Here is a 49,783-nt window from a genome sequence, read left to right on the forward strand (position 1 = left end):
TGAGCACGATGCTGATCGCCGCCAGGTAGAGGAAGGCGGCGAGCACGAGCCAGAACGCGACTCTCCCGGCGCTTCCGGCCTCGGCCGACGAGTCAGCGAAGCGAGTCGAAACGACCCACCACGTGACGCCGACGAACGCCGCGGCGCAGGCGAGTTCGATCAGCGGATAACGCATGGAGATCGGCGCGTGGCAATGGGCGCAGCGACCTCGGAGCGTGAGCCAGGACACGAGCGGCACGTTCTGCCAGGGCCGGACGGCGTGGTCGCACGTGGGGCACCGGCTCTCTCGCGTGAGCGGGATCTCGGCCGGCACGCGGTAGGCGACGACGTTGAGGAACGACCCGATCACGACGCCGAGCAGCCCGGCGAAGACGAGGACGAAGATCAGGACGGGTGTGGTCATCTCATCCCTCCCGTTGGGTGACGAGCGGGCCGAGCAGCTGCTTGGGCGGTTGGGGCACCTGGTTCTGATCGGCCTGCTTGACCTGACAGCTGAGGCCGAGGATCGGGGCCCACGCCATGTTCTGGCAGGTGAACGTCGGGTGCACCCAGTGGGTCGCATCTCCGTCGAAGTTGGAATAGAACTGGCCATTGAAGCTGATGTGGTTCGGGGCACCGATACCACACGGGCTGTACAGCATCATCCGCACCTGCCCGGTCGACGGCAGGCTGAGGCTATCAGTGCCTGACCCGGTCACACAGTCTGGTCGTTCGTTGCCGAGCTCGCCGTCGCCGTGGACGAAGAACAGCTGGGGCTGCGGAACGAGCACCGACGACAGCGTCGACGTGACGCTGACCGTCATCCTCGAGGTCGAAGGGACGAGGAACAGGACGTCGTGCTTGACCTGGCCGCCGGAGAGCTTAACTGTGACGGGCCCGGTGCAGGCGGTGTAGTCGACACCCACTCGTGTGTTGCCTGCGCTCAGTGCCATCGATGCAGCGGTCATCACATCGCCGCCGTCGCAGGGGCCGATGATCCACTGGATGCCGGAACCGTACGTCGCGCGATCGACAGGCAGATCGAGCCACTTCGTCATGTCGTACACCCGCTGGAGGTCGGGGTCGAACACCGCGGGCGTGCCAGCGTTCTGGGTCACCGTGCCGACGACTGTACCGGCCGCGACGGTCGCCGCGCCGCCGGCCGTCGCGTTTCCGCTGACCTTGCCCTTCGTCGTCGTTATGGATGAGTTCGAGAACAGACTGCCGGCGACTGTCGAGTTCTGCGCGGTGATCGTGATCGGGCCGTTCGCGACGATATCCCCGCCGACTTGAGCCTTCGCGGAGCTGATGGTGACGCCATCTCGTGCATAGACCGAGCCCGAGATGTCACAGTCTGCGCTCAGGTACAGCCCGCCGGTGGGCAGCCAGAGGTCTCCGGTGATGGTGCTTGTACTGTTGCACTCGAAGTCACCGTTGCGGACGACCAAGTCGCCGGTATAGGACGATTGGGTCGCGGTGAACTGGCCATCGAAGTATGCCATCGTGCCGCCCGGCTGACCTGGGTAGAAGACCTGCCAGGGGAATGTCGCCGTCACTGTGGCGGTCGACCCGTCCGATGCCGTTCCGGTGGACTTGATCATGACGAAGCGCGAGTCCAGCGTCGGGCAACTGCTCGTCAGCCCGGCGTCGGTGAACTCCGACGGCTGATCGCCCGTCGTCGACTTCACGGCGTAAGCGTAGTTCGGGTCGGTGCCGGTGCCGGTGACCGCGCAGGCGTGGGCAGCGATTGCGGCCATGGCGGCGTCGCGGCCGGACTCGGCAGCAATGAAGGCCTGGCTGCGGTGGCGGTTGTCGACGTTCGCGCTGACGGTGAAGACCACAGTGCCGGCGATCGAGACTGCGACGACGAAGCCGACGAGGAATACGACGATGACGGCGATGAGGACAGCACCGGAGTCGTCGGGAGGCGTTCGACGGCGCATCCGGTCGAGGAATTCGCGGATCACCAGCACGATCGGGGCTCCCCGGTGGACACGGACCGCAGGGCGGACGTGCCCGTGAAGTGTACCGGTGCAGCAGTGGTCGTCATGTCGAAGGCGTATGACACCGTGTTGCCCGTTCGAGTCACGAACGGTGTGGTGCCCTGCTGCGAGAGCCCTTCTTCCCACGAAGGCCACGTCGTCGGATCACCGAGCGGTGCGCTGCGGATCTCCATGAGCAGATTGGACGTCGAGAGATGGAAGCCCTGGCACGTCAGCGACCCGCCGAGCGAGGTCTGGACGTACAGCGTGGACTGATCTGCTGAGACGTCGAAATAGTCGGCGTTGCGGACCGCACGCTCGAGTGCGGACGAGACGAGCTGCCCGGTGTTGGTGGCGGTCGACACGCTGGACACCTCCTCTTGCGTTCGCCAGCTGTTGATTAGGATCATCGCCGTGGCGCCGGCGACGACGCTCGCGATCAGCATGCCGATGATGAGTTCGACGAGCGACATGCCGGAATCGTCTCCGCGCAGAGCCGGGAGCAGCCGCGCGTTCATGGCACGTACACGAGGGCCGCCGCGTCGGCGAGCTCACCGGTGCCGCGTGAGGCGGTCACCGTCACGTGGACTGCCGTCGCGGAAGCGCAGGTCCCCACGTCAACGGTGGTGGTGAACAACGTTCGCCCGGCAGTGTCGACGTACGGGCGCGAGCCGGCCAAACCGGACAAACCCGAACAGGTGGCGTTCTGACGCGCCTTCTCCACATAGCGGTAGACGTCACGCGTCGCCGTGGCCGTCAGTGACTGTTCCGAGCTGGAACGCACGCCCTGGATGAGCATCGGAAGGAGCGCGAGGGCGATGATGCCGAGGAGGAACATCGCGATGATGACCTCAACGATGCTGAAGCCTGAGTCAGCCCCCCGGGTGACTCGACGGTTCTCGCCGCGCATGCCATCACCCCTCCCCAGTGCGAGTGCCGGAATATCCCAGGACCGGCGCTTCGGGTACGCCGGTCCTGGGAAGTGGTGGCTGTCAGCAGCCGGGGCCGGAAGTGTACGCGTTCGTGGACGTGTACTTCGAGCCACCGCCGTATCCGGAGACGCAGAAGTCATCCAATGTCGGCGTACCCGTTGCGGGGGACGTGATCGTCACAGTGACCCCTGTGGCTGGCTTGAAGATGGACGTGGGGACGGCGGCCCCTCCCGTGCTCGCGGGCGAGTCACTCGCGAGGTCGGCGGCAACGGCGGAGGCTGCGTTCCCGGTAGCCGACTCAACTGCGCTGTCCTTGGCCTGCTGCTGGATGTTCAGGAAGATCGGGATCGCGATCGCGGCGAGGATGCCGAGGATCACGACGACGATGATGAGCTCGATGAGCGAGAAGCCGGCCTCGCCGGTCTCCTCACGACGGGCCTTCTCGGCCTCGAGGTAGTTGTGGATGGTACGCATGACGAACTCCTGGGTGAGTCGATTGGATGGTGCTGTGAGTGGTCTTTTGTGAAGCTTGCACAGGATCGGAGGTGGTCTTCTGATCCCGTGCAAGCCCCAGTCCCCGTCTGGAAGATTAGGCGATTCTCATCTTGTTCGTCAAACGATCTGCACATCACGTTTTGATAACGGTCTCCTTTCGCCCGGTCAGTCGGTTTTTCGCGCGACGGGTTGATCCGGTAAAGCGGAAGCGCCGATCAGCCTGGCGGTCGGAATCTCATCTTCGTCTCATGTATCGACGGCCCGCGCAGGCTCGGTGATGACACAGTGGAAGCGTGCGTGAAGACCTCCTCGACGCCGCCGTCGACGCATCCGTCGCCGCTGGCGCGCCTCTCGTCGTCGCCGGACTGACTGACACCGAGCAGACGACCTATCTCCACGGCGCAGATGCGCCGGCGGACGCGGTCATCGCCCTGTACTCCGCGACGAAGGCGTTCACCGCCACCGCGGCGCTGCAGTGCGTCGAAGACGGTCTCATTGACCTCGACACCCCCGCTCGCGAGTACGTACCCGAGATCGGCGAGCTGCAGGTGCTGACGGATCTCGCCGACGACGGCTCGGTGCAGACGCGACCCCCGGCACGGGACATCACTCCTCGCATGCTGTTACTGCACACGTCGGGCCTGGCGTACGACATGTTCGACAAGCGGTACGCACTGTTGGCCCGCGAGCGGATGCGGCATCCGTCGGCCACTCCGCTGTGGAATTCGATTCGCACGCCGCTGCTCCACGACCCCGGAGAGCGCTGGACGTACGGCACGTCGATGGACTGGATGGGCCTCGTCATCGCCGCCGTGCGGGGAAAGCGCCTGGAGGAGGTCTTCGCCGAGCGCATCTATGCCCCATGCGGAATGGCATCGACGTCGTTCGACGTCACTCCTTCGATGCGGGAGCGCCTGACTCCGGTCTATCGCCGCCAGCGCGACGGGTCGATCGCGCCCACGAAGATCTCGCCGCCCGATACTCCCGAACTGGATATGGGCGGGCAGGGGCTGTTCTCGACGGTTCCCGACCTGCTCGCGCTGCTGCGCGTGTGGCTCGGCGACGGGTCAGCCCCCGGCGGGCGGGTGCTCCAGCCCTCGACGCTCGAGTGGGCGACGCAGGGCGCGCCGGGCGTTGAGGTCACTCCCCTGCCGTCGGCCATCCCGGCGCTCACACGCGAGGCCGACTTCTTTCCCGGCGCCCGGAAGTCGTGGGCATACTCTTTCCTGCGCAACGAGGACGACGTGCCCGGCGGAAGGCGAGCCGGATCGCTGACGTGGGCCGGTCTCGCGAACGTCTTCTACTGGATCGATCGCGCTTCGGGAGTCGGTGCGGTGTGGGCCACGCAGCTCATGCCGTTCTTCGATCCCGTCGCCGAGGAGGGCGTCGCGGCGTTCGAGCGGGCGGTGTACGAGGAGCAGTAAGGCCGCTCGCGGGTCGTTTCGGCTCGCTTCGCGGTTCGGAGCGAAGGGGGCAGGCCCGAGACGAAGGGCGCTCAACGACCGGCCGCGCTGGGGCGTTTCGGCTCGCTTCGCTCGCTCAACGACCGGCTGAGAGGGGGCGTTTCAGCTCGCCGCGGGCTCGAATCGACCGCTGAAGGAGCGTGTCGATGATCGTGAGGAGGGCCGCAGTCGCGACGTAGACCAGGAGGTCGCGCGGCGAGAAGACGGTGCCGAGGACCAGCATCGCCGGCGGGAACGCCGTGCCGAGCGCGAGCGGGATTCCGGTCAGCTGGAAGAGCTCGACCGCGACGCACCATGCTGCGGCCACGGCGCCGACGAGCCAGGGGCGCCGGCGCGGCGCGAGCACCATGACGAACAGGTACGCGGCGACGGTGTACAGCGCATCGGCCGCGACATCGGAGAACGTGCTCTGCGGCATCCCGTAGTGGATGCCGATGCCGGTCGCGACCGTGATGAGCAGCAGAATTGCCGCGACGATGCGGCGGGTCACGGGCGAATGCTCGGGTCGTGCGGCTCCCGGCGGGGGCAGACGAATGTGGTTGCGTCGGTCCACGCCGGCACGGTCCAGGCCCGACGTCGAGGCGGAGACGAGGACGGTGCGGCATACGGGCTCCTGGAGAGAATGGGATGCGTCAACCTTCGCATGACGTGGCCCCGGGTCGGTCGGCCCGGGGCAGGCGGGTTCATCTGGCCCGATTGCACATTTTCGGGCAGTCTCGTGTGCAACTGGGACGGGTGAACAATGCGGCACCGCCGGGCCGGCGGCCCTTCGACTCGCTTCGCTCGCTCAGGGAGCTGGCGTGGGCGGCCTTGTCGGTGCGGCCCTTCGACTCGCTTCGCTCGCTCAGGGACCTGGCGTGGGGGGCGGCGGCTCAGCGGTAGTCGCGCTCCCAGTGCTGTGAGGTCTCGTCGCCGGAGGCGACCCGCTTGGCCTCCCGCGCGCGCAGCTCGGCGCGGCGGATCTTGCCCGAGATCGTCTTGGGCAGGTCGTCGACGAACTCGATCACGCGGATGCGCACGTGCGCCGACAGCCGCTCGCGTGCGTGTGCGAAGATCGCGCGGGCCGCCGCATCCTGATCCGCCCTTCCCGCCTCCGTCAGCCGGATGTACGCCTTCGGCACCGCGAGCCGCAGAGCGTCCGGGCTCGGCACGATCGCCGCCTCGATCACCTCATCGTGCTCGATCAGCACCGACTCGAGCTCGAACGGCGAGATCTTGTAGTCCGACGCCTTGAACACGTCGTCGGCGCGCCCGACATACGTGAGGTACCCGTCACCATCGCGCGTCGCGATGTCGCCCGTGTGATGGAATCCCCCGGCGCGCGAAGCCGCGGTGGCCGCCTCATCCTCGTAATACCCGGCCATGAGGCCCAGCACCGGCTGCGACAGGTCGATGCAGATCTCCCCCTCGTCGGGCACGACCTCCCCTGACACCGGATCGACGAGCACGATCGGATACCCCGGCGTCGGCCGCCCCATCGACCCGTCCTTCACCGGCTGCCCCGGCCCGTTGCCGACGCAGCACGTCGTCTCGGTCTGCCCGTACCCGTCGCGGATCGTCGAGCCCCACGCATCCCGCACCCGATGGATCACCTCGGGATTCAGCGGCTCCCCCGCTCCCACGAGTTCCCGAGGCGGATGCGTCAGCTGCCCGAGGTCGGCCTGGATGAGCATCCGCCACACCGTCGGCGGCGCGCACAGCGTGGAGACGTGATGAGCCTCCATCACCTGCATCAGCGTCGCCGCATCGAACCGGTCGTAGTTGTACACGAACACCGTCGCCTGCGCCAGGAACGGCGAGTAGAAGCTGCTCCACGCGTGCTTGCCCCACCCCGGCGACGAGATGTTCAGGTGCACGTCGCCCGGCCGCAGGCCCAGCCACCACATCGTCGAGAGGTGGCCGATCGGGTACGACACCTGCGTGTGCGCGACGAGCTTCGGCCGGCTCGTCGTCCCCGACGTGAAGTACAGCAGACCGATGTCGCCGGCCGGCGTCGGCGCGTCGGGGGTGAACTCGCGAGGCGCGGCGGCTGACGCATCCCAGCTCGTCCACCCGTCGGGCACCTCGTCGCCGACGCCGATGCGGGTGACGGATGCCGGCACCTGCGTGAGACGGTCGGCAAGCCCGCTGAGGGTGACGATCGCGTCGACCCGGCCGTGCTCGACGCGGAACGCGACGTCGGACGCCGACAGCAGCGTCGAGGTCGGCAGCGCGACGGCGCCGAGCTTGCCGATCGCGAGGATGACCTCCCACAGCTCGATCGCGTTGTTCAGCATGACGATCACGTGCGACCCGCGGCGCACGCCGAGGGATGCCAGCCAGTTCGCGACCTGGTCGCTGCGCGCCGACAGCCGGCCGTACGTCCAGGTGCGCGCGGTGAGATCGGGTTCGACGATCGTGACGGCCGCGCGGTCGGGATGCTCGGCGGCCACGACGTCGAACCATTCGAGCGCGAAGTTGAATTCGTCGAGCTCGGGCCAGGCGAATCCGCTCGTCGCGCCGTCGTAGTCTGTCGCGTTCGCGAACAGGAAGTCGCGCGCCTGGCGGACGACTTCGGTGCCGGCCGTCGCGGTGCGTCCGTGTGCGGGCATGGCATGCTCCCTTGCGTCGTCGGACGCGGGAAGCCTATCGCCGATCGGGTCTAGAGTTGTTTCCACAGTATCTGCTGTGGAAAAATCGACGTGAGGAGCGACATGAGCATCGCGGTTCGCAGTGCGACCACCACCTGGGACGGCAGCCTCGCCGGCGGCACCGGCACGTTCGGCGACACCAGCAGCGGAGCCCTCGACGGCCAGGAGGTCACCTGGGCATCGCGCACGGAGGCCCCGGGCGGCAAGTCCAGCCCGGAGGAGCTCTTGGCCGCCGCGCACTCGTCGTGCTTCTCGATGGCGCTCGCGCTCACCCTCGGCGAGCACAAGGCGCCTCCGCAGCGGCTCGTCGTCACGAGCGAGGTCACCCTCGACCCGGTCGACGGTGTACCGACCATCACCACCTCGAAGATCACCGTGCGTGCGACGGTGCCGGGGACGGATGCGTCGGCCTTCGCCGCGATCGTCGATGAGGCCGCGAAGCTCTGCCCCGTCTCCCGCCTGTTCGCCGGTGCCGAGATCACCGTCGACGCGCAGCTCGAGGACTGATGCCCGAGGGCACCGGGCTGGCCGACGCTCTCACCGCCGAGCACCATGCGATCGACGGCGGGATCGAGGCGTTCCTCGCCGACGAGACCGATCCGTCGCCGCTGCGCGCAGCGATGCAGGCGCTGCGCCGTCACATCTATCTCGAAGAGCAGTTCCTCTTCCCGCCGCTGAAGCCGAGCATGATGATGCCGATCTTCGTGATGCTGCGCGAGCACGGCGAGCTGTGGCGCGCGATGGACCGACTCGACGCCGCGGTCGCCGACGGCGGCGACGTGCGCGAGCAGTGCCGTGAGCTGCTGTCGCTCCTCGACGCTCACAACAGCAAAGAGGAGCCGGTCGTCTATCCGAGGGCCGACGCTGATCTCGCGCCGGAGGTGCAGGAGCAGCTGCGCGCGTTCCTGGCCGACGGCTCGTATCCAACGGGATGGGTGTGCGAGAAGGCCCGACCGAGGGACGCGTCAGCCACTCGAGCGTGACGGACGCGTCAACCGCTCGAGCGTGACAGCCCCGACGCCCGCCGGTTCAGCGCCGCGAGCGCGAGAGGAAGGCGTTCCCGACAGCGGTGAGCAGCACCAGCGCCGCCGCGCAGACCGGCATGAGCAGCGCGACGGAGGTCCCCGCGCGCTGCGCGACCTCGCCGGTGACAGCGGAGCCGATCGCCTGCCCGACGATCACCGCCGAGCCGAGGATCGTCATGACCGTCGCCGACCGACCGACCGGGCTGCGCTCGGCGCCGAAGCTGTACTGCGTCACGAGCGTGGGACCGATCCCGATGCCGATCACGGCGAGCGCCGCCGCCATCGTGCCGATGCCCGAGGTGAACGGCAGCGCCAGCGTTCCGAGCAGCATCACCGCGCCGAACACGAGCCAGCGCGCGGCGCGCGTGAAGCGCTCCGGGAACAGCGCCACGCCGAGGGCGAACCCGGCTGAGCCGATCCCCATCACGCCGTACAGCAGCCCGGCCTGCTCGGCGACGCCCCGGTCGTCCATGAACGCCGTGAGCGACGTGAGCATCGCGCCGAAGGACAGACCGACGCCCAGGATGCCGAGCACGACCACGACGAGCGCGGGCCGGAACAGCTCCGAGACCGGCCCGACGACCCGGTCGTGCGAGCGGGTGTGCCGCGGCGGGGCGGTGCGATGAAGCGCGAACGCGCCGACGAACACGACCGTCAGCACGGCGGCGCCCACGAGCGGCGCCCACGGCGCGATGAGCGACGCGAGCACCCCGACGACGAACGGGCCGATCACGAACACCGTCTCGTCGGCGGCCGACTCGTACGCCATCGTCGAGTTGAACACCCGTTCGCGGCGGGCGCCGCCGATCTTCTCGCCGATGATCGTGACGAGCCGCGAGCGCGACAGCGGCGCCACCTGAGGGGCGGTCGCGCCGATGAGGAACGCACACAGCAGCATCGCCGCGTCGGGGGCCGGACTGTAGGCGATCCAGGCGAACAGCGCCAGCACGATGCCGTTCGCCGTGCCGACCGCGAGCAGCACGCCCCGCTGCCCGAAGCGGTCGGCCGCGGCTCCCAACAGCGGGCCGAAGCACGCGGTGCCGAGTCCGACGGCGGCCGAGGTGAGGCCGCCGAGCGAGAGCGAACCGCGCACGGTGACGACGAGCGTGAGCACGCCGACCACCATCATCGCGAACGGCAGACGCGCGATGAACGCGATCACGAAATAGGGCAGGCCGGTCTGGCGCAGCAGGGTGTCCCCCTGCGCTGATGAGTCGGTCATAGAAGGTGGGGCTGCCCCTCGGGTCGGGTGGCTCGGGCGCCGGATCGGTCGGAACGGGACGGCGCGCTCGCGCGGTCGGAACGGGCCGACAGGTGCGCGGTGCACACGTCGGGGTGCTCACGGCGCTCGATCCGCACCACGTCGGTATCGGCATCCCACGCCCGCAGCGCACCCTGCATGAGGCCGAGATGGATCGAGCACACGATCTCGGGATGGCCCTGCGCGAGCTCGAGGAAGGGGCAGTGGCACACGTCGAAGCTGTCCGGCCGCGACCCGGCGCGCGGTCCGAAGCCCACCCGGTCGAGGATGTCGACGAGCCCGGCGACCGGATCGGCGACCTTCTGCTGGGCGGCCTCACGCCGACCCCACCGGCGGCCCGCCGCGACGGCGGAGCGCTCGGGCTCCGGTGTCCCGGCGAGCTCGTCGACGAGGATCTCGGCGAGCATGCGGTAGCTGCGCGCCGTCGTGCCGTCCATCTTCCGCACACGGCGGAACAGCTGGGCGGGGCGGCCCGGCAGACCCCGGCCGTCGACGGTGCGCTCGACCTGTCCGTCGGCGACGAGCCGGTCGAGGTGGAACCGCACGGTGTTGGGATGAGTGCCGAGCGACGCGGCGAGCGCGGCGATCGTCAGCGCCTCGCGCGATTCGTCGAGGAGGCGCAGCACGTCCTCGCGTCGGCTGGCCCGGATGCCCGTTGCCATCCTGACAGTTTACCCAGCGTCCGGTTCGCCGGCGCCGGGGCCTACAAGGATGCCTCGGCCGCCGCGCGCCCGTAGAGTCGGCCTATGGGCGACCTCACAGTGTGGACGATCGGACACTCGACCCGCTCGCTCGACGAGTTCACCGCACTGCTCGACGAGAACGGCGTGCGCGAGGTCGTCGACGTGCGCACGATGCCGCGCTCGCGCCACACGCCGCAGTTCAACGAGGACACGTTCGGCCCGGCGCTCGCCGACCGCGGCTTCGCGTACCGGCACCTGGGAGCGCTCGGCGGGCTGCGGCACACGAGGAAGGACTCGATCAACACCGGGTGGCGCAACACGAGCTTCCGCGGCTACGCCGACTACATGCAGACGCCGGAGTTCGCCGCGGGCATCGACGAACTCATCGGCATCGCCCGCGAGCGCCCCACCGCGATCATGTGCGCCGAGGCCGTTCCCTGGCGCTGCCACCGCTCGCTCGTCGGCGACGCGCTGCTCGCGCGCGGCATCCACGTCGTCGACATCTTCGGCCCCGGCAACGTGCGCGACGAGAAGATCACGTCGTTCGCGCACGTCGACGGCCTGCAGATCGCCTATCCTCCGGAGGAGACGGATGCCTGAGCTCAGCGCCGTGCGCGGCGACATCACCCGCCAGCACGTCGACGCCATCGTGAACGCCGCGAACAACGGGATGCGCGGGGGCGGCGGCGTGGACGGCGCCATCCACCGCGCCGGAGGACCGGCGGTGCTGCGCGACTGCATCGCGCGCTTCCCGCACGGGCTCGCCACGGGCGACGCCGGGTGGACCACGGCCGGCGACCTCCCGGCCCGCTGGGTGATCCACTCGGTCGGCCCCAACTACGCGGCCGGCCAGCGGGATCGGTCGCTGCTCGTCTCGTGCTACCGCCGGAGCCTCGAGGTCGCCGACGAGTTGGGAGCGGCATCCGTCGCGTTCCCGCTCATCAGCGCCGGCATCTACGGGTGGCCGAAGCAGGACGCGATCGCGGTCGCCGTCGAGACGATCACCGGCGCCCGCACGGCCGTGCAGGACGTGCGCCTCGTCGCGTTCGACGAGCAGACCCACCGCGCCATGCAGGAGATCATCGCCGAGCTGTCCTGACGCCGATCATGACGGCGCGGCGAGCAGCGCCTGCGCCCCTTCGCTGCGCATGAGCATGTCGATCCACGACGCCTGGGCGGCCACGGCCGCCGCTGACGCGTTCGCCTGCGCGATGAGGTCACGGTCGCGGCACCCCGCTGCCGCCTGCCCGATCAGCTCCCACGCGGTGTGCACGAATGCCAGCAGCTGGGCGAGGTCGGACATGTCGAGCAGCAGGCCCAGCTCGCCGCTGCGCGGGCCGGCGAACGCCGGCGGCGACTCGGCGGCCTCGCCGTCGGCAGGGTAGCGGTCGGCGATCACCCGGTCGAGGGCGTCCGCCCGGTCGTGTGCCTTGTCGCGGTAGCCGCGGCTCGCGAGAGCGAGGTTCCCGTCGGCCGCGTGCGCCTCGGCCATCGTTCCGCAGGCATCGGCCAGCAGCTGCTCGGCGTTCACGACCATCGCGAGGTAGCGGGGAAGCTGCATGGCTCAGCCCACCTCTCGCGCGGGCGCCGACGCGCTGTTCACGGGCGCGGGCGCCGGGCCGTCTCCCGCCCTGATCCGCTGCAGCGACACGGCGGCGACCTTGAATTCCGGCTGCTTCGACACCGGGTCCCACGCCGACAGCGTCAGCTCGTTCGCGGCGGTGCGCGGATCGTTCCCGTAGTGCCACGGCGCGAAGACGACGCCGTCGCGCACGTGCGAGACCCGGGCGGGCGCCTCGATGTGCCCGCGCCGCGAGCTGACCCGGACGATGTCGCCCTCCGCGATACCGTGGGCTGCGGCATCCGTCACCGACACCTCCACCCACATCGACGGGGCGGCGTTCTGCAGCGGCGCCGCGCGCTTCGTCTTCGTGCGGGTGTGGAAGTGATACACCGTGCGGCCCGTCGTCAGACGCAGCGGATACTCGTCGTCGGGCGTCTCATACGCGGGCTCGTACGCCGCGGTCTTGAGCACCGCGCGCCCGTTCGGATGGTCGGCGAGGTACTGGGTGCGGGTGACCGGCGTGCCGGTCGTGAGGTCGTGGCCGTACGTCTCGCAGTAGTCGACGTGGGTCGCGAAGCGGCCGTCGGCGTAGAGCCGTTCGGTGCCCTCGGGCGCCTCGCCGTTCACGGGCCACTGCACTCCGCCGCGGTCGTGGAGCATCTCGTACGTGAGCCCCGTGTAGTCGCACGACCGCCCCGCGCTGCAGGCCTTCCACCCCTCGAACGCCTCCTCCGGTGTGCTCCAGCGCGGCAGCGGATCGCCGTCGCGGTCGCGCAGATCGAGCCGCCGCGCGTAGTCGACCCAGATGTCGAGGTCCGATCGCGCCTGTCCGGGCGGGTCTACGGCCTTCTCCTGCAGGTGCACCGTGCGGTCGACGTTCGTGTAGGTGCCGGTCTTCTCCGCCCACAGGGCCGCCGGCAGCACGACGTCGGCAAGCTGCGCGGTCTCGGTGAGGTAGCCGTCCGACACGACGACGAAGCACTGCTCGCCGCCGAGCGTGCTGCGGATGCGGGTCAGGTCGGGCATCGACACCGCGGGGTTCGTGCCGGCGATCCACAGGAAGCCGATCGAGCCCTCCGCGGTGTACCGGAACATGGCCATCGCGTCGGTGGGCGGCACCCAGTGCGGGATGACGACCGGGTCGACATTCCAGAGCCGGGCGAGCTCGTCGATCTGGGCCTCGTTGTTCCAGTTGCGGAAGCCCGGCATGGCCGCCCCGCAGCCGGTCTCGCGGTTGTTCTCGGCGGAGGGCTGCCCGTTCATCTGCAGCACGCCCGCGCCCGGGCGGCCGATCATGCCGCGCAGCAGGTGCAGGTTGTTCACCTGGCACGACGCGGCGGTCGCCTGGTGCGACTGGTAGAACCCCATCGAGCAGGTCGAGACGACGTGCTTGCTCGTCGCGAAGACCTCGACGGCGCGCCGGATGTCGGATGCGTCGACTCCGCAGATCTCAGCGGCCCACTCGGGTGTCGCCTCGACCACGGCATCGGCGAGCGCGTCGTAGCCGATCGTGTGCGGCTCGACGGACCGAATCCGCATCCGTTGCTGCACAGCAGGCACGCCCCGCGCACCCACCGCTCCACGTCGTCGTGGGTGACGCCGTCGATGAGGAACTCGTCGACGCGATCCGGCCATTCCTCCCCCGCCGCGTACGGCGTGCGAGCGCCCCAGATGTCCCGAATCCGTTCCGCGCCGGTCATGTCCGCCCTTCGTCGCGCGTCTGTGCCTTCTCGCCGAAGATCAGCCCGAGAGGCGCACCCATATCCGCTCCTGGTCGATCTTCACGTCCCACGCGGGTTCCCGAACCGTGGCAGGCCCCTGAGCGACGGCGCCGTCGGTGAGCGAGAACCTGCTGCCGTGCCACGGGCACTGCACGCATCCGTTCTCATCGAGCGTGCCCTCGTCGAGCGGCCCTCCCGCGTGCGTGCAGGTCGCCGACAGCGCATGGACCGTCCCGTTGCGCCGCACGAGCACCACGGGCACGCCTCCGGCCTCGACCCGCATGGGCGTGTTCTCGGCGAGATCGCCGTCGGCTGCGACATCCGTCCAGTGCCCGGTTCCCTCCTGGAACGCGGTGTGATTCACGCCGATACCGCGCACGAGCGTGAGATGGCCGCCGAGGTACGCAGAGGCGAGGGTGAGACCGAGCCCCGCGAGGCTGAGCACCGCACCCGTGCCGCGCGAGCCGCGGCGCCGGGCCAGCCACGACGAGACCTGCAGCACAAGGGCGGTGCTGTTCATCGCCGCGTGCACGATCCCCACGCGCTGGGCGGGCCCGTAGCTGTCGGACCAGTCGGCCGCGCCGGCGGCCGCCGTGGGGATCGAGCTGAGCGCGCCCATTCCCACCAGCCGGCGGGCGGCGTCGGCGCCGTGCTCTCCGGCGGTGAGGTCGACGACGGATGCGGCGGCCCACAGGCCGATCGGAACGTCGGTGAGCGCCGGGTGAAGCTGGTGGCCGAGCCATGTTCCGGAGAGCGCGTTCTTGACGGGCGGGCTCCCGGTCACCTTCTTCACGAACGCCGCGAAGGGGGTCGAGATCCGATCCAGATCCTTGAGCCCCTCCACGGCGCCGATGACGAGGTGAAGGCTCTTCCTGAGATTTCCCACGCTGGACCTCCTCGGACCGGCTGCGACGAAAGGTCATCAGCAGGCTACGCCGATGACCCCTCCCGGCGACAGCACCGTCCGCTCTATGCTTGCCACGATCGGGCATCCGCCGGGGATGCCGATCACGGCTTGTCGCCGAGGAAGGCGGATTCGTTGCCTACACAGCAGGTCGTCGCGCCTCCCGCCCGAGCGGCGCTGTTCCTCGTGCTGACGGTCGACGAGGGCAGCGAGGAGGTCATCCGCGCGCTGCTCGGCGACCTCTCCGGCCTCACCAGGGGCGTCGCGTTCCGCGACCCGGCCGATCATCTCGACTGCGTGCTCGGCATCGGCGCGCACCTCTGGGACCGGCTGTTCGACCTGCCCCGCCCGGCCGGGCTGCATCCGTTCGTGCCGCTCGCGGGCCCGCAGCACACGGCGCCGTCGACGCCGGGAGACCTACTCATCCATCTGCGCTCCCGCCACCTCGATCTGTGCTTCGAGCTGGCCCGGCAGATCGGCGACCGCGTGCGCGGCCATGCTGTGATCGTCGACGAGACGCACGGCTTCAAGTACTTCGACGAACGGGACCTTCTCGGCTTCGTCGACGGCACCGAGAACCCGGAAGGGGATGCCGCGACCGCGGCGGTGTCGATCGGCGACGAGGATCCGGCGTACGCCGGCGGGAGCTACGTCATCGTGCAGAAGTACACGCACGATCTGGCCGCCTGGAATGCGCTGTCGGTCGAGGACCAGGAGCGGGTGATGGGGCGCCGCAAGCTCGAGGACATCGAGATGTCTGATGCCGAGAAACCGCACGATGCGCACATCGCGCTGAACACGATCGTCGAGGACGGCGTACAGAAGCAGATCCTCCGCAACAACATGCCGTTCGGCCGCATCGGCGCCGATGAGTTCGGGACGTACTTCATCGGGTACGCGTCGGATTCCGGGGTCATCGAGAAGATGCTGCGGAACATGTTCCTCGGCAGCCCGCCCGGCAACACCGACCGCATCCTCGACTTCTCCACTGCCCGCACCGGCAGCCTCTTCTTCGTGCCCACCGTGGACTTCCTCGACAACGTGCCGTCGGCATCCGCCACCGCCGCTCCGGAACACGCCGACAGGGAGGCATCGAGCGCGGCGCCGGACCTCGGCATCGGCAGTCTTCGGCACGTCAGCGTGGGCTGACGACGTCTCGGAAAGGTGAATCATGGACAACCTGCACCGCCGCCTGGCACCGATCTCCGCCGCCGCGTGGGGGCAGATCGAAGACGAGGCCCGCCGAACCTTCATCACGCGCGTCGCGGGACGTCGTGTGGTCGACATGCCGGAGGCCGGAGGTGTCGAGCTCTCGGCGATCGGCGCGGGCCATGTCGAGCCGATCGAGGCGCCGGTCGCCGCCGTCGAGGCGCGGCGCCGTGTCGTGCAGCCGCTGATCGAGCTGCGGGCACCGTTCACCGTCACTCGTCAGGCCGTCGACGATGTCGCGCGCGGAGCGCAGGACTCCGACTGGCAGCCCGTGAAGGATGCGGTGGAGGCGCTGGCCACCGCCGAGGACACGCTCGTGTTCCGCGGGTCGGGAGCCGCCGGCGTGCAGGGCATCGTGCCCAGCAGCTCCAATGCCCGGATCGGTCTCTCGGGCGATCCGCGCGATCTGCCGAACGCGGTGGCCGAGGCTCTCACGGCGCTGCGCACCGTCGGCGTGCAGGGACCGTACGCGCTCCTGCTGTCGTCGGCGCTGTACACCGCCGCCGAGACGTCGGATCACGGCTATCCCATCCACGAGCATCTCCGCCGGCTGATCGGCGACGGTGGACGCATCGAGCTGGCGTCGGCGCTCGACGGGGCGATCGTGCTGTCGGAGCGCGGCGGCGACTACACACTGACGGTGGGGCAGGACGTCAGCATCGGCTATCTGTCGCACGACGCCGAGAACATCCACCTGTACGCGCAGGAGTCTCTGACGTTCCGGGTGAACACGGCGGAGGCGAGCGTCATCCTCGGCGAGGCCGCCGGGCGCGACCAGTCGCCACTGGCGCCGCCGCAGAGTGGGGAGGGATCACGATGACGAAGCCGGATGTGCGCGTGCGCAGGATCTACGACCCTCCCGAGCCCGACGACGGCGCGCGCGTTCTCGTCGACCGGCTGTGGCCGCGTGGCGTCAGCAAGGAGCGCGCCGATCTCACCGAATGGTGCAAGGATGTCGCACCGTCGACCGAGCTGCGGAAGTGGTACGGACACGACCCAGCGAAGTTCGACGATTTCGCCCAGCGCTACCGCAGCGAGCTGGCCGACCCGGATCATGCCGACGCGCTGGAGGAGCTGCGCGATCTCGTGCGTCGCGGCACGGTGACGCTGCTCACCGCCGCCAAGCGTTCGGACATCAGCGAGGCGACGGTGCTGCAGGACGTGCTGACCGGGTCCTGACGTCCGGCACGTCGCCGGTCAGCGCGGCGGCGTGCCGTCGGGGTCGTCGGCAAGATGCGCGGGTATCACTGCTCCGCGGGACCCGAGAGCGTCGGCGCCTCGGCGCGGAAGAGGCGTGTGCGCCAGAGCAGGTACACGATTCCGAGGCCGACCCACACAGCGCCCAGGATCATCGAGCTCGGCTCCAGGCTGAACCAGAGCGCGATGTTGATCGTCACGCCGATCGCGGGCAGGACGAGGAAGCCGAGCTTCGCGGCCCATCCGCGAGTGCGCACAAACCGGAGATAGGTGAAGATCACCGACAGGTTGACGAAGATGAACGCGACGAACGCGCCGAAGTTGATCAGCGAGGCAGCGCTGTTCAGATCGAGGAACATGGCTGTGCAGGCGAGCACACCGATGAGCAGCACGTTCGCCGCCGGCACGCCGGCACGGTTCACCGAGCCGAAGAACCGCTTCGGGAGAACCCCGTCGCGGCCCATCGCGAACAGGAGCCGCGCAGCGCTCATCTGCTGGGTGATGCCGCAGCCGAGCACGGCGACCATGTAGCCCCCGATGAACACGGCCTGGAATGCTGCGCCGCCGATGTACTGCGCGATCTCGGGCGACGCGCCGACGATGTCGCCCACCACCGACACATCCGGGAACAGCACCTGCATCGTGTAGGTCACGCCGATGAAGAAGACACCCGCGACGGCGACGATGATGAGGATGGCGCGCGGGATGTCGCGGCGCGGGTGCTCCGCCTCCTCCGCCATCGTGGTGACCGCGTCGAAGCCGAGGAACGACAGTGCGAGGATCGCCGCACCGCCGGCGATCGCCGGCACGTCGCCGCCGCTGATCGCGAACGGCGCGAGGGAGAACGAGGCGCCGTTCGCGCCCTCCACGATGTTCTTGATCGTGAAGAAGACGAACGCGACGGCAACGACGACCTGGATGACCACCAGCGCCACGTTGACCTTCGCGGCGATCTGCACACCGATCAGATTCAGCACGGTGCACACCACGATCGTGGACAGCACCCACACCCACGCGGGCACATCCGGGAACGCCGCCGTCATGTAGATCGACGACAGCAGTGCGTTGATCATCGGCAGCAGGAGGTAGTCGAGCGTCGCCGCCCAGCCCACGAGGAACCCGAGATGCGGATTGATCGATTCACGCGTGTACGTGTACGCGGATCCCGCGACCGGGTAATACCGCACCATGCGGGCGTAGCTCAGCGCCGTGATCAGCACGGCGACGAGAATGAGCACGTAGGAGAGCGGAACATGCCCGTCGGTCTGATCGGCGACGATACCGAACGTGTCGAACACGGCGAGCGGTGCCATGTACGCGAGCCCGAGGAAGACGATGTGGCGCAGGCTCAGGGCACGACGCAGCGTGCCGCGCCCTGCTGGTGCTGCCGCGTCGGCGGCCGTGCGGCTCGGCGCGACGGCCGGATCGAGGTGAGACATCAGGGGTCCTTTCACAGCGTCGGGAGAGGAAGGGATTACCGGTCAGTGTGCGGCGGCGGCCGAGCAGTGCGTCCGGCCGCCGTAGGAGGTGGGTGCGGGAGCGGAGACGGCCGCATCGTGAGCGATGTCGCCCGCGACGATCGTGAGCTCCGCGTGCTGCTGCAGCAGCGCGGCCGGATCGCGTTCGTACTCGTAGAGGTTGTCCGACCAGGCGACGATGTCCGCCTTGGCGCCCACGCGCAGCACACCGAGCTCGTCTTCCGCATGCCAGGCCCAGGCACCCTCGCGCGTGTACCCGCGGAGCGCGTCGTCGAGAGTGAGCCGCTCTCCCGGCGTCCATGCGTCCTGCCCGTCGAGACCCGCCCGGGTCAGGGCGGAGTAGAACCCGACGATCGGGTCCATCTCGCCCACCTGCCAGTCGCTGGACAGGGCGACGTGCGCGCCGGAGGCCATCAGCGATCGGAACCGCCACGCCCGCGACCATCGCTGCTCGCCGACGTTCTCCATCCAGGTACCCGCGACGAGATCCGGAGAGCAGTGGCGCGGCTGCATGGCGGCGGTGACGCCGAGGGCGGCGAAACGGTGCAGGTCGTCGGGATGGAGGCACTCGACGTGCACGATGCCGTGCCGGCGGTCCGTCGTGCCGTTCACGCGGGCCGCCTGCTCGATCGCGTCGAGGGCGAGCCGGACGCCGCCGTCGCCGGTGGCATGCGTGTGGGTCTGGAACCCGAGACGATCGAGCTCGGTGACGATGCGGGCGAGCGCCCCGACAGGGGCGGACGGATGCCCGCGGTGGCCGGGACGATTCGCGTAGTCATCCAGCATCCATGCCGTGTGCGGCTCGATCACGTCGTCGGCGTAGAGCTTCACGGGTCCGAATGCGAGGTGTTCATCGGCGGGAGCGGAGTCGACGGCTTCGCGCAGATCCCGGCGGAACGCGCCGTCGGCGTCGATCGGGTGGAAGAGTGCCGCGGTGACCCGTGAACGGAGCCGCCCCTCCGCTCGGGCGCGATAGAGCAGCTCGATCTCGGCGAGCGGAACTTGCGGTTCGACGACCGTGGTGATGCCGCTCGCCGTCGCCATCTCCAGACTGCCGAGGAGCTTTCGGTACCGCCGTTCGGGCGAATACATGGGGATGTCGCGCTGCAGGCCTGCGAGCCCCGCGGTCGTCATCGCGCTGGTGTAGAAGTCGGTGATCCACCCTGTCGGCCGGCCATCGGCATCCCGCTCCGGCCGTCCCCAGGGCACGTCGCCGCCGTCGGCCACCCCGAGAACGCCCAGCGCGGCATCGTTGAGCCACACGGAATGCTGATCGTATGTCGTGACGAACACGGGACGATCGGTGAGCCCCGCGAGGTCCCCGGCGTTCGGCCGCCGACCTTCGACGATCGAGTAGACGGCGTTCTCGGCGCAGATCCAGTCGAGATCGGGCCGGCTGTCGGCCAGCTCGGCGATGCGCCGACGCACCTCGGCGAGCGTCTCCGCGCCCTCGAGACTGACGGCGTCAGGGTCGAACCCGAGCAGGAGGTGATTGTGGCTGTCGATGACGCCGGGGGTCACCAGCCTCCCCTCGAGGTCCCGGGTCGCGCGTGCCTGCGGCGCCGTCGACGCGGGACCGACATAGCTGATCAGGCCACCGGTGATGCCGACGGCGGACGCCCACGGGAGCGCGTCGTCGAAGGTCCGCACGGTGGCGTTGGTCAGCAGCAGGTCGATCACGAGGGTCTCCGTTGGCGGGCGACGAGTTATTTGACGGATGCGTCAAATAACTCGTCGAGTGTGACATGACCGATCGGCTACTGTCAAGGAATGGCTCGCCCCCGGAAGCAGGAGGAACGGCGCGCCGACCTCGTCGAGGCGGCGCTGACGGCGGTATCCGAGCATGGCCTGCGTGCCCTTTCGCTGTCGGACGTCGCGGAGCAGGCCGGGCTGACGCGGGGGGCGATCCTGTATTACTACGACGATCTCGACCAGCTGCTCGTGGAGGCGCATCGGGCCGGAGTGGAGCGGTTCTGCGATCAGCGGGACGCGATCGTCGCGGAGATCGCCGAACCGCAACTGCAGCTGGCGGCTGCGATCCGCGCCGGACTGCCGAGCGGCCCCGACGACCCGCTGATGCGCCTGCTGTACGAGTTCGATGTACTCGCGGGAAGCTCGGCGCTGCACGATGAGCTCGTCGAGCGCATGTACCGGCGTCAGCTGCGCACGTACACCGACATCCTGACGCGTGGAGTTGCCGCGGGTGTGTTCGTCCCCGCGATGCCGGTCGACACGTTCGCGATGAACCTCGTCGCGCTCGAGGATGCGTACGGCCTGCACATCGTCGCGGGGAACAGCCTCATCACCGTCGAGAGCGCGGGGGACGCGATGACCGCGCTCGCGCGGAGCCTCGGCGCTCCGACCGACCTCTGAGCGGCGCTCAGCGTTCTGGCGCGCCGGCCGAAGCCGGTCGCCACGGTTCATGCGTGTGGGAGAGCCAGACGAGACGGGGATCGAGAGCGCGGATGAGTCGTTGGCCCTCGGTCGTCGGCTCGTCGAGTTCACCGAACCAGACGGCGGTGTCCCCCGCGATGATCGTCGGCCGCCCGCCGTCCTCGACGACCACGATCTGCGAACCGCGGGTGTGGCCCGGCGCAGCGACGAGCCGCAGGCCCGGCAGCAGCTCGAACTCCCCGTCGACGGGAACGTACCGCAGCTCCATATCGGGCGGGTCCACCCACTCGGGGATCGTATAGTCCTCCGCGGTTCGGGCGTCGTCGAGCTCCTGCCGCTGCACGTAGATCGGCGTGCGCGGGAAGAGATGGTTCCCGCCGCAGTGGTCGAAATGCATATGCGTGTTCACGACCATGGCGATGCTCTCCAGGTCGACATCCTGCTCATGGAGCGGCCGGAGCCGCGGGTCCATGTCTGCGACGGCGGGATGCAGCTGCGTCAGGCCGGTGTCGACCAGGATGCGCCCCTCGGGGTGCTCGACGATGTGGACGTAGATGGGCATGTCGACGCCGGCAAGGTCTCCGACGTGCACGGGGGTGATCGTGATCGTCATCGCACCGCCTCCGTCACGACGTCGCCGAAGTGGGCGTCGAGTCGGTCCCAGATCGGGACGGTACTCGCGACCATCTCGGCGAAGAACTCGTTCTCCCACTCCGCGCCGCGTCCGTAAGCACTTGTCACGATGCGCACGACGCAGCTTCCTCCGGACGTGGCTTCGATGAGGAACTCCGTCGCCACAGGCGTGACGTACGAGAGATCGGCGTACACGTCGGCGAGCGGCGCACCGATGCTGTCGAACCACTCGACCATCTCGACGGGGAGGTCGTCGATGCGCTCGGCGATGGGCCACGGCTCTTCGTACGAGAAGCGCTCGTTCGGCTCGTAAGCAGTGACCACTCCACTCGTCGTGACCTCGCCGAGGTCGAATGTCACCGAGCCGCCGACCCGAGGGTCGAGCTGGACCGGGACCATCCAGGACGAGATGCCGCGGGATGTCGCGATCGCCTCCCAGACGTCCTCGGGAGACGCCGCGATGTCGTAGCGGCGCTCCGCGCGGTGCTCGACGCGTTCTGGTTCTTCGGGGACATTCATGAGGACTCCGTCGGTCGGGGGTAGGACGAGACCATCAGGCGGTGCGGGCGCCCGTCGTCTCTGTGGTACTTGGCGGCCAGCGCGGCGACGGTCGACTCGAGTTCGGCCGCGAAGGCTGCGCGGTCTTCGGGCGAGGCGAAGCCGATGACCGTGTCGATCGTCAGCGTGGGCAACCGCGCGGCGCCGGGTCGACGGGCGATCGCGCCCAGCTCCGAGACCGTGCGAGCGTTCACCGCGATCATGTACGCGGCCGAGAGCTGATCGGAAAGTTCACCCGGCTCGATCGACGCGCTCTGCAGGACATCGGGAGCCACGACCAGTTGCCGCGCCGAGCGGCGAACGAAGCGTTCGGTGATGCCGCCCCATGCGCGGGTCTCGACCTGCTCGACCAGGCCGTGGGCCTCGAGCGCCTTCAGGTGATAGTTCACCTTCTGCCGCGTCAAGCCGACGGCCGCCGCGATGGTCGATGCGGACCCCGGCTCCTCCAGGGCGTCGAGGATGGACGCCCGGATCGGACCCAAGGCCGCCTGCACGGCGGCGACGTTGTCCAGCACCTGAATGTCATCCACACCGAGACGTTAGCGCTTGACAAATACTTTTGTCAACGGCGAAGAGCTACGATTCGGCCCACTCCGTCGGTGGGGAAATCAGTAGTGGTAGCGCGCCTGAAGGATGACGAGGTCTTCGTCGACCACGAGGTAGACCAACCTGTGCTCGTCCGTGATTCTCCGCGACCAAGCACCTTGCGCGCCGTACTTGAGCTGCTCGGGCTTACCGATGCCGGCGAAGGGGTCTCGCAGGCAGGCATCGATCAGCGTGTTGATCCGCTTGAGGATCTTCCGGTCCGCCGCCTGCCAGTGCTTATAGTCGTCCCAGGCCGACGCATCCCAGACCAGACGCACTCAGACGTCCTCGTCCGACCGATCGAGTTCGTGCGTCTCGGTCTGGCGCGCACGAGCACGCTCGTACGAGTCGAGCAGTCGGCGCGCGTTGGCGGGCGAGCGGAAGAGGTACGCAGTCTCCTGCCACGCCGCATACTCGTCTGCGGGCATGAGGACCGCATTGCCCCTACGTGAGACGATCTCGACGGCCTCGCGGTCGTCATTCACTCGTTCGATGAGCGGGAACAGCGTTTTGCGCGCTTCGCTTGCGCTGATCGACATTCACCCCTCCCCACCGATGACTACTGGTACGACTTAACGGTACCACTCACGCGCGGGATCCGCGTCAGCCCCGACGCTCGCACACCATGAGGCGGTTGCCGTCCGGGTCGCGGAACTGCACGAAGGCGACTGAGCCGATGTCGACGATGTCGCCCACGTCGGATGCGCCGCACTGCGCGAGGTGGCTGACGACCGCCGCCAGGTCGTCGGCCCACCAGAAGAACCGCGGCGGTCCGTCGGCGGTGAACGGAGCGTTCGCGTCGAGGGCCACCCCGGGGCCCTCCTCCATCGGCAGATCGTAGATCGAGTCCTCGTGGCTCGCACTCTGCACCGGAAGGCCGAGGAGCTCGCTGTACCAGCGGATCGCCGAACTCATGTCGCGGACGGGGATGAAGAGCTGGCCGACGACGAGGCGGATGGGAGAAGACACGCTTCCCGACAGTAGCGAAGATCAGGACGCGGTGCTCAGCGCGCGTCGGGCGACACGGCGGCGCTGCCACTGCCGGAGGGTCGTGATCGCGACGGTGATCGCGAGACCCAGGACGATGAGTCCGAGATTCACGAGGCCGTAGGCCCACACCTCGCCCTCCTCGAAACTGATCGGGAACTGCGTCGGCGCGGGGCCGAACGCGCCTCGCGTGGTTGTCTCGCCGAAGCCTCCCTGACCCGCCATCCAGGCGAGGAGTACGACGAGTGTCTGGAACGTGAAGAACACGGCCTCGATGCTGAGGAAGAGGATGGCGGCAAGGAGGCGGGAGCGCACGAAGAGCCCGATGAGGATGGCGGCGAGCGGGGCGATGAGGACGTTCATGGTGTCTCTCCTGATCAGTGGTCGCCGGCCGACTGCCGGGGGTTGGATGCGGGGCGGCGCAGGAACTGCATGCTGCGCTGGAAGACCTCATCGCCGGCCTCGTCGACGAGGAAGTGCCCGGCGCCGCTGATCTCCTGCGACTCGAGCGACGAGGCGCGCCCCTCGTACCTCCCCATGTGCATGAGCAGCGCCGCGGGATCCTCATCGCCGATGAGCTGCAGCGTCGGGACTGACAGGTACCGGCGCCGATACCGCCCGGTCATCAGGCCCATGAGCGCGGGCACGATCGTGTGCCGGTACAGCCGGCACAGGTCTCGCGCCCGCCGCGGATCGCGCAGCAGCCGTCGATCGAGATCGCCATGGGGCAGCTGCCCGTCGCCGTAGGCGCGGCCGGTCAGCGACTGCATGTAGCGCAGCGTCGCCTGGCGGCCACCCCGCACGGCCGCCGGACCGATGACGGGGAGCGGAAGGACGAGGTCGAACCATCCCTGCGCCAACAGCCGCACCACCCGAGCATCGACCGTGACGAAGAGGTCGGGGATGCTCACGATCACCAGGTGGTCGATGATGTCGGGATCGTCGGTGGCCATCAGGAATGCGATGATCGCACTCCAGTCATGGGCGATCACGCTGACTCGTGACACGTCGTAGACGGAAAGGAGCCCCCTGAGATCGGCGGTGAGGGAGGCGGGATCGTATCCGCGCCCCGGTGCGTCGGTCCAGCCCGCACCCCGGAGGTCGGGGCAGATGACGCGGAAGTGCTCCGCGTAGCGCGGGATGAGCTGCGACCACTCGAGGTGGTTCTGCGGCGCCCCATGCAGGAGAAGCAGCGGCGGCCCCTCTCCCGCCGTCGCGACGTGCATCCGCAGCGACCGGCCGTCGCGCGTCGGGGGAAGGTCGACGAACACCCGGGTGACTCCCGCGAGAGCCGGCGGACCGACCGTCTCAGCGCTCATGATGCCCCTCCATCTCTGCCTCGCTGGCAGCAGAATACTACATTTGTAGTGTCTTGGCACTACAGAAATAGTGTCTTAGGCTGGCAACATGTCGCAGAGCAAGGATCAGCGAGTTGCGGAGCCGCACCAGAAGCCTCGGGAGCGCGCGCTCGAAGCTGCCCTCCTGCTCCTCGGCGAGCAGGGTCTGCGGGCTGTCACGCACTCCCGTGTCGACGCCGCGGCGGGACTGCCGCGGGGGTCGGTGTCGAACTACTTCCGCACCCGCCGCGCCCTGCTCGACGGGGTGGTCGAGCACCTCGCCGAGCGGGAGAAGGCCGACTTCCAGAACGGCGGCGCGTCACTGGCCGGCCGCGACGCGGCGGTCGAGGCGTTCACCGCCATGCTCGAGGCGCAGGCGGGGCCCTTCCGCCATCGCACACTCGCCCGGTATGCGCTCTTCGTCGACGCCGCGCACGAGCGCGACCTCCTCGCTCCTCTGCTGGTGAATCGCCGAGGCTTCGAACAATGGGTCACCGCGATTCTCGCCACGCTGGGGGCTGCCGACCCCGCCGCGGCGACGGTGTTCCTGATGGCGACCCTCGACGGCCTCCTCCTGCACCGCCTCACCGTCGACCCGACGATGGACTTCGCACCACACGTCGCCCGCGCCGTCGACGCCTGCACAGGCGCATAGACCGCGACGCGAAGGGGATGCGCGGACGCGGCGGGTAGGCCACGATGGGCGCATGAGCCGGTTCCTGCTCGCCGCGATGCCGTTCACCGGCCATGTCGCGCCCATGACTGCGGTGGCGCACCGGCTCGTCGAACGCGGGCACCAGGTGCGGTTCTACACCGGGTCGCGGTTCCGGTCGCGCGTCGAGGCGGCCGGAGCGACGCTCGTACCCTGGCGCGCGGCCCCCGACTTCGACGAGTACGACCTGGCGGCGACCTTCCCCCGACTCGTCGGCAAGAAGGGCCTTCAGCAGCTGCTGATCAACTTCGCCGACTGCTTCATCGGCACCTCGGCACGCCAGGTCTCCGACCTGACAGCGGAGTGGGAGCGCGAGCCCTGGGATGCGTTGGCGGCGGACGAGACATCCGTCGGTGCCGTCCTGTTCAGCACGCGGATGCGTCTGCCGTGGACGACCGTCGCGGTGCTGCCGCTCAACCTCATCGGCACCGAGGGGCCGCCGAGCGGCATGGGCCTGACGCCCGGGACGAATCCGGTGACCAGGGCGCGCGACGCCGCCCTGCGCGCGCTCGTCCCGGTCATCTCGCGGCCCCTGCGCAAGCCACTCGTGGACGCATTCCGCGCGGTCCGACTGCCGCCTGCCGCCACGACCGTCGAGAAGGTCGTGTTCTCCCCCACCCTCATCGCCGCCAGCGGCGCGCCGCTGCTCGACTACGAGCGACGCGACCGGCCGGACCACCTGCACTTCGTCGGCGAACTGCGCGTTCCCTCGCCACCGGCGAGCCGGCTGCCACCATGGTGGTCCGACCTGAAAGACCGCACGGTGGTGCTCGTCTCGCAGGGCACGCAGAACATCGACCCGGACGATCTCATCCGTCCGACCCTCGCCGCACTCGACGGCCGTGACGTGATCGTCGTGGCGACGACCGGCATCCCCGGTCGCGACGAACTGCCCTTCGCCACGCCGTCGAACGCGCGCGTGGCCGGCTTCGTGCCGTACGCCGACCTCCTGCCGCGTGTGGACGTGATGATCACGAACGGTGGGTGGGGCGGCACGACCGCGGCGCTCGCGCACGACATTCCCCTGGTGGTGGCGGGCGGCGACCTCGACAAACCGGAGGTCGCGGCTCGAGTCGCCTGGTCGGGCGCGGGCGTGAACCTCCGCACCGGCACGCCGTCGGAGACAGCCGTGCGAGTCGCCGTCGACGCGGTCCTCGGCGACCCGTCGTTCCGCGCGTCTGCGGCTCGCGTCGGCGCCCAACTGCGGGCGCTGGGCGGCGCGACGCGGGTCGCCGAACTGCTCGAGCAGCAGGTCTGATCGCTTCGGGGCTCCCTGCTTCAGGCGTGCACGAAGCCGCCCGAGCCGTGGACCGTGCGCGTCCTGACGGCGCCCAGGATCACAGCCAGGCGTTGCCGTGGCGCTGCCGCAGATCGCGGAACGCGACGCCGAGAGCCACCAGCACGACGACGGCGATCACGAGGAAGCCCACCATGAACGCCGCCGCCCACGTGCTGACGGCGAGCACGCCGAACGAGATCGCGGTGATCGCCGCGATGCCGATCGAGGTGCCCACGCGCTGCCCCGTCTGCATGATGCCGCCGGAACTGCCCGCGTACTGGAGCGGCACCTCCGCGAGGGTGAGCGCCTGGTTCGGGCTGATCACGGCGCCCTGTGCGATGCCGATGAACGACAGGCTGAACAGGAGCCACCACTCGCTCGCGACGCCCTGTGCGTGCAGCCACACCACGAGGATGCTCAGCACCAGGCCGATGATCGCGCTGAACAGCCCGCCGATCACGACCTTGCGCCCGAGCTTCGCGACGCTCCGGCCCGCCCACAGGGCCGCGATCGCCGACAGGATCGAGCTCGGCAGGCCGATGAATCCCGACTCCAGCGCGGTGTGGCCGAGGCCCTCCTGCATGTACAGGGCGACGATCACCCAGATGCTCGTCACGCCGAGGAAGTAGAGGCTCACGAGCAGCGTGCCGTTCGCGAAGCTCGTCACCCGGAAGATGTGCAGATCGACCATCGGTGCCCGGCCATGGTCCTTGTAGCGGTTCTCCCACCAGATCCATGCCAGCAGGATGACGACGCCGACCGGCAGCGCGAGCCACACGAACGGCGTCGCCCCCGTCTCGAGGAACGGGAACATCACCGCGAGCACGGCGAGACCGAGCAGCACCGATCCGACCGGGTCGAGGTCGCCGGAGCGGCCGACCTCGCCGGGCTGCGGCTCGCGATTGCGGTTGAACAGCGGCTTCGGGATCCAGATGAGGGCGGCGACGATCGCGAGGATGCCGATCGGCACGTTCACGAAGAACGTCCATCGCCATCCCGCATCCGCTCCCCCGGCCTGGATCAGCAGACCTCCCAGGAGCGGGCCGATCGAGACCGAGACGCCGACGACGCTGCCGAAGATGCCGAACGCCCGACCGCGCTCGGCGCCGCGGAAGTACTGCTGGATCATGCCGACGGCCTGCGGGCTGATGAGGCCAGACCCGATGCCCATTACAGCGCGCGACAGGTTCAGATGCAGCGGATCGGATGCCAACCCCGCCCACACCGAGCACGCGGTGAAGATCGCCGTGCCGGCGATGAACAGCGGTCCGCGGCCGTAAATGTCGCCGGCGCGGCCGGCCGCGACGAGGCCGATGCCGAACGTCAGGGCGTAACCCGACAGCACCCACTGCAGTTCGGACTGGGTGGCGTGCAGGCTGTGCTGCATCGTCGGGAGCGCCACGTTGATGCTGCTGACGCTCATGAGCGACATGAACAGCACGACGACGAGAACCGCGAGCACCTGCCACCTGCGCGGATCGGGGACGTACTCCTCGTTCCCCCGCGCGTCGGTCATCGGTCAACCCTACCGCCGCGTCTCACGCCGAACTCGGAGGTCATGCACAGCCCGCATACGCCGCGTGGAATGCAGCGACGGCTACCGTGGGAGGAAGCGATCGGCACCTGCCTGTGGCTTCATCCCGGCTCCTTCGCCGGCCGAACGAACGGCGCCATCATGGCCACCATCGCCCCGCACGCTCCCACCTCCACTCTCGGGCCCGTGCGTCAGACATACTCCCGGCGCGAGGATTTCCCGCCGATCGCCCGCGCCTACACGCAGGTCTCCGAAGTGGTGCGGGAATCAGGACTGCTGCGGCGCACACCGCGCTTCTATCTCATCGTGGGCGCCGCCCTGGCCGTCGGCTTCGCGGGTGCGATCGCCGGCTTCCTCCTGCTCGGCGACAGCTGGTTCCAGCTGCTCATCGCGGGCGCGCTCGGCATCCTGCTCACCCAGGTCGCGTTCCTCGCGCATGAGGCGGCGCACCGGCAGATCCTCGCGAGCGGTCCCGCGAACGATCGCCTGGCACGCGGGCTCGCCGCCGTCGTCGGCATGAGCTATTCGTGGTGGGACGCCAAGCACAGCCGCCACCACGCGAACCCGAACCGGGTGGGCAAGGACCCCGACATCGAGGTCGACACGATCTCGTTCCTCGACGAGGATGCCGCGCAGGCGCGCGGACTGCGCCGCCTCATCACGCGCAAGCAGGGCTGGCTGTTCTTCCCCCTGCTCACGCTCGAGGGCTTCAACCTCCACTTCCTCGGCTTCAAGCACCTCGCGAGCCGCGGCCCCGTCAAGGGCCGCTGGACCGAGCTGAGCGCGCTGTCGGTGCGGTTCGCGGTCGTGCTGACGGCGCTGTTCCTCCTGCTGCCGGTCGGCATGGCGTTCGCGTTCCTCGGCGTCATGGTCGCCGTGTTCGGCGTCTACATGGGCGCGACGTTCGCGCCGAATCACAAGGGCATGGCGATCATCGCCCCGGATGCCAAGATCGACTTCTTCACCAAGCAGGTGCGCACGTCCCGCAACATCCGCGGCGGTTGGTGGGCGACCTGGCTGATGGGCGGCCTGAACTACCAGGTCGAGCACCACCTGTTCCCCAGCATGTCGCGTCTGCACCTCGCCAAGACCCGCGAGATCGTCCGGGACTTCTGCGCCACCCACGAGGTGCCCTACACCGAGACCTCGCTGTGGCGCTCCTACGCGATCGTGATCGAGTACCTCAATCGCGTCGGCCTCGCCGCCCGCGATCCCTTCGACTGCCCGATGGTCGGTCAGTACCGCCGGGCGTAGCCGGCTCGCGGCCGACGAGGATGGCCGCGACGCTGAGCACGAGCAGCGGGACGACGCAGAGGGCCGCGACCGCATAGCCGTTCTCCTGCGGGAAGACGGCCCGGCCGGGGGTCGCGGCGGCCAGGAGCAGGCCGGCGAGGGCGCTTCCGATGCTGAATCCGACGGTCCGCACGATCTGATTGATCGACAGCACGCTGGCCGTCTCCTCCCGTGGGACGCCCTGAAGGACGAGCCGTGGCATGATCGCCGACGCTCCTCCGACGCCGAAGCCCAGCACGGCCATGGCGGCGAGGACCGTGGCCAGGGAGCTCCCAACGAGGGCGAACATGCCTGCAGCGAGGACGACGCAGGCCGCGAAGATCGCGAAGGTCCACCGCGCGGACGCCCGCGCGACGAGCCACGGTGTGACGCGGCCCGCGACGAACCCCAGCACGGAGAACGGGATGAGCGCGGCTCCGGCGATCACGCCGGAGAGCCCGAAGCCGTACCCGGCGTCGTCCGGGGTCTGCACGTAGCGCGTGAGCAGCGAGAAGAGCAGATACATGCCGACCCCGGCCACGAGCATCGCGACGTTGGCGCGGAACACCCCGCCCGCCGCGAGGAGACGGAGATCGACCAGCGGAGCCGATGTGCGGCGCTCCCACAGCGCCCACCAGCGCGAAGACGATGGCGGCGAGGATGAGGACCGACGCTCCGATCCACGGCTCGTCCCAGACCGCCGGTTGCGCGACCGTGAGCAGCACGCCCAGGATGCCGGTCCCCAGCAGCACCGCACCGGCGACGTCGATGCGGGGGCTCGGTCGGGGAACGTCGTCCGGCAGTGCGCGCCAGGCGACGATGACCGCGCTGAGCGAGAGCAGGAACCCGACGCCGTAGGCGATGCGGAGGCCGGCAACCTGGTCGATCAGGCCCATCAGCGCGTAGGCGACGCCGATGCCGACCGTACTCGCGACGGAGATCAGGGCGATGGTCGACTGCGCTCGTTCGGTAGGGAGGTGGTCGCGGGCGACACTCATCAGGAGGGCGATGGCGCCCAGCCCGAGGCCCTGCAGGGCACGGCCGACCAGCAGCACGGCGAACACCGACGGGATCGCGGTGAGGACGCCGCCGAGCGCGACCAGGGCGAGGGTGACCAGAAGCGTCGCGCGACGGTGCGGGCCCGTGCCGAGCCGGCCGAGGACCGGGGCGGAGATCGCGCCGGCGAACAGCGTGACGGTCAGCGTCCACTGGGCGGCATCCAGCGGCACGCCGAGATCGAGCGCGACGGATGTGATGAGGGGCGCCCCGACGCCGCCGATCACCGCCCCGAGGAACGCGACCGTCACGAGCGCTGCGCCGAGACCCTGCTCCGAGATCCCCCGCGGTGCCCGCGTGCTCATGCGGGGAGCGAACCCGCGGCGAGCGCTGCGAGCAGCTCGCGCTCCTCGTCGTCGGTGAGGCCGGCGCCCCGCACGACGATGCCGGAGAGCGCATCGCGCAGCGTCTCATGGAGGGGACGGAGCGCGAGACCGGCGGACCGGGCGCGGGAGTTCGAGCGCAGGTTCATGCCGTACCACTCGGGGTCGTGCAGCCAGAGCGGCAGCGAGCGCGGTCCTGCCCATTCGGCGACGTCGTGCGCGAGAAGCCACTCCCCCGGTGCCGCGACCGGTGAGCCCACGTCTCCCGCGACCTGCCGCGCGAGAGCGATGTGCTCCGGGAACGGCACGGGATCGCCGGTCGCGTTGAACGCGCCCGACGCGTCGGAGCCGGCGAGCAGGAGGAGGAACGCGGCCAGGTCGCGCACGTCGATCACGGAGGTCGGCAGCGCGGGCGCGTCGGGCACGAGCACCCGTCCTTCGCGGTTCGACGGATGAGCGAAGCGACTGGGCCAGTACGACGTGCGTCCGCTGCGATCGCGGGGGCCGCCGATGAGGCCGGGACGGACGATGGCAGAACGATCCGCGAACGCGGTCCGCACGGCCTCCTCGCACGCGGCCTTCGCCGCCCCGTAGTCGGCCACGGTGCTCATCGCGTCGCCCAGCAGCGGCTCGAACAGCGCGGCCGACTCGTCGGCGCCGGCCTCCGCCTGCGACGAGTAGGCGCTCACCGACGAGACGTAGACGTACCGCTCGGCGCTGCCGGCGAGGTCGCGGGAGGCACGACGCACGTGTCCGGGCTGGGTCGCGACATCCACCACGGCGTCCCACCGCTGCGTGGCGAGGTCGGCGAGCGCGTCGTCACGGTCGCGGTCGGCCCGCGCCAGCGTCGCTCCCGCCGTCGCTTCCGCTCCGCGCGCGACGCAGGTGACCTCATGCCCGGCGGTGACGGCCTGCCCGGCGACGTGGCCGCCGAGCCATCCGGTGCCGCCGAGGATCAGAAGCTTCATGGCGTCACAGCCCGAGGAGGTCGCGCAGCACCGTGAGGACGCCGCCCTCCGCGTTCGAGGGTGCGCTGAAGCGGGCGGCGGCCGCGATATCGGGATGCGCGTTGGCCATCGCGAACGAGAGGTCGGCCGCACCGAGCATCTCGAGGTCGTTGAGGTAGTCGCCGAACGCCATCGTCTGCGCAGACGTGATCCCGAACGCCTGCTGCATCGCGCGCACCGCGTGCCCCTTGTTGGCGTCGGCGCTCATGACGTCGACCCAGTGCTTGTTCGAGACCACGACCTGGTGGCCCTGTTCGAACGGCGCGAGCACGTCGCGGGCGGCGGCCTCGGCATCCGCGAAGTCGTACACCGCGAGCTTGAGCACCTCGTCGTCGACGTCGTGCAGGTCGGCGACGATCGCGCGCTCGACGTAGTACCTGTCGACGTGCGCGAGGAAGGCCTCGTCGGCCCGCTCCACGGAGGCGCTGCGTCGCCCGCACACGACGAGTCCGAGGTCGCGGCCGGCGGCTCGCGTCGCGTCGATCACCCGGCCGACCGTGGCACGGTCGAGCGGTGTCGTCGAGACGACCCTCCCCTCGTGCACGACGATCGTGCCGTTCTCGGCGATGTAGGTGTCGGCGCCGGGGAACATCGCGGCGAGCGTCGCGTACTGCCGGCCGCTTGCCGGCGCGAACGCGATGCCGCGGGCGTGCAGGCGTTCCAGCAGCGGCCAGAGGTCCGCGGGGATCTCGCCGTCGGCATCGAGCAGCGTGCCGTCCATGTCGCACACCACCAGGCGCACATCGAGACCCGCCGGGTCGATGCTCGTCCAGGGCGCGGGGGTGGTGGCGATGCTCACAGAATGCCTTTCGTCGCGGCACTCCATGATCTCACGGGCGCGTCAGCCGCCTGCCTCCGCGGCCGCCCCGGTGCGACGGTCGATGCGCTCCTGGATCGTGCGCAGCGCGAACACCATGCTGCCGAGGCCCGATTCCGCCGGCGCGTGCTCGAACGCGTCGATGGCGGCGGCACGCGCCCGGTGGCAGCGGTCCTGCGCGCCGGCGAGGTCGTCGCCGGAGTCCCACGCGCGCAGATAGGCGGCGATCGCCGTCATCGCATCGTGCAGCGGAGCGACAGCCTCGGGCGGGATGTGCACCGTCACGGGAACGTCCCAGATCGCGCCGCTGAGCGCCTCGGCGATGTCGCTGAGGCGCAGTCCGACGTGGCGCAGCGCGTCGACATCGTCGTATGCCGCATCGATGTCGGAGCGGTGCCACAGCATCCGCGGGTTGGCCTTGCCGCTCTCGCGCGCCTCGTCGACGAGGTCCTGCGCCTCATCGACCGAGGTCCGCAGGTCCCTCGTGTAGGCGAGCCAGTCGTCGCGGTCGGGCGGCCAGTCCTCGGTCAGGATGTCGGCGAGGTCGTCGAGATGATCGGCGATGTCGATGCGGATCGTCGAGATGCGCGATCTCGCCGAGGTGAACGTCAGCGGCGGCACGAAGACGAGGTTCACCGCGGTGCCGACGACCAGGCCGAGCCCGAACTGCAGGATGTACCCGAAGCCGTATGACGCCGGATCTCCGGCGCCGAGGATCACCACGAAGACCCCGGCGATCGCGACGTACACCCGTCCGTCGCCGAGCACGCGCACCGCGGCGATGAGCACCCCGATCCCCGCCGCCAGCGGGAGCCGGAGGAACCACGGCAGACCCGTCGCGATGAGGGTCCACCCGACGGCCACGCCCAGCAGAACGCCGGCGACGATCTCGATCGTCGTGCGGATCGACCCGATCACGGTCGGCGCGACCCCCAGGAGGGCGCCGAGCGGGGCGTAGTACGCGTACTTGTCCAGCTCCCCCGGCAGCAGCTCGCCGAGCAGCCACGCCGCCGTCACGCCGACGGCAGCCTTGAGCGCGAGCAGCAGGCGGTAGCGGGTGATGATCGGCCGCAGGGCGTCACGCACCCGCGCGAGCCCGCTCACTCCTCCTGCCCCGCGGTGACGCGAGCGAGATGGGCGACGACATCGCTCAGCCGTCCGGTCTTCGCGAACACCGCCCGCTGCCGTTCGGCGCCCGTGCCCCGCTCGAACAGCCGAGCCACCGCTGCGGCCACGCGCTCCTCGTCGCCGCTGGACCGCAGCGCGGGTGCGAGCTCGCGGAGCATCCCCTCGACGACCTCGCGGGCCAGCCGCGGGCGCATCGTCTGCGGATCGAGGAGGTTCTCGGAGAGTCCGTGCCTTCCCGCCTGCCACGTGGCGAGCCGGACGAGCGACGCCCGCGCCGGCGGTGCCGGCTCCCCGGCGCGCCACTGCCGCGCGGCAGTCTCGACGAGGGCACGGCACAGCGCCGCGATGAGCACCGTGTCGCGCACATCCGCGCACACGTCGGCGACCCGGATCTCGATCGTCGGGTACCGGTGCGACAGCCGCGTGTCGAAGTAGACCATGCCGTGGTCGAGCATGACCCCCGAGGCGAGCATCCCGTCGACCAGCTCGTCGTAGGCCGCCACCGAGCCGAACACCTCCTGGGGGCCGGCGGTCGGCCAGCGCTGGAGCGCCTGCGAGCGGAAGCTCGCATACCCGCTGTCCTTCCCCTGCCAGAACGGCGAGTTCGCGCTCAGGGCGGTGAGGATCGGCGTCGTGGTGCGGATGCGGTCGAGGATGCCGATGCCCTCCTCCCGTGAGGTGATCGACACATGCACGTGGCACGCGCAGGTGAGCTGCTCGTTCGTCGTGAGGCCGAAGTACTCGACCATCCGCTGGTACCGGGGCTTCGGTTGCACGCGAGGCTCGACCGGCAACGGCGACGTTCCGGAGGCGATGACCCGTGCACCGGCGCGACGGGCACCGTCGATCGCCGTGTGTCGCCAGGCGCGCAGGTCGTCATCGAGCGCGTCGAGGTCGGTGGTGGGCGCGGTGTCGGTCTCGAGCTGCTGCTGCTGCAGCTCATGCTCGAGCGACCCGCCGTCGGCGTGCGACGCGGCACCGGCGAGCGCGATCGCCCGGCCCGCGACCGCCCGCGGCACACCGCTCTCGGCGTTCACGAGGAGAAGCTCCTCCTCCACTCCGACGCTGCGCACACCTCAGCATCCCAGTCACCCCCTTGCGGACGCGCGGGGTTGGCGAGAGGCTCGGAAGGCGCTATAGGAGGGGTCGCCGTCGATGTGCCGACTGTTCGGATACGTCTCCCACCGTCCGACGTCGGTCGTCGACGAGCTCGGGCCCGAGGAGTTCGAGGACTTCACGGCACTCACCCGCGTGCACGACGACGGATGGGGCATGGCGTGGCACGACGCCGAGGGCCGCACGCAGACGTTTCGCTCGCCCGAGCCCGCCGACGAGGATCCCGAGTACGCCCGGCTCTCAGGCGAAGCGCTCGGCGCCGCCGGTTTCGTGCACCTGCGCTGGGCGACCGGCGGCCTCGCCGTCGCGCCGGAGAACACGCATCCGTTCTCCGACGGCCCCTTCGCGTTCGCGCACAACGGGCACATCGCACCCATCGCCCGTCTCGAGGAGATGCTGACGCCCGCGTCGCGCGGGCGGCTGCGCGGGACCACCGACAGCGAGCGGTACTTCCGGCTCGTGGTGCAGAGCATCGAGCAGACGGGCGACGAGGCGCAGGGTGTGACGCTCGCGCTCCGGCGGCTGATGGAGGAGTTCCCGAACAACAGTCTCAACGCGCTGCTGCTGACCGCCGACCGCCTGTTCGCCGTGCATGTGAACAGCCGCGCCGATTCGCCGAAGGCGAGCCTGCGCAAGATGTTCGAGTCGCCCGACGCGATCCCGTTCCGTCACGAGAACGAGTACTACGCGATGGACTACCGCGTCACGCCGACGTGCGTGCAGGTGATCTCCACCGGGCTCGACGCCGAAGGATGGTCGCCGGTGCCCGCCGACAGCGCCGCGATGGTCGACATCGCGACGCGCGAGATCACCCGGCTGCCGCTGATCGGCTGACGCCGGTCACTTCTCGCGGGCCTTGCGCGTCTCCCGGTTGTTCGCCTTCTCGATCGCGTCGACGAGCTCGCTCTTGCTCATCGAGCTGCGCCCGCTGATGTCGAGCTTCTTGGCGACGTCGTAGAGGTGCTCCTTGGTCGCGTTGGCGTTCACGCCGCCGCGCGTCTTGCCGCCGGAGCCGCGGCCGCCCTCGGCCTTCTTGTCGCTCGGGCCGGCCTTGTCCTTCTTCTCCCAGTGATCGCCGACCTTCTCGTACTCGTGCTTCAGCGCGGCGTATGCGGTGCGGTGCGACCGTTCGCCCTCGCCGTACTCCTTGACAGCGGAGTCGTGGGCGGCCGACCAGATGTCCTGGGCGTGCTTCGGCGACCTCTTGATCGTGTCGGGCATTTCCTCGGATGCGGGCATGGCATCGTCCCTTCTGTCATGGTCACGGTATGCCGGCGACGAGCGGGCCGGCAGGGTCTTGCGCGGGATGCGTCGCCATGGCACGCGGCCCACCTCATCTCGGGTGCGGCGGAAGGATGTCGTGGACGCCGAGGTAGTGCGAGAGAGCGAGTTCAACCTCTGCGAGCTGGTCTCGGGAGAGGTAGTCGACGGGGTCTCCGATGACGTAATCTGTGTCGATCGAGCGGACCTGGTCGACCAGCATGCGCGTCATGGTCCCCGCAATCTCGACTTCAGGCCGGTGCACGGATGGACCAGCCGAGGTGGACGTCGGGATCACCGTCACGACAGACAGGGGCGACTGCGACGGCGATACCACCAATCCGAGCCGCCGCCCGCCCTGCTCGTGTCCGCGGGGTCGCCCGAGGTCGATCCGATAGACAGCGCCTCGGATCACCAGGCGTCCGGTTCTGTGTTGACGTTCTCGTCACTGAGTTTTTCAGTGTCCTCGCGGAACTGCGTCAGCCAACGTTCGTGGTCGAGCACGCGCAAGGCTCTCCTCAGCGTGTCTGACGTCGTCTCACCGGGCCGCGCCGCCTCGCGAAGGATGCGCTCGTCCTCGTCGGTCGGCCGAAATCCAATCGATGCAGGCATACCACGATTCTACCCAGCCGTTCGACAAATGTTAGACGCGCACTCCAGCCGGCGCCGACCTGCCGGATACGCGTCGGCCGACGCATCCGGCAACCCCTTGCATGCACCCGGCGGATGCGTCAGGGTCGGCGGAATGAGCACCTCTCGCACCATCGACGAAGCCCGGCGTCTCGCGGCGGAGGACTTCGGATGGGATCGCCTGCGCAGCGGGCAGGAGGAGGCGATCGCGGCGCTCGCGGCCGGGCGCGACGCGCTCTGCGTGATGCCGACGGCGTACGGGAAGTCGGCGATCTACCAGGTGGCGGGAGTCCTGCGGGATGGCGCGACCGTCGTCGTCTCGCCGCTGATCGCACTGCAGGCCGATCAGATGGCGGGCCTCGCGGAGGCGCCGGATGCGCCGGCGGCGGTCGCGGTGAACTCGGCGCAGAGCGACAGCGCGAACGACGAGGCCTGGCGGTCGCTCGCGGTGGGCGACTCGGAGTTCGTGTTCCTCGCGCCGGAGCAGTTCGCGGGACCCGAGGCGGTGGATCGGCTGGCGGACGCCGGAGTGTCGCTGTTCGTCGTCGACGAAGCGCACTGCGTGTCGGCGTGGGGCCATGACTTCCGGCCCGATTACCTGCGGCTGGGCGATGTGATCGAGCGGCTCGGCCATCCGCCCACCCTCGCCCTGACGGCGACCGGCGCCCCGCCGGTGCGAGAGGAGATCGTGGCGCGGCTCGGGATGCGCGACCCGCTCGTGCTCACCCGCGGCTTCGACCGGCCGAACCTGTGGCTCGGCGTGACGCGGCACGAGTCGGACGACGCGAAGCGCGACGCCGTGGTCGCTCAGGTCGCCGCGGAGCCGACGCCCGGGCTGCTCTATGTCGCAACGCGGCGTGCGGCACAGGAGTATGCCGAGGCGCTGTCGGCCGCCGGCGTGCAGGCGGCGGCGTACCATGCGGGGCTGCGCGCGAAGGAACGGTCGGAGGTGCACCGAAGGTTCCTCGACGACGAGGTGGATGTCGTCGTTGCCACCAGCGCGTTCGGCATGGGGATCGACAAGCCCGATGTGCGCTTCGTCATCCACGCCGCGGTGACGGATTCGCTCGACAGCTACTACCAGGAGGCGGGCCGCGCAGGGCGCGACGGCGAGCCGGCGCGCGTGGAGCTGCACTACCGCGCCGAGGATCTCGGCCTGCGCCGTTTCTTCGCGGCGAAGCACCCCGACGCCGACCTCGTGCGCGGGATCGTCACGGCGCTGCAGGACGCCGGCCGGCCGGTGCGCCCGCGCGCGCTCGCGGAGGCGACCGGCGCGTCGACCCGTCGGGTGAGCGCCCTCGTCGGTCTGCTGACCGACGCCGTCGTCCTGGAGCGGGCGGGCTCAGGCATCCGGCTCTCTCCCGCGTTCCGGGGCGGCCCCGACGACGCTGCCCTGCGGGCCGAGGAGCAGGCGGAGACGAGGGAGCGCATCGACGAGTCGCGCATCGAGATGATGCGCGGGTACGCCGAGACGCTGGGATGCCGCCGGCGCTACCTGCTCGGGTACTTCGGCGAGCCGCTGGACGAGCCGTGCGGCAACTGCGACAACTGCGATGCCGGGATGTTGGAGGCATCGGAGGCCGGTGAGGCGGTCGCCGACGACCCGTTCCCGGTGCAGAGCCGTGTACGGCACGCCGAATGGGGCGAGGGCGTCGTGATGAGCGGCGAGGACGACCGGATCACGGTGTTCTTCGAGAGCGAGGGGTACAAGGTGCTCGCGCGCGAGCTGATCGCCGAGCACGGGCTGCTCGAGCGCATCGGCGGCCCGTCATGATGGGGTGCCGCTCGGGGTCGAGGACCAGGATGGATAAGCTGTCGCTCATGAGCCGGATCTTCACGACGAGCTTCGCCTCGGTCTACCCGCTCTACGTCGCCAAGGTCGAACGCAAGGGCCGTACGAAGGCCGAGCTCGACGAGACGATCGAGTGGCTCACCGGATACGACACGGCGGAGCTCGACGCTCACCGTGCGGCGGAGACGACGTTCGAGGAGTTCTTCGCGCAGGCGCCGATGAATCCGTCGGCGGCGCTCATCACCGGTGTCGTGTGCGGAGTCCGCGTCGAGAACGTCGAAGACCCGCTGATGCAGAAGATCCGCTATCTCGACAAGCTCGTCGACGAGCTCGCGAAGGGCCGGCCGCTGGAGAAGGTGCTGCGCAGCTGAGGTACGAGGGCCGCGCGCTGGCGCTGCGCGGTCACGCCCGATGGCGGTCGAACCTCGCGCCGCGCCCATCCGACGGAAGGAGCGTCAGCACGAGCACGACGAGCCCGCCGGCGCTCGGGATGAGCGCGAGGAACCAGAACGCACCCGACAGGTTCGCGTCGTGCAGGCGACGCCAGGTGAGGGCGATGCTCGGGACGATCCCGGCGATGAGCCACGCGGCGGCGAGGATGACGGTCACCGTGAGCCCGGCGTCCCAGTGCAGGCCGTGGCCGGTACGCGCGGCGCGCAGCGAGGGAATGTAGATCGCGAGGAGCACGACCGCGACACCGCCGCCGCACAGCGCCCACCACCAGAACTCGCTGCGGCTCGCGCGCCCGCCGAAGACCGCGTACTTCCGCCAGAACCGGGTGAAGGCGACGGGGAAGCTGGCACCGTAGTACGGCTGGTCGAGGGGCACCGGATGACGGCGCCGTGCGGATTCCGAGTGCTCGGCCATGCTCGCCTCCTCGCCGCATCCGTCTAAGAGCATGATCCTCCCTGCGTCGAGGGGAGGCTCCGGTTCACAGCAGGTCGATAGGCGCTTCTCGGCGAGGCGGTCCCGGGTGGGGTGGGGGTGGCCCCTCCTAGGATGGCGGAATGGCACTCCTGGATCATCTCGGCATCACGGTGGAAGACCTCGCTGCGGCGAAGACGCAGTTCGACCCGGTGCTCAGCGCCCTCGGATACACACGCCGCGACGCGGACGGCTCGATCTCGTGGGACTGCGGCGACGAATCGGAGATCATCCTGTACCCCGCCCGCGAGGAGGGGACGGGACCGCATCGACACGGCCGTGTGGGGTGGCAGCACCTGGCATTCAGCGTCGACTCCCGTGACGAGGTCGAGCGCCTGCACCGCGTGGCGATGGATGCGGGATGGAGTGCCGTGCGCGAGCCGAAGGAGTACCCCCGGTACACGCCGCGCTATTACGCCTCGTTCATCGAGGACGACAACGGCATCCGGATCGAGTTCATGTACAACCCGCCGCGGCAGGCGACTGGCGACTGACGCAAGGAGCCTCCCCGATGCGCCGCGTGACCTATTCGATGTCGATGTCGATCGACGGGTACGTCGTCGGGCCCGACGGCTCCTTCGACTGGGGAGACCCCGACGAGGAGATCTTCACTCTCGCGACCGACGAAGTGCGCCAGGCGGGCGTTCATCTGCTCGGACGGCGCCTGTACGAGGCGATGCTGTTCTGGGAGACCGACGACGAGGATGCGTCGCTGGGCTTCTCCACTCGTGAATTCGCCGAGATCTGGCGGGCACTGCCGAAGGTGGTGTTCTCGCGCACGCTGTCGGAGGTGGAGGGGAACGCCCGGCTGGCGCGCGGGAGCCTCGCCGAGGAGATCGAGCGATTGCGGGCGGAGCCGGAAGAGGGTGACATCGCGATCGGCGGAGCCACGCTCGCCGCGGAGGTCGCGGAGCTGGGGCTCATCGACGAGTATCGCGTCAGGGTCTATCCGGTGCTGGTGGGCGGCGGCATCCCGTTCTTCCCGCAGCACGAGCGGCGGACGGACCTCGAACTCGTCGAGAGTCGCACGCTGGCGTCGAAAGTGCTCTACCTGCGCTATCGGGTGCCGCGGTAGCGGGAGGGGTTCCGGGTCAGATGACCAGCTCGCCGTCTCTGGCGACGATCCGGCCGCCGGCGATGACCAGCTCGCGGGCGGGCGTGCGCACGATCGCGTCGGCGACGTTCTCGGCATCGAGCAGCAGGATGTCAGCCCGGGCGCCGGCGACGAGGTCGTGCCGGGCTCGGTGGACGAAGTCGGCCGCGGCGCGGGTGGCGAGGTCGGCGACGCGGGTGAAGTCCTCGTCGTATCTGACGCGGTGCAGGCGTGCGAAGTCGAGCGCGACGCGCAGCAGGTCGCCGTCGCCGTAGGGGGACCACAGGTCCCTGATCCCGCCGGTGCCCAGTCCGAGACGCATCCCCTTCTCCCGCATCGCGGTCCAGGGCAGCGGCGCGGAGCCGATGGGTGCAACGGTCGTCCAGCTGATGCCGAGCTCGGCGAACTGATCGAGTAGTCGCTGTTGGCGGGCGGCGGGCAGCTGTCCGAGGGCGAAGCCGTGGGCGATGTTGACCTTGCCCTCGAGGCCGGTGCGGCGGGTTCGGTCGATGATGAGCTCGTATTCGAAGGCGCCGAGCTCGCCGCCGGAGTGGAGGTGGATGTCGAGGCCGCAGCCGTGCTTCTCGGCGATCCGGAACAGCCCGTCGAGCTGGGCGACCGGGTCGCGGTCGATGGCGCAGGGGTCGAGGCCGCCGATGTTCTCGGCGCCCTGGGCGGCGGCGCGGTCGAGGAGGTCGAGGACGCCGTCGCGGCGGATGACGCCGTCCTGCGGGAAGGCGACGATCTCGACCTGAACCGCCCCGTCGAGTCGCGCCTCGGCTTCGCGGACGGCGGCGATGCCGTCGAGACCGATGCCGAGGTCGACGTCGACATGCGACCGTGTCGCGGTCGTGCCATGTCGGAGGAACTCGCGGAGGACGCGCTCGGCGACATCGGCGCTCGGGATGCCGTACTTGTCGCGTTCCGCACGTTCGTGGGCGATGCGGCCCTGCGTCGTCGCCTCGCCGCCGTAGGGGACCCACGGCTGACCCCACCAGCTCTTGTCGACGTGGGCGTGCGCGTTGATGAAGCCGGGCAGTGCGAGCAGCCCGCGTCCGTCGATGACCTCCGCACCCTCGTGTGAGCCTCCCGCCGGGACGACGTCACTGATGGTGTCGCCGTCGAGCACGACATCGACGAGATCGGCGCCCCACGGGCGAACGGAGGAGAGGACGGTGTTCGGAATACGTCGACGCTACATCGCGCGTGGTTGCACCGCGCAACGCGCGGAGCCTCCGGCGGCAGGACCCGCCCTCGCCCTCGCGAGCAGAGCGAAAGGGCCGGCCATTCGGCCGACCCGTTCGCTTTACGTTTACGTGGGCTGTTGGCAGAACCTGTTGTGGCGCCGCGAAGCAGGGAGCGTCCCGCTATCCTTTCCTGCGCGGGTGCTTCAGTTTTCCTGTGACGTGACCTTGCCATCGAACGACACCCGCAGCGCGGAGAGGTGGAGGATCAGCCCCGTGCCCCATCTATATCCGCGAGGCCAGGCCCCGCAGTACTGGCGCCCGTCGTCCCCTTCCCCGGATCACAGGTTCATCCTCGGGTCGTCAGCCGATCCTGGCACGGTCGCCGGACGCAGCCCGCTCGTCGTAGTCGGTATGAATCCGTCTCATGCGACGAACCGGGTGTCAGACAGCACGGTGAACCGCGTGGTTGAAGCGAGCATGGAGCTCCGCCACACGAGTTGGTGGATGTTGAACGTCTACCCAGAGCGAAGCTCGAAGCCCACGAACCTGCGCGCGTTCGACCCTGCGCTCTCTGCGGAGAACTGTGGCGAGATCGCAGCCTTCCTTCGAGTCGCTCAAGTGGACCAGGTGCTGGGTGCGTGGGGCGACCTCAAGCACCCAACGCTGCGGCAGGCGAAGAAGGAGGTTCTGGTGATGCTGCACTCGATCAACGTGCGGGTGTACTACTACGGCACGTTGACCCGCCGCGGTAACCCGCGGCACCCGAACCCGCGGGGCAAGGAGTGGGATCTGAGCGGACCCAAGAAATACCTCACCTAGCCTCGTACCCCTCAGACGTCACCCATGACCGAGAGCGTGTCACCGTTCTCTACCAAGACACCTCGAGCAATGGCGCGGTCGACAGCTGCATTTACGCGCTGGTCGACGATGGCGCCCGTCCGTGCCCAGCCGAACTGGCGCGCGATGGTGTTCACCACTTCGGAGCGCGACGCCCCGCCGACGTCTCGTACGAGCATCTCGGCGGCGAGAGCGAACTCATCGAGGTGGACCTGATCTGGTTTGCGATTGTGGTTGCGCGACCGCACCTTCGTCACATTGCGTCCCCGCACATCAAGGAATTCGCCATCTCGGGCGAGGCCTGCTTTCGTGATGGCTTGGTCGATGTTGTCCTTGAGTCGGGCGGTGACGCGGCCGACGGACCACCAGTCTCGAATCCGTTCGCTGACGGTGTCGAGGTGAACTGGCCCTTCAATCTGCACGAGCGCCTTGAGCGGTTTCACCAGGTGGAGATAGTTGCCGGGCTCTGCAGGCTCGACCCAGCGGGGCAACGCGACAGGTTCGGCCTCGATGTAATCGACAGCCCAGGTGAAGGGCGCGTCTACTTCCGCTGCGGCGGTCTCCACCGTCGCGCGCGGAATGGTGAAGTTGCGCTGACGTGTCACTGTTCCCGTGACTGCGGCTTCGATGGCCGCCCGAAGCCGTGCTTCTTCTTGATGACGATCTCGGTACCAACCGGTTCCCCATATCCGATGGAGCGTCCATCCGAGCCCTGAGAGCACTTGGTCTCTAAGCCGATCTCGGTCGCGTGCGGCGGGGGCCGAGTGGTACTGGTAGCCGTCGCATTCGACGCCGAGGGCGAAGGAGCCGGGCTTGGCGGGGTGCCGCACACCGATATCGATCCGGAAGCCGGCGGCACCGACCTGGGGCTCAACGACGTAGCCCCAGGACTGTATTGCCCGGATCACGGATTCTTCGAACGGGGAGTCCGGCATGAGGCCTGTCACGGAGGCTTGTGTGCCGAGAGTGGAGATGCCTCTGCTTGCGAAGTCGAGGTACGCGCGCAGGGCTTCGACATTCTCGTTCAAGGAGGGTGGGATGTCGCCTGCGTCCATGGAGGCGACGACCTCGATGCGTTGCCTTGCGCGGGTGACTCCCACGTTGAGGCGACGCCATCCCTTGTCCTTGTTGAGGACGCCGAAGTTGGTGGAGATCTTTCCGGCTTCGTCTGGGCCGTAGCCGATGGAGAAGACGATGACGTCGCGTTCGTCGCCTTGAACTGACTCGAGCGATCTGACGAAGAATCCGTTCAGTCGGTCGCTCTTGTCGAAGTGAGGATCGAGGTCTCTGTGCTGCGTGCGAAGCTCATCGACGGCTGCGACAACGGCATCGGCCTGCGCGACGGAGAAGGTTACGACGCCAAGGGAGAGACCAGGTCGTGTCCGGTAATGCTGGATGACTCTCTCGGCGACGGCTTTGGCTTCCTTCGGGTTATCTGCTCCCCCACCTCGGCGATACATCCCGTCCACGTGGAAGAACTCGACCCCGACATCTGGCCCCTCGTCCTGCGCGGATGGGTAGGTGACGAGATGCCCCTCGTAGAACCGGTAGTTCGAGAACGCGATGAGGGCTTCGTGACGTGACCTGTAGTGCCATCTGAGTCCCAGGTTCCGGAAGGCGCCGGAGGACTTGGCGAGTTCGAGGATCGAGGTGAAGTCTTTGACGTCGGAGTCTTCCTCGTCGGAGTCGTCAGATTCCACCGACCGTTCGAAGAACTGCGACGGCGGGAGCTGCCGGTCGTCTCCTGCGAGGATGAACGATCTGCCGCGGTAGATGCAGTTTATGGAGTCACCCGGGGTGACCTGGGACGCCTCATCGAAGATGACGACGTCGAACTTCAGGTCGTGCGGAAGATACTGCGAAACCGCGAGTGGGGACATCATGAACACGGGCTTGATGGCTTGAATCGCGGTACGCGCCTGGGTGATGAGGCTGCGAACGGCCATGTGGCGTTTCTGCTTCATCCCCTCCCGCCGGATGAGGGCGGGCTCACCCAGAGAGGTGTTCGCCGGCCGCCGTGTGTTCGCGGCCTGGATGATGTCGCTGGTGGCCGCCGCGACGATCTCCCGGTCGAGCTTCTGGAACTCGGCGACGAGAGCTTCTCGGTCTCCGGCGAGCAGTGGATGCAAGCGGGTGTCCGTCCGAATCTGCTCATCGGCCCATGCGCGCAACAAAGCACGCTCGATGACTTTCGGAACGTCCGCAGCCTGCAAGCGCTGCTCGATACAGAAGTTGACGGTCTCATCGAGGTCGAGTTCTCGAAGCTCGGCACGGATTGCCTGATAGTCGAACCACTCCTGTTGACCTATGGTGTCGGACTGGAAGTCGCCGAGTAATTCGAGCGCAGTCACGAAGTCTCCGAAGTCCTCCCGCAGCTCGTCCGTCCGCGACGAGTCGAACGCGTTGACGATTTCGTCGCGCATGCTTTCCCACTTCCGCAGGACAGACTCAAGGTTGCCAGGCGGAGAGGACTGCCCCAGAGCAGAAACTTGATGAGGCGAAAGCGCACCGCCCGCCAGCTCGCGAATTCTCCCCGCCCATCCCAGAGCCACGTCCACGACGGTGAGCTCAGTGCGGGCGCCCTGGTAAAGGTCGCCGAACTGGGCGTTCAGGTCGGTGGTCGCCAAGTCCAGTTCTCGCGCACAAGCGCGCGCATCCAGGGCTGCAGCGATGACCGCTTCAGCATCTTCAAGAGTGTGGTCTCTGCCGGTGCGGGCCGACACGGACTCGATCCGCTCAGCGGCTCGTCTCATGGGGGCGATGTGAGCGGACAGCCAGGCGACAGAGCTTGCGGGTGGTTCGACGAGTAGTTCCGGTCGCCCGGCCAGCGCAGGAGGTGAAGCAACACTTGCTCGCCAGGTGGCGAGTTCATGACGCACGGAATCTGCAACGGCAGCCTGTGCGGGGTCAACCGTCGCGGAGGACAGATATGTAACCGTCGAGCGGGAGACCGCGTCGCCACTGAGAGTAATGACTTCCTCGGCCGCTCTGAGGTATCGGTCGACGGCCTCCCAGTCGGTAGACCGTCCCTGCCACCATCGTCCGAGTATGTGTCCGGATGCAACGCCGGCCGCCTCGAACTCTCCTACAGCATCGGACCATGCGATTGCATCCGAGAGGTGAGCGATGCCTGCCTTGACCTCCCTCGCGTCGGCGAGGAGCGCTCCGAGCGCCTTCTTGTCTGTCCGATACGCGCCGGACAGCTTTCGGAGTCCGGTGTGGAGGTTGGTGAAACGGTCCTGAAGATCCCGCAGGGGCGCAGTGAGCGCATTCGGGGTGAAGAGTTCGCTCGCCTGCGACTCGGATCGGTCAAGCCCGAGGGCTTTGAGGCGAAGGCTACTCGCGGCTTCGCGGGCCGCGTGGAGACCGGAGGCTGTGAGCCAAGAGGCCTCGATGCCGGGGAACTCACGATGGATATCTGTGATCCGCACGACACGATCCGCCTCGGCGAAGGAGGCAGGGACAGCTACGCCAACAAGGTGCGCGAGGTTGGCGACGGCGTCGGTCGCGGCGGTGAGTGACGCTGCTCGTGCTGAGAACGAGTCTGCGGTGACTCTCAGCGTATGCGCCGTGAGCCCGGCGAGGTCGATTGCGCCGTAGACCGTGATTCCCTCAGGGGGCGCGGGGAATTCGACGGGCAACTGGTCGTAGCCGACTCCAGCTACCTCGATGACCGCGTCAGCGGCGCGCTGGTAGTTGGCGACGAGTTCGCCAAGCCGTTGACGATCCGTGTCAATTGACGTTTGATCGACCGCGGTGAGCCACTCGTCGTTGACGAAGTTAGGTCGGCGAAGGTGTTGAAGATCCAGCAACTCCATCAGCGTCGATGTTTCGTGAGGTAACCGCAGGTCGAATGAATCGACGACATCCTCGTTGAGGCGAATCGTGCCTTGAAGCTCTTCCAGTGCGCTGACAGCCGAGTAGAGGCGCGACTCGAGCGAAGAAGCATCCGTGACGGCACGCCAGAGGAATGTGGAACCTTGCGCGGCAGGTCGCCATGTTCGTTCGAGACGACTGAGCGTTTCACCGAGCGCTGCGCGACCCTCCTCAGACAGTTGGAGAGGTGCACGACTCGGAGCGGGAGCAACGGGCACGTGAACGAGCCCGGCGAGTTCACCGAGGACATCGTGAAGCGATGCCTGCAGTGGTGAGCGGCGCTCGTTCATCGCCAGCGCGTAGGAGTTGAGCCGGCGGCGTCGGTCCTCAAGGGCTGAGCGAGAGGGGGCGGTCATCCCGCGGGGTGGTTGAGCGACATTGTCGAGGCTGCGGAGGAGTTCGGATGCGACATCCTTGCGGTTCGTCTTGTGGGAGTGCAGCTCGAGCAGGTAGCTCTCGAGGCCGCTGTCCTTGAGACGGTTTTTCACCACATCGAGTGCGGCGATCTTCTCCGAGACGAAGAGCACCGACTTGCCGGCGTGCATGAGCGCGCCAATCATGTTCGCGATGGTTTGAGACTTACCTGTTCCGGGCGGTCCGTCCATGACGAAGCTGCGTCCGGCCAGAGCAGCTGCAACGGCGGCCCGTTGAGAAGAGTCCGCGTCGAGTACGAGTGGCGTGCGTTCTGGCGGGGCGAGCTCGTCGATATCAGCGGGGTCGACTGGGTCGAACTGGAACTCATCGCTCTGGGTTGTGGGATCTCCGTTCGCCAGGGCACGGACCACGGGGTGGTCGATGATGGCCGCTTCGTTGTCGAGGAGGTCCTTGTACATTGCCTCCTTGGCGAAGGAGAAAGTGGCGAGGTGGACTTCTGGCTCTAAGCTCCAGTCCGTGAAATCCTTCGCTTTGCCAAGTTCGGCAGTGAAACGACTCAGGATCTCCGAAACAGTCAGACCCTCGACCTCTTCGTACGTCGGAAGAGTGATGCCGAACTCGTTGAGTCGGAGCGGGAGGGCTGGATTCAAGACGGCGTCGTCCTGCCCGCCCTTGATCCTTGGGGTAGCTCGAGGTCCTTCTGGGACCAGTTCAACGGGTAGCAGGTAGATCGGACTGGTCATGTCCGTCTTATCGACGTCTTTCCATTTGAGCATGCCGAAAGCGACGTAGAGCACGGAAAGACCGCGGTCGAGGAACTCTTCGTTCGCGCGGCGCATCAGCGTACGGACCACGGGACCGATCTCCGTGTCTGCACGCGGAACATGAAGAAACGCCCCAGAACGGGCCGGGCGCGCTTCGCCGCTATCCAGGTCGATAATGTCGCCAACAAAGCTCTGGAGCTTTCCGGACCGGAGCAGCTCGAGAATGGCATCCGCGGAGGGACCATCGAAGCTCAGCGAGGACGTCCTAGGGGCCCTGAAGCGGAGGAGACGGCTTCGCCGATCCAATCCGATGAGCCCCTCGCGCCATGTTTTCAACGCAGCACGAGTCTCGATAGTTGTGCCCATGTCGCCCCTCCAGGAATACCGTCGGCCAACGATGAATCCGCGCCCGACGCGATACTTCCCCACATCGTATCGACGCGGCCCGCCTCAACCGGAGACGAAGACCGGCGGAGCTCGGAGGCAGTCCCGATGGCGCACGCCGGAAGATAGGCTCTGGGCATGGAGTGTCGCATCGCAGGCGGCCCTTTCGACGGGCAAACCGTGTCGCTTTCGCGCATGCCTGGATACGAGCTCGATACGAGCGCTGACGTCCCCACACTTCGCTGGCTCGACGGGCCTGTGTACACGCTGACAGGTGGTCCGTTCGAGGGCCACCGACTCCCTTTCCTCCCCGCGGGGTACGAGGAAGACCCAGTTGGCCCCGGCGTAGGCATCTGGACGATGAAGGAACTGTCGTAAAACTTCCCGTACCCGGCGGACCGGATATACCCCTCGCTGGGCGAGCGGTACTGCTCCTCGTGCGGTACGGGCTCCCGGTGGCGACCGATGAGCGAGCTCACTCTCGTCATTCACCCCGTCGCTGGAACGGACGGGCACTATCGGTTCTACTGTCCGAGCCATGTCCCGGATGTCGAGTGGAACGCAGGACGGGAGGACCGCCGGCAGCCGTGCCCGGAGTGTTCGACACTCATGCCGCTGTCCGGCATCTGCGATTTCTGCGGCTGAGTGGACCCTCGTCGGCGATGACCTAACCACCTTGATTGGGACCGGTGCATTGACGGGGATGGAGACGGTGTCTGTCACGAGCGTTGACACCTGAAGCTGCCGGGAGGTGCTGGGCAACCGACAATCTAGTTTTCGCGCAGACGGGTGATCGCAAGGACTGACTCGTCAACGACTCCCTCGCGAAGCAATGGTGAAGAAGACGCCACAGCCGGTGGTTTCTCCGGCAGGCGCGTGAGAACCGCGCCCAGGACGTCCTCAACGGACCGGACCATCCAGGGCAAGACGAACTCATAGAACAGATGTGGGTCCAGGAGATGACCGTCCGAGAACGCCTGACGTATTCCTGGACTCCCGTCGTCGGCGAGAGCGTTCAACGACGTGACAACCCTCGTGCCGACGTCCGTGTAGAAGCCCAACCCGATGTGGGTGGCTCCCCTCTTCGAGCGGAACGGCGAAATGATCGGTGCCGAGTCATGGATCTCGTTGCGGATGACTCGTAGCGCGTCGTTCAAGTGCTTCGCGCTCCCCCCGTCCGACCATGTCTCGGCTAGCGGAGCGAATCGCTCAATTGCGCGAGCACGCCATTCCGGGTTCTGCCATTTGATCCGATGGGGGTCTGGCGATGGTGGTTGCAAGAACTCGTTGACGATCCGCGCAAGCACATCGTGGAAGGCAACCGGGTCTGCCCCGAGTTTGGTTGACATCTGAACTGTGAGGATTCGTCCTCGCTGGAAGGATGTTCTTGTGGCAAAGCC

53 protein-coding genes and 1 pseudogene (1 of these 54 only partly in view) are annotated in these 49,783 nt (G+C 68.6%); 18 read left to right on the forward strand and 36 right to left on the reverse strand.

Annotation, left to right across the window (positions count from 1 at the left end; genetic code table 11):
• The 5 genes from AC3RX1_RS15425 to AC3RX1_RS15445 all read right to left on the reverse strand — a co-directional run.
• Positions 1-403, reverse strand: partial view of a prepilin peptidase gene (locus AC3RX1_RS15425; protein WP_491502151.1) — the 5' portion only. The gene continues 449 nt to the left of window position 1, outside the view; only the first 403 of its 852 coding nucleotides appear in the window; the start codon lies at positions 401-403; its stop codon lies off the left edge, out of view.
• Between the two features lies 1 nt (position 404).
• The gene (locus AC3RX1_RS15430; protein WP_498239582.1) at positions 405-1,952 is read right to left on the reverse strand and encodes a hypothetical protein; all 1,548 of its coding nucleotides are present in this window, start codon (positions 1,950-1,952) and stop codon (positions 405-407) included.
• Positions 1,943-2,479 (reverse strand): PilW family protein, encoded by a 537-nt coding sequence (locus tag AC3RX1_RS15435; RefSeq protein WP_491502153.1) that lies wholly within the window; start codon positions 2,477-2,479, stop codon positions 1,943-1,945. The genes AC3RX1_RS15430 and AC3RX1_RS15435 overlap by 10 nt, the downstream gene beginning before the upstream one ends.
• Complete coding sequence (locus AC3RX1_RS15440) at positions 2,476-2,871, reverse strand: prepilin-type N-terminal cleavage/methylation domain-containing protein (RefSeq protein WP_491502154.1); 396 nt, start codon at positions 2,869-2,871, stop codon at positions 2,476-2,478. The genes AC3RX1_RS15435 and AC3RX1_RS15440 overlap by 4 nt, the downstream gene beginning before the upstream one ends.
• Before the next feature lie 82 nt (positions 2,872-2,953).
• The gene (locus tag AC3RX1_RS15445) at positions 2,954-3,367 is read right to left on the reverse strand and encodes a type IV pilin protein (RefSeq protein WP_491502155.1); all 414 of its coding nucleotides are present in this window, start codon (positions 3,365-3,367) and stop codon (positions 2,954-2,956) included.
• Between the two features lie 314 nt (positions 3,368-3,681).
• Between AC3RX1_RS15445 and AC3RX1_RS15450 the strand changes: the two genes are divergently transcribed.
• Complete coding sequence (locus tag AC3RX1_RS15450; protein WP_491502156.1) at positions 3,682-4,812, forward strand: serine hydrolase domain-containing protein; 1,131 nt, start codon at positions 3,682-3,684, stop codon at positions 4,810-4,812.
• A 115-nt stretch (positions 4,813-4,927) separates the two neighbouring features.
• Here AC3RX1_RS15450 and AC3RX1_RS15455 read toward each other — a convergent pair whose 3' ends face one another.
• Both AC3RX1_RS15455 and AC3RX1_RS15460 read right to left on the reverse strand, forming a co-directional pair.
• The gene (locus AC3RX1_RS15455) at positions 4,928-5,341 is read right to left on the reverse strand and encodes a DUF2809 domain-containing protein (RefSeq protein ID WP_491502157.1); all 414 of its coding nucleotides are present in this window, start codon (positions 5,339-5,341) and stop codon (positions 4,928-4,930) included.
• Positions 5,342-5,723: 382 nt separating this feature from the next.
• A complete protein-coding gene (locus AC3RX1_RS15460; RefSeq protein ID WP_491502158.1) occupies positions 5,724-7,442 on the reverse strand; it encodes an AMP-binding protein in 1,719 nt (572 codons plus the stop codon).
• Between the two features lie 102 nt (positions 7,443-7,544).
• On the opposite strand from AC3RX1_RS15460, the gene AC3RX1_RS15465 reads away from it, so the two are divergent.
• The gene (locus tag AC3RX1_RS15465) at positions 7,545-7,988 is read left to right on the forward strand and encodes an OsmC family peroxiredoxin (protein ID WP_491502159.1); all 444 of its coding nucleotides are present in this window, start codon (positions 7,545-7,547) and stop codon (positions 7,986-7,988) included.
• Positions 7,988-8,464 carry a hemerythrin domain-containing protein gene (locus AC3RX1_RS15470; protein ID WP_491502160.1) on the forward strand — a complete coding sequence of 159 codons (477 nt, stop codon included), beginning with the start codon at positions 7,988-7,990 and terminating at the stop codon, positions 8,462-8,464. Before AC3RX1_RS15465 ends, AC3RX1_RS15470 begins: the two co-directional genes overlap by 1 nt.
• Before the next feature lie 46 nt (positions 8,465-8,510).
• Here AC3RX1_RS15470 and AC3RX1_RS15475 read toward each other — a convergent pair whose 3' ends face one another.
• Together AC3RX1_RS15475 and AC3RX1_RS15480 are read right to left on the reverse strand one after the other, a co-directional pair.
• A complete protein-coding gene (locus tag AC3RX1_RS15475) occupies positions 8,511-9,728 on the reverse strand; it encodes an MFS transporter (RefSeq protein ID WP_491502161.1) in 1,218 nt (405 codons plus the stop codon).
• A complete protein-coding gene (locus tag AC3RX1_RS15480) occupies positions 9,725-10,429 on the reverse strand; it encodes a helix-turn-helix transcriptional regulator (protein ID WP_491502162.1) in 705 nt (234 codons plus the stop codon). The genes AC3RX1_RS15475 and AC3RX1_RS15480 overlap by 4 nt, the downstream gene beginning before the upstream one ends.
• Positions 10,430-10,513: 84 nt before the next feature.
• Here AC3RX1_RS15480 and AC3RX1_RS15485 point away from each other — a divergent pair, with 84 nt between their 5' ends.
• Both AC3RX1_RS15485 and AC3RX1_RS15490 read left to right on the forward strand, forming a co-directional pair.
• The gene (locus tag AC3RX1_RS15485) at positions 10,514-11,050 is read left to right on the forward strand and encodes a DUF488 domain-containing protein (RefSeq protein ID WP_491502163.1); all 537 of its coding nucleotides are present in this window, start codon (positions 10,514-10,516) and stop codon (positions 11,048-11,050) included.
• Positions 11,043-11,549: an O-acetyl-ADP-ribose deacetylase gene (locus AC3RX1_RS15490; protein ID WP_491502164.1), complete on the forward strand. Its 507-nt coding sequence runs from the start codon at positions 11,043-11,045 to the stop codon at positions 11,547-11,549. Before AC3RX1_RS15485 ends, AC3RX1_RS15490 begins: the two co-directional genes overlap by 8 nt.
• Before the next feature lie 6 nt (positions 11,550-11,555).
• On the opposite strand, the gene AC3RX1_RS15495 is transcribed toward AC3RX1_RS15490, so the two are convergent.
• The 3 genes from AC3RX1_RS15495 to AC3RX1_RS15505 all read right to left on the reverse strand — a co-directional run bounded on the left by AC3RX1_RS15495 (position 11,556) and on the right by AC3RX1_RS15505 (position 14,621).
• Complete coding sequence (locus tag AC3RX1_RS15495) at positions 11,556-12,011, reverse strand: hypothetical protein (protein ID WP_491502165.1); 456 nt, start codon at positions 12,009-12,011, stop codon at positions 11,556-11,558.
• 3 nt (positions 12,012-12,014) lie between these two features.
• Entirely contained in the window at positions 12,015-13,553 is a 1,539-nt protein-coding gene (locus tag AC3RX1_RS15500; protein WP_491502166.1) for a molybdopterin oxidoreductase family protein, read from the reverse strand.
• Positions 13,554-13,754: 201 nt separating this feature from the next.
• Positions 13,755-14,621: a Rieske (2Fe-2S) protein gene (locus AC3RX1_RS15505; protein ID WP_491502167.1), complete on the reverse strand. Its 867-nt coding sequence runs from the start codon at positions 14,619-14,621 to the stop codon at positions 13,755-13,757.
• Positions 14,622-14,774: 153 nt separating this feature from the next.
• On the opposite strand from AC3RX1_RS15505, the gene AC3RX1_RS15510 reads away from it, so the two are divergent.
• From AC3RX1_RS15510 to AC3RX1_RS15520, 3 genes are read left to right on the forward strand one after another with little or no spacing between them, the layout of a single operon-like run.
• Positions 14,775-15,788 (forward strand): Dyp-type peroxidase, encoded by a 1,014-nt coding sequence (locus AC3RX1_RS15510; protein WP_491502168.1) that lies wholly within the window; start codon positions 14,775-14,777, stop codon positions 15,786-15,788.
• A 22-nt stretch (positions 15,789-15,810) separates the two neighbouring features.
• Positions 15,811-16,668, forward strand: a complete 858-nt coding sequence (locus AC3RX1_RS15515; protein WP_491502169.1) for a family 1 encapsulin nanocompartment shell protein — start codon at positions 15,811-15,813, stop codon at positions 16,666-16,668.
• Complete coding sequence (locus AC3RX1_RS15520) at positions 16,665-17,027, forward strand: DUF488 domain-containing protein (RefSeq protein WP_491502170.1); 363 nt, start codon at positions 16,665-16,667, stop codon at positions 17,025-17,027. The genes AC3RX1_RS15515 and AC3RX1_RS15520 overlap by 4 nt, the downstream gene beginning before the upstream one ends.
• A 65-nt stretch (positions 17,028-17,092) precedes the next feature.
• Here AC3RX1_RS15520 and AC3RX1_RS15525 read toward each other — a convergent pair whose 3' ends face one another.
• Positions 17,093-18,484 (reverse strand): APC family permease, encoded by a 1,392-nt coding sequence (locus AC3RX1_RS15525; RefSeq protein WP_491502171.1) that lies wholly within the window; start codon positions 18,482-18,484, stop codon positions 17,093-17,095.
• 42 nt (positions 18,485-18,526) lie between these two features.
• A complete protein-coding gene (locus tag AC3RX1_RS15530) occupies positions 18,527-20,203 on the reverse strand; it encodes an amidohydrolase (protein ID WP_491502172.1) in 1,677 nt (558 codons plus the stop codon).
• 90 nt (positions 20,204-20,293) lie between these two features.
• On the opposite strand from AC3RX1_RS15530, the gene AC3RX1_RS15535 reads away from it, so the two are divergent.
• A complete protein-coding gene (locus AC3RX1_RS15535; protein WP_491502173.1) occupies positions 20,294-20,896 on the forward strand; it encodes a TetR/AcrR family transcriptional regulator in 603 nt (200 codons plus the stop codon).
• Positions 20,897-20,903: 7 nt separating this feature from the next.
• On the opposite strand, the gene AC3RX1_RS15540 is transcribed toward AC3RX1_RS15535, so the two are convergent.
• From AC3RX1_RS15540 to AC3RX1_RS15575, 8 genes are all read right to left on the reverse strand, one after another.
• On the reverse strand, positions 20,904-21,530 hold the full coding sequence (locus AC3RX1_RS15540) for an MBL fold metallo-hydrolase (protein ID WP_491502174.1): 627 nt from the start codon (positions 21,528-21,530) through the stop codon (positions 20,904-20,906).
• Positions 21,527-22,069 carry an SRPBCC domain-containing protein gene (locus AC3RX1_RS15545; protein WP_491502175.1) on the reverse strand — a complete coding sequence of 181 codons (543 nt, stop codon included), beginning with the start codon at positions 22,067-22,069 and terminating at the stop codon, positions 21,527-21,529. The genes AC3RX1_RS15540 and AC3RX1_RS15545 overlap by 4 nt, the downstream gene beginning before the upstream one ends.
• Positions 22,066-22,638 (reverse strand): ArsR/SmtB family transcription factor, encoded by a 573-nt coding sequence (locus AC3RX1_RS15550; protein WP_491502176.1) that lies wholly within the window; start codon positions 22,636-22,638, stop codon positions 22,066-22,068. Before AC3RX1_RS15550 ends, AC3RX1_RS15545 begins: the two co-directional genes overlap by 4 nt.
• Before the next feature lie 78 nt (positions 22,639-22,716).
• Positions 22,717-22,971, reverse strand: coding sequence for a Txe/YoeB family addiction module toxin (locus AC3RX1_RS15555; RefSeq protein WP_491502177.1), 255 nt, complete (start codon positions 22,969-22,971; stop codon positions 22,717-22,719).
• On the reverse strand, positions 22,972-23,232 hold the full coding sequence (locus AC3RX1_RS15560) for a type II toxin-antitoxin system Phd/YefM family antitoxin (protein ID WP_491502178.1): 261 nt from the start codon (positions 23,230-23,232) through the stop codon (positions 22,972-22,974).
• A 64-nt stretch (positions 23,233-23,296) separates the two neighbouring features.
• Positions 23,297-23,662: a VOC family protein gene (locus AC3RX1_RS15565; protein WP_491502179.1), complete on the reverse strand. Its 366-nt coding sequence runs from the start codon at positions 23,660-23,662 to the stop codon at positions 23,297-23,299.
• A gap of 21 nt (positions 23,663-23,683) precedes the next feature.
• Positions 23,684-24,043: a hypothetical protein gene (locus AC3RX1_RS15570; protein ID WP_491502180.1), complete on the reverse strand. Its 360-nt coding sequence runs from the start codon at positions 24,041-24,043 to the stop codon at positions 23,684-23,686.
• Positions 24,044-24,057: 14 nt separating this feature from the next.
• Positions 24,058-24,999 carry an alpha/beta fold hydrolase gene (locus AC3RX1_RS15575; protein ID WP_491502181.1) on the reverse strand — a complete coding sequence of 314 codons (942 nt, stop codon included), beginning with the start codon at positions 24,997-24,999 and terminating at the stop codon, positions 24,058-24,060.
• 88 nt (positions 25,000-25,087) lie between these two features.
• On the opposite strand from AC3RX1_RS15575, the gene AC3RX1_RS15580 reads away from it, so the two are divergent.
• Both AC3RX1_RS15580 and AC3RX1_RS15585 read left to right on the forward strand, forming a co-directional pair.
• The gene (locus AC3RX1_RS15580) at positions 25,088-25,672 is read left to right on the forward strand and encodes a TetR/AcrR family transcriptional regulator (RefSeq protein ID WP_491502182.1); all 585 of its coding nucleotides are present in this window, start codon (positions 25,088-25,090) and stop codon (positions 25,670-25,672) included.
• 52 nt (positions 25,673-25,724) lie between these two features.
• Positions 25,725-26,987, forward strand: a complete 1,263-nt coding sequence (locus tag AC3RX1_RS15585; RefSeq protein WP_491502183.1) for a glycosyltransferase — start codon at positions 25,725-25,727, stop codon at positions 26,985-26,987.
• A gap of 79 nt (positions 26,988-27,066) precedes the next feature.
• Here the strand turns inward: AC3RX1_RS15585 and AC3RX1_RS15590 are convergent, their stop codons facing one another.
• Complete coding sequence (locus AC3RX1_RS15590; protein ID WP_491502184.1) at positions 27,067-28,524, reverse strand: MFS transporter; 1,458 nt, start codon at positions 28,522-28,524, stop codon at positions 27,067-27,069.
• A gap of 159 nt (positions 28,525-28,683) precedes the next feature.
• On the opposite strand from AC3RX1_RS15590, the gene AC3RX1_RS15595 reads away from it, so the two are divergent.
• On the forward strand, positions 28,684-29,796 hold the full coding sequence (locus AC3RX1_RS15595) for a fatty acid desaturase family protein (RefSeq protein ID WP_491502185.1): 1,113 nt from the start codon (positions 28,684-28,686) through the stop codon (positions 29,794-29,796).
• On the opposite strand, the gene AC3RX1_RS15600 is transcribed toward AC3RX1_RS15595, so the two are convergent.
• The 6 genes and pseudogenes from AC3RX1_RS15600 to AC3RX1_RS15625 all read right to left on the reverse strand — a co-directional run bounded on the left by AC3RX1_RS15600 (position 29,726) and on the right by AC3RX1_RS15625 (position 35,218).
• Positions 29,726-30,382 (reverse strand): MFS transporter, encoded by a 657-nt coding sequence (locus AC3RX1_RS15600; protein WP_491502186.1) that lies wholly within the window; start codon positions 30,380-30,382, stop codon positions 29,726-29,728. The genes AC3RX1_RS15595 and AC3RX1_RS15600 overlap by 71 nt on opposite strands.
• A 130-nt stretch (positions 30,383-30,512) precedes the next feature.
• Positions 30,513-31,175 (reverse strand): annotated as a pseudogene (locus tag AC3RX1_RS15605) (MFS transporter); the annotation flags it as partial.
• Positions 31,172-32,161 (reverse strand): NAD-dependent epimerase/dehydratase family protein, encoded by a 990-nt coding sequence (locus tag AC3RX1_RS15610; RefSeq protein WP_491502187.1) that lies wholly within the window; start codon positions 32,159-32,161, stop codon positions 31,172-31,174. The pseudogene AC3RX1_RS15605 and the gene AC3RX1_RS15610, both read right to left, overlap by 4 nt.
• A gap of 4 nt (positions 32,162-32,165) precedes the next feature.
• Entirely contained in the window at positions 32,166-32,999 is an 834-nt protein-coding gene (locus tag AC3RX1_RS15615; RefSeq protein ID WP_491502188.1) for a Cof-type HAD-IIB family hydrolase, read from the reverse strand.
• Positions 33,000-33,041: 42 nt separating this feature from the next.
• Positions 33,042-34,121, reverse strand: coding sequence for an FUSC family protein (locus AC3RX1_RS15620; protein WP_491502189.1), 1,080 nt, complete (start codon positions 34,119-34,121; stop codon positions 33,042-33,044).
• Positions 34,118-35,218 (reverse strand): glutamate--cysteine ligase 2, encoded by a 1,101-nt coding sequence (locus AC3RX1_RS15625; protein ID WP_491502190.1) that lies wholly within the window; start codon positions 35,216-35,218, stop codon positions 34,118-34,120. Before AC3RX1_RS15625 ends, AC3RX1_RS15620 begins: the two co-directional genes overlap by 4 nt.
• 82 nt (positions 35,219-35,300) lie before the next feature.
• Here AC3RX1_RS15625 and AC3RX1_RS15630 point away from each other — a divergent pair, with 82 nt between their 5' ends.
• Positions 35,301-36,095 carry a class II glutamine amidotransferase gene (locus AC3RX1_RS15630; RefSeq protein ID WP_491502191.1) on the forward strand — a complete coding sequence of 265 codons (795 nt, stop codon included), beginning with the start codon at positions 35,301-35,303 and terminating at the stop codon, positions 36,093-36,095.
• A gap of 6 nt (positions 36,096-36,101) precedes the next feature.
• On the opposite strand, the gene AC3RX1_RS15635 is transcribed toward AC3RX1_RS15630, so the two are convergent.
• The 3 genes from AC3RX1_RS15635 to AC3RX1_RS15645 all read right to left on the reverse strand — a co-directional run bounded on the left by AC3RX1_RS15635 (position 36,102) and on the right by AC3RX1_RS15645 (position 37,133).
• Complete coding sequence (locus AC3RX1_RS15635; RefSeq protein ID WP_491502192.1) at positions 36,102-36,500, reverse strand: ChaB family protein; 399 nt, start codon at positions 36,498-36,500, stop codon at positions 36,102-36,104.
• A gap of 94 nt (positions 36,501-36,594) precedes the next feature.
• A complete protein-coding gene (locus tag AC3RX1_RS15640) occupies positions 36,595-36,936 on the reverse strand; it encodes a type II toxin-antitoxin system PemK/MazF family toxin (protein WP_491502193.1) in 342 nt (113 codons plus the stop codon).
• Complete coding sequence (locus tag AC3RX1_RS15645; RefSeq protein WP_491502194.1) at positions 36,933-37,133, reverse strand: hypothetical protein; 201 nt, start codon at positions 37,131-37,133, stop codon at positions 36,933-36,935. The genes AC3RX1_RS15640 and AC3RX1_RS15645 overlap by 4 nt, the downstream gene beginning before the upstream one ends.
• A 133-nt stretch (positions 37,134-37,266) precedes the next feature.
• Between AC3RX1_RS15645 and AC3RX1_RS15650 the strand changes: the two genes are divergently transcribed.
• Together AC3RX1_RS15650 and AC3RX1_RS15655 are read left to right on the forward strand one after the other, a co-directional pair.
• Complete coding sequence (locus tag AC3RX1_RS15650; protein ID WP_491502195.1) at positions 37,267-38,925, forward strand: RecQ family ATP-dependent DNA helicase; 1,659 nt, start codon at positions 37,267-37,269, stop codon at positions 38,923-38,925.
• 47 nt (positions 38,926-38,972) lie between these two features.
• On the forward strand, positions 38,973-39,314 hold the full coding sequence (locus AC3RX1_RS15655) for a DUF2200 domain-containing protein (RefSeq protein ID WP_491502203.1): 342 nt from the start codon (positions 38,973-38,975) through the stop codon (positions 39,312-39,314).
• A gap of 31 nt (positions 39,315-39,345) precedes the next feature.
• On the opposite strand, the gene AC3RX1_RS15660 is transcribed toward AC3RX1_RS15655, so the two are convergent.
• Complete coding sequence (locus AC3RX1_RS15660) at positions 39,346-39,810, reverse strand: DUF805 domain-containing protein (RefSeq protein WP_491502196.1); 465 nt, start codon at positions 39,808-39,810, stop codon at positions 39,346-39,348.
• Between the two features lie 140 nt (positions 39,811-39,950).
• Between AC3RX1_RS15660 and AC3RX1_RS15665 the strand changes: the two genes are divergently transcribed.
• Together AC3RX1_RS15665 and AC3RX1_RS15670 are read left to right on the forward strand one after the other, a co-directional pair.
• Positions 39,951-40,361, forward strand: coding sequence for a VOC family protein (locus AC3RX1_RS15665; RefSeq protein WP_491502197.1), 411 nt, complete (start codon positions 39,951-39,953; stop codon positions 40,359-40,361).
• A 17-nt stretch (positions 40,362-40,378) separates the two neighbouring features.
• On the forward strand, positions 40,379-40,942 hold the full coding sequence (locus AC3RX1_RS15670; RefSeq protein ID WP_491502198.1) for a dihydrofolate reductase family protein: 564 nt from the start codon (positions 40,379-40,381) through the stop codon (positions 40,940-40,942).
• Positions 40,943-40,958: 16 nt separating this feature from the next.
• Here the strand turns inward: AC3RX1_RS15670 and AC3RX1_RS15675 are convergent, their stop codons facing one another.
• Positions 40,959-42,146: an amidohydrolase gene (locus AC3RX1_RS15675; protein ID WP_491502204.1), complete on the reverse strand. Its 1,188-nt coding sequence runs from the start codon at positions 42,144-42,146 to the stop codon at positions 40,959-40,961.
• Between AC3RX1_RS15675 and AC3RX1_RS15680 the strand changes: the two genes are divergently transcribed.
• Positions 42,070-42,966, forward strand: coding sequence for a DUF1643 domain-containing protein (locus tag AC3RX1_RS15680; protein WP_491502199.1), 897 nt, complete (start codon positions 42,070-42,072; stop codon positions 42,964-42,966). The two genes, AC3RX1_RS15675 and AC3RX1_RS15680, sit on opposite strands and share 77 nt — an antisense overlap.
• An 11-nt stretch (positions 42,967-42,977) precedes the next feature.
• On the opposite strand, the gene AC3RX1_RS15685 is transcribed toward AC3RX1_RS15680, so the two are convergent.
• Both AC3RX1_RS15685 and AC3RX1_RS15690 read right to left on the reverse strand, forming a co-directional pair.
• Entirely contained in the window at positions 42,978-48,365 is a 5,388-nt protein-coding gene (locus tag AC3RX1_RS15685) for a DUF3320 domain-containing protein (protein WP_491502200.1), read from the reverse strand.
• Positions 48,366-49,153: 788 nt separating this feature from the next.
• Positions 49,154-49,783, reverse strand: a 630-nt coding sequence (locus AC3RX1_RS15690; protein ID WP_491502201.1) for a hypothetical protein, incomplete at its 5' end; no start/stop codon positions are given.

Source organism: Microbacterium altimontanum (genome assembly GCF_058349865.2).

What these genes read in the sequence shown, in the direction of transcription:
- AC3RX1_RS15515 (WP_491502169.1), top strand. Translation starts at nt 15,811, where the DNA reads ATGGACAACCTGCACCGCCGCCTGGCACCGATCTCCGCCGCCGCGTGG.
- AC3RX1_RS15660 (WP_491502196.1), bottom strand. Translation starts at nt 39,810, where the DNA reads ATGGCCGAGCACTCGGAATCCGCACGGCGCCGTCATCCGGTGCCCCTC.
- AC3RX1_RS15645 (WP_491502194.1), bottom strand. Translation starts at nt 37,133, where the DNA reads ATGCCTGCATCGATTGGATTTCGGCCGACCGACGAGGACGAGCGCATC.
- AC3RX1_RS15560 (WP_491502178.1), bottom strand. Translation starts at nt 23,232, where the DNA reads ATGTCGATCAGCGCAAGCGAAGCGCGCAAAACGCTGTTCCCGCTCATC.
- AC3RX1_RS15470 (WP_491502160.1), top strand. Translation starts at nt 7,988, where the DNA reads ATGCCCGAGGGCACCGGGCTGGCCGACGCTCTCACCGCCGAGCACCAT.
- AC3RX1_RS15575 (WP_491502181.1), bottom strand. Translation starts at nt 24,999, where the DNA reads ATGAGCGCTGAGACGGTCGGTCCGCCGGCTCTCGCGGGAGTCACCCGG.
- AC3RX1_RS15485 (WP_491502163.1), top strand. Translation starts at nt 10,514, where the DNA reads ATGGGCGACCTCACAGTGTGGACGATCGGACACTCGACCCGCTCGCTC.
- AC3RX1_RS15490 (WP_491502164.1), top strand. Translation starts at nt 11,043, where the DNA reads ATGCCTGAGCTCAGCGCCGTGCGCGGCGACATCACCCGCCAGCACGTC.
- AC3RX1_RS15610 (WP_491502187.1), bottom strand. Translation starts at nt 32,161, where the DNA reads ATGAAGCTTCTGATCCTCGGCGGCACCGGATGGCTCGGCGGCCACGTC.
- AC3RX1_RS15670 (WP_491502198.1), top strand. Translation starts at nt 40,379, where the DNA reads ATGCGCCGCGTGACCTATTCGATGTCGATGTCGATCGACGGGTACGTC.
- AC3RX1_RS15595 (WP_491502185.1), top strand. Translation starts at nt 28,684, where the DNA reads ATGGCCACCATCGCCCCGCACGCTCCCACCTCCACTCTCGGGCCCGTG.
- AC3RX1_RS15655 (WP_491502203.1), top strand. Translation starts at nt 38,973, where the DNA reads ATGAGCCGGATCTTCACGACGAGCTTCGCCTCGGTCTACCCGCTCTAC.
- AC3RX1_RS15480 (WP_491502162.1), bottom strand. Translation starts at nt 10,429, where the DNA reads ATGGCAACGGGCATCCGGGCCAGCCGACGCGAGGACGTGCTGCGCCTC.
- AC3RX1_RS15445 (WP_491502155.1), bottom strand. Translation starts at nt 3,367, where the DNA reads ATGCGTACCATCCACAACTACCTCGAGGCCGAGAAGGCCCGTCGTGAG.
- AC3RX1_RS15435 (WP_491502153.1), bottom strand. Translation starts at nt 2,479, where the DNA reads ATGAACGCGCGGCTGCTCCCGGCTCTGCGCGGAGACGATTCCGGCATG.
- AC3RX1_RS15540 (WP_491502174.1), bottom strand. Translation starts at nt 21,530, where the DNA reads ATGACGATCACGATCACCCCCGTGCACGTCGGAGACCTTGCCGGCGTC.
- AC3RX1_RS15525 (WP_491502171.1), bottom strand. Translation starts at nt 18,484, where the DNA reads ATGTCTCACCTCGATCCGGCCGTCGCGCCGAGCCGCACGGCCGCCGAC.
- AC3RX1_RS15590 (WP_491502184.1), bottom strand. Translation starts at nt 28,524, where the DNA reads ATGACCGACGCGCGGGGGAACGAGGAGTACGTCCCCGATCCGCGCAGG.
- AC3RX1_RS15545 (WP_491502175.1), bottom strand. Translation starts at nt 22,069, where the DNA reads ATGAATGTCCCCGAAGAACCAGAACGCGTCGAGCACCGCGCGGAGCGC.
- AC3RX1_RS15580 (WP_491502182.1), top strand. Translation starts at nt 25,088, where the DNA reads ATGTCGCAGAGCAAGGATCAGCGAGTTGCGGAGCCGCACCAGAAGCCT.
- AC3RX1_RS15685 (WP_491502200.1), bottom strand. Translation starts at nt 48,365, where the DNA reads ATGGGCACAACTATCGAGACTCGTGCTGCGTTGAAAACATGGCGCGAG.
- AC3RX1_RS15535 (WP_491502173.1), top strand. Translation starts at nt 20,294, where the DNA reads ATGGCTCGCCCCCGGAAGCAGGAGGAACGGCGCGCCGACCTCGTCGAG.
- AC3RX1_RS15500 (WP_491502166.1), bottom strand. Translation starts at nt 13,553, where the DNA reads ATGCGGATTCGGTCCGTCGAGCCGCACACGATCGGCTACGACGCGCTC.
- AC3RX1_RS15495 (WP_491502165.1), bottom strand. Translation starts at nt 12,011, where the DNA reads ATGCAGCTTCCCCGCTACCTCGCGATGGTCGTGAACGCCGAGCAGCTG.
- AC3RX1_RS15460 (WP_491502158.1), bottom strand. Translation starts at nt 7,442, where the DNA reads ATGCCCGCACACGGACGCACCGCGACGGCCGGCACCGAAGTCGTCCGC.
- AC3RX1_RS15635 (WP_491502192.1), bottom strand. Translation starts at nt 36,500, where the DNA reads ATGCCCGCATCCGAGGAAATGCCCGACACGATCAAGAGGTCGCCGAAG.
- AC3RX1_RS15465 (WP_491502159.1), top strand. Translation starts at nt 7,545, where the DNA reads ATGAGCATCGCGGTTCGCAGTGCGACCACCACCTGGGACGGCAGCCTC.
- AC3RX1_RS15665 (WP_491502197.1), top strand. Translation starts at nt 39,951, where the DNA reads ATGGCACTCCTGGATCATCTCGGCATCACGGTGGAAGACCTCGCTGCG.
- AC3RX1_RS15475 (WP_491502161.1), bottom strand. Translation starts at nt 9,728, where the DNA reads ATGACCGACTCATCAGCGCAGGGGGACACCCTGCTGCGCCAGACCGGC.
- AC3RX1_RS15585 (WP_491502183.1), top strand. Translation starts at nt 25,725, where the DNA reads ATGAGCCGGTTCCTGCTCGCCGCGATGCCGTTCACCGGCCATGTCGCG.
- AC3RX1_RS15650 (WP_491502195.1), top strand. Translation starts at nt 37,267, where the DNA reads ATGAGCACCTCTCGCACCATCGACGAAGCCCGGCGTCTCGCGGCGGAG.
- AC3RX1_RS15570 (WP_491502180.1), bottom strand. Translation starts at nt 24,043, where the DNA reads ATGAACGTCCTCATCGCCCCGCTCGCCGCCATCCTCATCGGGCTCTTC.
- AC3RX1_RS15630 (WP_491502191.1), top strand. Translation starts at nt 35,301, where the DNA reads ATGTGCCGACTGTTCGGATACGTCTCCCACCGTCCGACGTCGGTCGTC.
- AC3RX1_RS15680 (WP_491502199.1), top strand. Translation starts at nt 42,070, where the DNA reads ATGGTGTCGCCGTCGAGCACGACATCGACGAGATCGGCGCCCCACGGG.
- AC3RX1_RS15520 (WP_491502170.1), top strand. Translation starts at nt 16,665, where the DNA reads ATGACGAAGCCGGATGTGCGCGTGCGCAGGATCTACGACCCTCCCGAG.
- AC3RX1_RS15440 (WP_491502154.1), bottom strand. Translation starts at nt 2,871, where the DNA reads ATGCGCGGCGAGAACCGTCGAGTCACCCGGGGGGCTGACTCAGGCTTC.